Origin of the sequence: Streptomyces sp. R302 (assembly GCF_012927245.1) — a bacterium.
Lineage (GTDB): Bacteria > Actinomycetota > Actinomycetes > Streptomycetales > Streptomycetaceae > Streptomyces.
This window is the reverse complement of sequence record NZ_JABBGE010000009.1, coordinates 340,483-396,648: the sequence shown is the minus strand read 5'-3', so window position 1 is coordinate 396,648 and position 56,166 is coordinate 340,483. Positions and strand designations below refer to the sequence as shown.

Here is a 56,166-nt window from a genome sequence, read left to right as displayed (position 1 = left end):
CCAGCTGCGTCGCGAACAGCAGCCCCACCCTGCCGAGCACCGGCCGCCACCCCCGGCGGGCGAGCCGCGGCCACCACAGCACCGTGACCGCGAACAGCCCCAAAGCCGCCGCCACCGCCGTGACCAGCGCCGCGCCACTCGTCAGACCCATCAGACGTCCGCACCTTCCCGTACGACTTCCCGGACGTCCCGACGACTTCCTGAGAATTTCCTGTGCCCGAATGAACCCGCCCCCGCGCAGCCCCGTCCTAAGGAGCGCCCCGAACAGGGCCGAAAACGACCACGGACGCACGGGAAGCGCAGGAAGCGATGTCTGTCACGGTAGATGGGGACAAAACATCATCGGTTCCGGTTCGGGTCCGCCGAATTCTCCGCGGCCCCAAGCCGGAACGGATCCCCTCCCTCATCGGCACGGGCTGCACCCTCGTCGGCCTCCTCGACATCGCCGCCAGCGTCTTCCCCCGGTTCCGCGCCAGCCGCGTCCACGCCCTCGCCGAAGTCCTCCCCGGCACCCTCGGCCCCCTCTCCGCCGCCGTCTCCCTGAGCGCCGGCGTCCTCCTGCTCCTCCTCGCCCACGGCCTCAAGCGCCACAAGCGCCGCGCCTGGCGAGCCGTCGTCCTCCTCCTGCCGCTCGGCGCCGTCGCCCAGTTCGTCTGGCGCCACTCGGTCCTCGGCTCCCTGCTCTCCCTCGGCCTGCTCGCCCTGCTGCTCCGCCACCGCGACCAGTTCGCCGCCCTCCCCGACCCCCGCAGCCGCTGGCGCGCCCTCGCCAACTTCATCGTCATGGGCGCCGGCTCCCTCGCCCTCGGCCTCGTCGTCGTCAGCGCCCACCCCCGCCGCGTCGTCGGCGACCCCAGCCTCACCGACCGCCTCGAACACGTCCTCCTCGGACTCCTCGGCGTCGAAGGCCCCGTCGCCTACACCCACGGCGTCGACTGGACCGTCGGCTACTCCCTCGGCGCCCTCGGCACGCTCACCGCCCTCACCACCCTCTACCTCGCCCTCCGCCCCGAACACCCCGCCGCCCGCCTCACCGAGGACGACGAGACCCGGCTCCGCGCCCTCCTCGACCGGCACGGCGGCCGCGACTCCCTCGGCCACTTCGCCCTCCGCCACGACAAGGGCGTCGTCTTCTCCCCCAGCGGCAAGGCCGCCGTCTGCTACCGCGTCGTCTCCGGAGTCATGCTCGCCAGCGGCGACCCCATCGGCGACGTCGAAGCCTGGCCCGGCGCCATCGAACGCTTCATGGACGAGGCCCGCGCCCACTCCTGGACCCCCGCCGTCATGGGCTGCTCCGAGACCGGCGGCCAGGTCTGGACCCGCGAGACCGGCCTCGACGCCCTCGAACTCGGCGACGAGGCCGTCATCGACGTCGACGCCTTCTCCCTCTCCGGCCGCGCCATGCGCAACGTCCGCCAGATGGTCAAACGCATCGAACGCGGCGGCTACACCACCCGCGTACGCCGCGTCCGCGACCTCTCCGACGACGAGCTCGACCGCGTCCGCGAGGCCGCCGCCGCCTGGCGCGGCACCGACACCGAACGCGGCTTCTCCATGGCCCTCGGCCGCATCGGCGCCCCCGGCGACGGCGACGCCGTCATAGCGACCGCCCACCTCACCGACCCCGACCAGCAGGACGGCCCCTACGGCGACCTCAAAGCCATGATCCACTTCGTGCCCTGGGGCCCCGACGGCATGTCCCTGGAACTCATGCGCCGCGACCGCTCCGCCGACCCCGGCATGAACGAACTCCTCATCGTCGCCGCCCTCCAGGCCGCACCCGGCCTCGCCATCCGCCGCGTCTCCCTCAACTTCGCCATGTTCCGCTCCACCCTCGCCCGCGGCGAACGCATCGGCGCCGGACCCGTCCTCCGCCTCTGGCGCGGCCTCCTCCTCTTCCTCTCCCGCTGGTTCCAGATCGAGTCCCTCTACAAGTTCAACGCCAAGTTCCAGCCCCGCTGGGAACCCCGCTTCGTCGTCTACCGCGCCGGCCGCGACCTCCCCCGCATCGGCCTCGCCGCCATGCAGGCCGAAGGCTTCCTCACCCTCACCCTGCCCCGCCCCTTCACCCGCCGCCCCACCCGCACCCCCCGCCCCTGCGCCCACGTCGTCCCCCCGCGCACCAGCCGGGAACACGAGGTCAGTGCCGCCTGAAACCGCCCCCGACCCCGCCGGGCCCTACGCTGGTCGTATGAGTACGACGATCGACCGGGGCGCTCCCCTCGGCCTCCCCGAGTGGGACCGCTGCGCGGTCATGGGCGTGGTCAACGTCACCCCGGACTCCTTCTCCGACGGCGGCCGCTGGTTCGACACCACCACCGCCGTCAAGCACGGCCTCGACCTCGTCGCCCAGGGCGCCGACCTCGTCGACGTCGGCGGCGAGTCCACCCGCCCCGGCGCCACCCGCGTCGACGAGGAGGAAGAGCTCCGGCGCGTCGTCCCCGTCGTCCGCGGCCTCGCCGCCGAAGGCGTCACCGTCTCCGTCGACACCATGCGCGCCTCCGTCGCCGCGGCTGCCGTGGCAGCGGGCGCCGCGCTCGTCAACGACGTCAGCGGCGGCCTCGCCGACCCCGGCATGGTCCCCGCCGTCGCCGCCGCCGAGGTCCCCTTCGTCGTCATGCACTGGCGCGGCTTCAGCGCCGACATGAACAGCCTCGCCGTCTACGACGACGTCGTCACCGAGGTCGTCACCGAACTCCGCACCCGCATGGAAGCCGTCGTCGACGGCGGCGTCGCCCCCGAGCGCCTCGTCATCGACCCCGGCCTCGGCTTCGCCAAACTCGCCCCCCACGACCTCGCCCTCGTCGCCCACCTCCCCGAGCTCCGCGCCCTGGGCCGCCCCCTCCTCGTCGCCGCCTCCCGCAAACGCTTCCTCGGCCACGTCCTCACCCGCGGACCCGGCGCCACCCCGCCGCCCGCCCGCGAACGCGACGCCGCCACCGCCGCCGTCTCCGCCCTCGCCGCCCACGAAGGCGCCTGGGCCGTCCGCGTCCACGAGGTACGCGCCACCGCCGACGCCGTCCGCGTCGCCCGCGCCGTCGAAGGAGCCCGGTGACCGCCGCGGAACCCCCGGCCCCCGCCGGACGCGACGCCGACCTCACCGCCGTCGAAGCCGCCAACACCGCCTTCTACGCCGCGATGGAGGAAGGCGACTTCGACCGCCTCGAAGACCTCTGGCTCGACGACGGCGCCACCGAGATCTCCTGCGTCCACCCCGGCTGGCCCGTCCTCACCGGCCGCGGCGAGGTCCTCCGCTCCTACGCGCTGATCATGGCGCACACCGACTACATCCAGTTCTTCCTCACCGACGTACGGATCTCCCTCGCCGGCGACACCGCCCTCGTCACCTGCACCGAGAACATCCTCAGCGGCGGCCCCGCCGAGGACGGCGCCGAGCTCGGCCCCCTCGTCGGCCAGCTCGTCGTCGCCACCAACGCCTTCCGCAGGACCCCCGAAGGGTGGCGGATCTGGTCCCACCACGCCTCCCCCGTCATCGCCGAAACCGGCGACGGCACGCCCACCGCGACCCCCGACGACGACACCGGACCCTCCGCCTGACGGCCCCGACAGCAAGCGCTGTCGGTGGCCGCAGGTAGATTCGACGGAGGACACCCGGCCGTCCGCACCCGGCTGCGTGCCTCCGCAACTACGACAGCAGGAGTGATTCGCGTGGATCGTGTCGCGCTGCGCGGCCTCAAGGCCCGAGGTCACCACGGCGTCTTCCCCAAGGAGCGCGAGGAGGGGCAGACCTTCATCGTGGACCTGGTCCTCGGCCTCGACACCCGCCCGGCGGCCGCCGACGACGACCTCACCAAGACCGTCCACTACGGCATCGTCGCCGAAGAGGTCGTCGACGTCGTCCAGGGCGAGCCCGTGGACCTGATCGAGACCCTCGCCGAGCGCATCGCCCAGCAGTGCCTCAGCCACGCGGGCGTACAGGAGGTCGAGGTGGTCGTCCACAAGCCGGACGCCCCCATCACCGTCCCCTTCGACGACGTCACCATCACGATCACCCGGAGCCGACGATGAAACCGAGCCAGAGCGACCCCACCGTCCAGCCCGTGCCGGCCTCCGTCGTCGAGACCGTCGACGCCGCCGACACCACCCTCTCCAACCCCCGATGGGCCGTCGTCGCCCTCGGCGCCAACCTCGGCAACCGCCTGGAGAACCTCCAGGGAGCCGTCGACGCCCTCGCCGACACCCCCGGCCTCCGCGTCAAGGCCGTCTCCCCCGTCTACGAGACCGAGCCCTGGGGCGTCGAGCCCGGCAGCCAGCCCTCGTACCTCAACGCGGTCACCCTCGTCCGGACCACCCTGCCGCCCTCCTCCCTCCTGGAGCGCGCCCAGGCCGTCGAGGAGGCCTTCCACCGCGTCCGGGACGAGCGCTGGGGCGCCCGCACCCTCGACGTCGACATCGTCACGTACGCGGACGTGGTCTCCGACGACCCCGTCCTCACCCTCCCGCACCCCAGGGCCCACCAGCGCGCCTTCGTGCTGGCCCCCTGGCACGACGTGGACCCCGAGGCCCAGCTCCCCGGCCACGGCCCCGTCGCCGCCCTCCTGGCCGCCCTCGGCCGCGAAGGCCTGACACCCCGCCCCGACCTGGAACTCCGCCTCCCCGAGTAATCGTTACGCTACGTGGCAGACCACCCGCGACCACGTGAAGGACACCCGGTGAAACAACTGCGGCTCAAGGTGCTCGCCGGACTCTTCCTGGTCGCCGGCATCCTCTCCTGGGGCGGCGCCCGCCTCTGGGACGCGGTCGGCACGCTCCCCAGCGTGCCGCTCGCCGCGCCCATCGTCCTCGCCGTGATCGCGGTGGTCCTCACCGCCACGGCCCTCTCGATCCGGGCCCGCCTCAAGGCCCAGCGCGAGCGCCGCCCCGGCGCCAAGGGCGTCGAACCCCTGATGGCCGCCCGCGCGGTCGTCTTCGGCCAGGCCAGCGCCCTGGTCGCCGCCCTCGTCGCCGGCCTCTACGGCGGCGTGGGCGTCTTCCTCCTCGGCTCCCTCGACGTCCCCGCCCGCCGCGACCAGGCCCTCTACGCCGCCGCCGCGGTCGTCGCCGCCTTCGCCGTCATCGCCGCCGCCCTCTTCCTGGAGCGCGTCTGCAAACTCCCGGAGGACGACGACAAGGGCCACGCCCCCGCCACCTGAGACCTCCGACGACCGGATCGACGGGCGTCCTGCTGGAGGCACGGCGGGCGGTTCGCCCCTAACGGGCCAATATCAGGGACATGGCCTCGGCTCGTGTGGTCGCGTCGCGAAGCTGGCCACGTACCGCCGAGGTCGTCGTCTTCGCACCCGGCTTGCGGACTCCCCGCAGCGCCATACACATGTGCTCGGCCTCGATGACGACGATCGCGCCACGCGCCTCGAGGATCCGCATCAGCGAATCGGCGATCTGCGTCGTCAGACGCTCCTGCACCTGCGGACGCCGGGCATAGACGTCCACCAGACGAGCCAGCTTCGACAGACCCGTAATCTTGCCCGTTTCGGCCGGAATGTACCCAATGTGAGCTACGCCATGGAAGGGGAGCAGATGATGCTCACATTGCGACGTCAGTTCGATGTCTTTCACCAGGACCATCTCGTCGTGGCCCAGGTCGAACGTCGTGGTCAGCACGTCCTCGGGCTTCATCCACAGCCCCGCGAAAAGCTCCTTGTACGCCCGCGCCACCCGCGCGGGGGTCTCCTTCAGGCCCTCGCGGTCCGGGTCCTCTCCGACCGCGATGAGGAGCTCTCGTACGGCGTTCTCGGCGCGCTTCTCGTCGAACTCGCCGATCGTGCCCTCGCCGTCCAGCGTCACCGGGTCGGTCATCTGTGCCTCGTTCCGTCTGGTCTGACATGGCGCGCAAAAGAGCCGCGCCCCCACAGGCTAAAACCTGTGGGGGCGCGGCTTCCATTCCGGGGGTCCGGGGCTCAGGGCTCCGGGGTGTCCTCGGGGGCGATGTCGATGCCCTTGGTGGTGTCCACCGGGGCCGTGCCGTTCGCGCTGTTCGTCAGGGCCAGCTCCTTGGGGGAGAGGACCGGCGGGCGCGTGGACGGGGTACGGCGGGCGGAGCCGGTCCAGGCCGGGCGGGCCGGGCGCTTGACGATGGGGGCGAAGATCTCGGCGATCTCCTCCTTGCCCAGGGTCTCCTTCTCCAGGAGCGCCAGGACCAGGTTGTCGAGGACGTCGCGGTTCTCGACCAGGATCTCCCACGCCTCGTTGTGCGCGGTCTCGATGAGCTTCTTGACCTCTTCGTCGACCAGCGCGGCGACCTCTTCCGAGTAGTCGCGCTGGTGGGACATCTCGCGGCCGAGGAAGGGCTCGGTGTTGTCGCCGCCGAACTTGATGGCGCCGAGCCGCTCGGTCATGCCGTACTGGGTGACCATCGCGCGGGCGGTGGTCGTGGCCTTCTCGATGTCGTTCGCGGCGCCCGTGGTCGGGTCGTGGAAGACGAGCTCCTCCGCGGCGCGGCCGCCCAGCATGTAGGCGAGCTGGTCGAGCATCTCGTTGCGCGTGGTGGAGTACTTGTCCTCGTCCGGGAGGACCATCGTGTAGCCCAGGGCGCGGCCGCGGGACAGGATGGTGATCTTGTGGACGGGGTCGGCGTTCGGGGAGGCCGCCGCGACCAGGGCGTGGCCGCCCTCGTGGTACGCGGTGATCTTCTTCTCCTTGTCCGACATGATCCGGGTCCGCTTCTGCGGGCCCGCGACCACGCGGTCGATCGCCTCGTCCAGGGAGTGGTTGTCGATCAGCTTCTTGTCCGAGCGGGCGGTGAGGAGCGCCGCCTCGTTCAGGACGTTGGAGAGATCGGCACCGGTGAAGCCGGGGGTGCGGCGGGCGACGGCGCCGAGGTCGACGTCCGGCGCGACCGGCTTGCCCTTCTGGTGGACCTTGAGGATCTCCAGGCGGCCCTGCATGTCGGGGCGGTCGACGGCGATCTGCCGGTCGAAGCGGCCCGGGCGCAGGAGGGCGGGGTCGAGGATGTCGGGGCGGTTGGTGGCGGCGATCAGGATGACGCCGCCCTTGACGTCGAAGCCGTCCATCTCGACCAGGAGCTGGTTGAGGGTCTGCTCGCGCTCGTCGTGTCCGCCGCCGAGGCCGGCGCCGCGGTGGCGGCCGACCGCGTCGATCTCGTCGACGAAGACGATGGCCGGGGCGTTCGCCTTGGCCTGCTCGAAGAGGTCGCGGACGCGGCTGGCGCCGACGCCGACGAACATCTCGACGAAGTCGGAGCCGGAGATCGAGTAGAAGGGCACTCCGGCCTCGCCGGCGACGGCGCGCGCGAGGAGCGTCTTGCCGGTGCCGGGCGGGCCGTAGAGGAGGACACCCTTGGGGATCTTGGCGCCGACGGCCTGGAACTTGGCGGGCTCCTGGAGGAATTCCTTGATCTCGTGGAGTTCCTCGACGGCCTCGTCCGAGCCGGCGACGTCGGCGAAGGTCGTCTTGGGCGTGTCCTTGGTGATGAGCTTCGCCTTGGACTTGCCGAACTGCATGACGCGGGAGCCGCCGCCCTGCATCTGGTTCATCAGGAAGAGGAAGACGACGACGATGAGGACGAAGGGGAGGAGCGAGAGCAGGATCGAGACGAAGGGCGACTGCTTCGTCGGGGAGACGGTGTAGCCCTTCTCGATCTGTCCGGCCTCGAACTTCTCCTGCAGCTTGTCGGCGAGGTCGGCGCCCTGGGTGCCGATGTAGCTGGCCTGGACCTTGCTGCTGCCGTCGATCTTCGTGTCGCCGGTGAGTTCGATCTTGACGATCTGCTCGTCACCGGTGGTGATCTTTGCCTGCTTGACCTGGTTCTTGTCGATCGCCTGGACGACCTTGCCGGTGTCCACCGTCTTGTAGCCCTCGGACGAGCCGACGACCTGCATCAGCACGACCACGGCGAGGACGGCCAGCACGATCCACATGACCGGCCCACGGAAGTATCGCTTCACGTCCATCCATACGGAGCGAGAAATCGCCCCGTCCCTCCTGCCCGTAGGTAAATGCCGCTGTATGAGAAAAGCTGTTCTTCGGACGGTACCTCAGCATCGTCGCCCGCGACCGCCTTCCCGTGGTTCAACGGGGGGAAGGCGGTGCGGGTTCCCCGCTGAGCGGGGGAAGCTCAGCCGCCGTAGACGTGCGGGGCGAGCGTGCCGACGAAGGGGAGGTTCCGGTACTTCTCGGCGTAGTCGAGGCCGTAGCCGACGACGAACTCGTTGGGGATGTCGAAGCCGATCCACTTGACGTCGATGGCGACCTTGGCGGCGTCCGGCTTGCGCAGCAGGGTGCAGACCTCCAGGGAGGCCGGCTCGCGCGAGCCGAGGTTCGACAGGAGCCAGGACAGCGTCAGGCCGGAGTCGATGATGTCCTCGACGATCAGGACGTGCTTGCCCTTGATGTCGGTGTCGAGGTCCTTGAGGATGCGGACGACGCCCGAGGACTGGGTGCCGGCGCCGTAGGAGGAGACGGCCATCCAGTCCATGGTGACGGGGGTGGACAGGGCGCGTGCCAGGTCCGCCATCACCATCACGGCGCCCTTGAGGACTCCGACGATGAGCAGGTCCTTGCCCGCGTATTCCGCGTCGATCTTCGCCGCCAGCTCGACCAGCTTGGCGTCGATCTCTTCCTTGGTGATGAGCACCGACTGGAGGTCGGTGCCCATGTCCTTCTCGTTCACCCGGGTCACTTTCGTTGCAGCGTGCGTCAGCCTTGCCGGATGACCAGTCTGCCACCCTGGCGGCGGGCTTCGACGCGGCCGGGCAGGTTGATGGCGCCCTGGCCGCGCCAGCCGGTGATGAGCCGGTCGAGTTCTTCGATGTGGCGGGCGAAGAGGGAGCCGGCGGGGGCGCCCTCGGCGATCACGGCGCGGCGCAGGACGCGGCGGCGTACGGCGGGGGGCAGCCCGAAGAGCTTGGCGCATTCGAGGGCGCCCGCCTCGTCGCGTACGGCGGTCTCGGCGTCGGCGGCCCAGGTGTCGAGGGCGTCGGCGTCGTCGCGGGAGAGCTGGGCCGTTCGGGCGAGGGCTTCGACGACGCCCTTGCCGAGGGCCTTCTCCAGGGCGGGGAGGCCTTCGTGGCGGAGGCGGGAGCGGGTGTAGGCGGGATCGCTGTTGTGGGGGTCGTCCCAGACGGCGAGTTCCTGGGCGATGCAGGCCTTGCGGACGGTCTGGCGGTCGAGCTGGAGGAAGGGGCGGCGGTAGCGGCCGTGGGTTCCGGAGACGGCGGCCATGCCGGAGAGGGAGCGGATGCCGGATCCGCGGGCGAGGCCGAGGAGGACGGTCTCGGCCTGGTCGTCGCGGGTGTGGCCGAGGAGGACGGCGGCGGCGCCGTGGCGTTCGGCGGCGGCGTCGAGGGCGGCGTAGCGCGCGTCGCGGGCGGCGGCTTCGGGGCCGCCTTCGCGGCCGACGGTGACGGCGACGGCTTCGACGGGGCCGAGGCCGAGGGCGGTCATGCGGTCGGCGACTTCGTCGGCGCGGCCGGAGGAGCCGTCCTGGAGGCCGTGGTCGACGGTGACGCCGCCGGCGCGGACGGGGAGTTTGCGGGCCTCGAAGGCGAGGGCGGAGGCGAGCGCCATGGAGTCGGCTCCGCCGGAGCAGGCGACGAGCACGAGGGGGTGCGTGTCGCGGGGGGCGGCGGGGTCGGTGGGGTGCTCGGTGAGGACGTCGTGGAGTACGCGGCGGACCGCCAGGCGTATCGCCGCGACCGCAGGATGGGGACCCATGGTTCGGTGCCCTTCGTGGATGGGGTGGGGTGCCTCGGTCGGAGTCTTAACGGTCGGAATGGGGTGTTCGGTCACTCAGAGTGCGTCGATGGTGACAGAAACGTGGCCCTTACCCGAGCATTGCACGCCTCACCCCACGCTCAGGGTCCCTCGGACGGGTGATTGGTGGCGTTCTCAGGAGTCCGCCTTGCGGTGCACCCTCGCGATCCAGTCGGCGGGGGCGGCGATCTCGCTCTTGGTGGGGAGCGTGTTGGGGGAGGTCCAGACGCGGTTGAAGCCGTCCATGCCGACCTGGTCGACGACGGCGCGGACGAAGCGTTCGCCGTCGCGGTACTGGCGGAGCTTGGCGTCGAGGCCGAGGAGCTTGCGCAGCGCGAGGTCGAGGCGGGAGGCGCCGCGGGCGCGGCGGGCCTGGAACTTCTCTCGGATCTCGGCGACGGAGGGGACGACCTGGGGGCCGACGCCGTCCATGACGTAGTCGGCGTGGCCTTCGAGGAGGGACATGACGGCGGTGAGGCGGCCGAGGATCTCGCGCTGCTCGGGGGTCTGAACGAGTTCGACGAGGGAGGGGGCGGGGTCGCCCTCCTCGGCCTCGGGGCGGCCGCCGGCGAGGGTCTGGGCGGCTTCGCGGAGGCGTTCGAGGAAGGTTCCGGGGTCGACCTCGGTGGCGGCGAGGAATGACTGGATCTCGCCCTGGAGGTGGTCGCGGAGCCAGGGGACGGCGGTGAACTGGGTGCGGTGGGTCTCCTCGTGGAGGCAGACCCAGAGGCGGAAGTCGTGGGGGGAGACGCCGAGTTCGCGTTCGACGTGGACGATGTTGGGGGCGACGAGGAGGAGCCGGCCGCCGCCTTCGGGGGCGCCGGGGAGGTCGCGGGTGACGGGGGCGAAGGTCTCGTACTGGCCGAGGATGCGGGAGGCCAGGAAGGAGAGCAGCATGCCGAGCTCGACGCCGGTGACCTTGCCGCCGACGGCGCCGAGGACGGTGCCGCCCGGGGTGCCGGCGCGGCGGTCCTGCATCTTGCCGAGGAGCGGGGTGAGGAGTTCGCGGAAGCCGGCGACGTTGGCCTTGATCCAGCCGGCGCGGTCGACGACGAGGACGGGCGTGTCGTGGGCTTCGGCGCCTTCGGGGAGCATCCGGGTGTAGGCGCGGACGTGTTCCTCGGCGGCCTTGGCGTGGCGGCGGAGTTCGGCGACGACGGCGCGGGCCTCGTCGCGGCCGACGTCGGGGCCGGGGCGGACCAGCCTGGTCGCGGTCGCGACCGCGAGGTTCCAGTCGACCATTCCGGACGTGCCTGCACCACCGATGCTCGTCATGGGTCAACGGTACGGGTTCGGGCCCGGTTCGGGTCCGGTCCGGAGGGTGGTGCCGGGGGCCGGTTCCGGTCGGTCTCGGGGGTCACTTCTGGCCGGTGAGGGCGGCGGAGAGGCGGTCGAGGGCCGGCTGGGCGAGGTCCGGGGAGGGGGTGCGGCCGGCGAGGAACGCGAAGGCGAGGAGGCGGCCTTCGGCGGTGACGACGGTGCCGGCGAGGGTGTTGACCCCGGTGAGGGTGCCGGTCTTGGCGCGGACGAGGCCGGCGCCGGCGGGGGCCTGGCCGTAGCGGCCGGCGAGGGTGCCGGTGAAGCCGCCGACGGGGAGGCCGGTGAGGAGCGGGCGCAGCTCGGAGTCTCCCGCGGCGCGGGAGAGGAGGGTGGTGAGGAGGAGGGCGGAGACGCGGTCGCGGCGGTCGAGGCCGCTGCCGTCGGCGAAGCGGGCGCCGGTGACGGGGAGGGCCCGGCGGGCGAGCTCGGCGCGGACGGCCTTCTCGGCGCCGGCGAAGGAGGCGGGCTGCTTGCGGGCGAGGGCGGTCTGCCGGGCGAGGGCCTCGGCGAGGTCGTTGTCGCTGTGGGTGAGGGTGCGCTCGACGAGGTCGGCGAGGGGGGCGGAGTGCGTACGGGCGAGGGGGGCGCCCTTCGGGGTGCGGCCGGGGGCGGGGGCGCCGGTGACCTTCACGCCGGCATCGGCGAGGTGGGCGGCGAAGGCGGTGGCGGTGTCGCGGGCGGGGTCGCCGGAGCGGGGGGCGGGTCCGGCGGTGCTGTCGTCGAGGCGGCCGCCGCGGGTCATGAGGGCGGTGACGGGGGCGAGGTTCTCGTTGGGGCCGATCGGGTGGAGGACGGGTCCCTGATAGAGGCCGGTGTCGTAGGCGAGGCGTACGGAGGTGTGGCCGCGCTTCGTGAGGGCGCGGGCGGTGTCGCGGGCGAGGGCCTTCAGGCGGGTGTCGTCGAGGGTGGGGTCGCCGCCGCCGGTGAGGGTGACGGCCTTGCCGTCGGGGGTGGCGGTGACGGTGGTGGCGATGCGGTGGTCGGCGCCGAGGGCGGAGAGGGCCGCGGCGGCGGTGGCGAGCTTGACGGTGGAGGCGGGCGTCATGGGGGTGACGGCGCCCTCTCCGTACAGCTGCCGGCCGGTGGCGGCGTCGACGACGGAGGCGGTGCGGACGGTGCCGAGGCCCGGGTCGGCGAGGAGCGGGACGAGGGTGCGGGCGAGGTCGGTGGGGAGGGTGCCGTCGTCCGGTCCGGAGACGGCGGCGAGGACGTCGGGGGCGCTGGGCGCGGGGGCGGGCTCCGGGCGCTGCTGTGCGGCGGGGGCGGCGGCCGGGGTGGGGGCCTGGCCGGGGGTGCGGGCGGGGTGATGCTCGCCACCCGTCGCGGGGGCGGCGGCGCGGGCCCGCTCGGCCGTACGCTGGCCTCCGTCCCATGGGCCTGCCGCGGTCACCGCCGCGGCGGCAAGAACCAGACCGAGCACGGCGGAGCCCGCCGTGAGCTGCCACACCCTCGGTTCCGGCATTGCTGACCAGCCCCTTTCGCGATCACGTACCTGCGTGAGAGACACTTAATCACCGCGCGTCGTCGCGAGCATTCACTTGTGTTGATTCAGGAGGAGCCACCCGTGGAGTTCGACGTTCTCATCGAGATCCCCAAGGGATCGCGGAACAAGTACGAGGTCGACCACGAGACCGGTCGTATCCGTCTGGACCGTCGCCTCTTCACGTCGACGGCCTACCCGACCGACTACGGCTACGTGGAGAACACCCTCGGCGAGGACGGCGACCCGCTGGACGCGCTGGTCATCCTCGACGAGCCCACCTTCCCGGGCTGCCTGATCAAGTGCCGCGCCATCGGCATGTTCCGCATGACGGACGAGGCCGGCGGCGACGACAAGCTGCTGTGCGTGCCGGCGACGGACCCGCGCATGGAGCACCTGCGCGACATCCACCACGTGCCGGAGTTCGACCGCCTGGAGATCCAGCACTTCTTCGAGGTCTACAAGGACCTGGAGCCGGGCAAGTCGGTCGAGGGCGCCGACTGGGTCGGCCGCGCCGAGGCCGAGGCCGAGATCGAGAAGTCGATCGCGCGCGCCAAGGAGCAGGGCGCTCACTGACGCGCCGGCCCGACGGACTCGTCGGGCTCCGCGGAAGGCGGCGCACCCTTCGGGGTGTGCCGCCTTCCGCGCGTCGGTACCGCCTTTCGCGCATCCGCCTTTCGCACGTCCGTCTGGCGCCCATACTGGAATCCAAGATTCCCTGGGTGTGAGCGGAGAGCGAGTGGTGGCGGAGCCGGAGGGCCCCGAGGAGGCTCCGGAGGACCGGAAGCCCCTGTCGGACGAGGCGACCTCGGAGTTCGCGCTGCCCGAGGGGCTGCTGCCGGAGCCGCCGCCGGAGCCGGAGGGCTCGGCGTTCGTGGTGCCGGAGGGGCTGGCCGCCGAGCCGGGGCCCGCGGAGCCGGAGGGTTCGGCGTTCGCGACGCCGTCGACCTACTCCGCGCAGGACTCGCCGCCGGCCTTCACCCCGGCGTACGGGGTCCCCCTGGCGCGGCTGCCGCACAACGCTCCCTGGCAGGACCGGATGCGGACGATGCTGCGGCTGCCGGTGGGCGACCGGCCGGTGCCGGAGAAGCCCGCCGCGAAGGACGAGACGGGGCCCTCGGTGCCGCGCGTGCTCGACCTGACCCTCCGCATCGGCGAGCTGCTGCTCGCGGGCGGGGAGGGCGCGGAGGACGTCGAGGCGGCGATGTTCGCGATCTGCCGCTCGTACGGCCTGGACCGCTGCGAGCCGACGGTGACGTTCACGCTGCTGTCGATCACCTACCAGCCGTCGCTGGTGGACGACCCGGTGACGGCGAACCGGACGGTACGCCGCCGGGGCACCGACTACACCCGTCTGGAGGCCGTCTACCTGCTGCTCGCGGACATCAACGCGCCCGCGCACGAGGTGTCGCTCGAGGAGGCCTACCGGCGGCTCGCGGAGATCCGGCGCAACCGGCACCCGTACCCGGGGTGGGTGCTGACGACCGCGGCGGGCGTCCTCGCGGGGGCGGCCTCGACGCTGCTCGGCGGCGGGCCGTGGGTCTTCTTCGTGGCCGCTTTGGGCGCGGTGCTCGGCGACCGGCTGGCGTGGCTGTGCGCGGGGCGCGGGCTGCCGGAGTTCTACCAGTTCCTGGTGGCGGCGATGCCGCCGGCCGCGATGGGGGTGCTGCTGACGCTGCTGCACGCGGGTCTGCGGCCCTCGGCGGTGATCACGGGTGGCCTGTTCGCGCTGATCCCGGGGCGGGCGCTGGTCGCGGCGGTGCAGGACGGTCTGACCGGTTTCTACATCACGGCCTCGGCGCGGCTCCTGGAGGTCGGCTACTTCTTCGTGGCGATCGTGGTGGGCGTGCTGTCGGTGCTGTACGTGGCCGTGCAGTTCGACGCCCAGCTCAATCCGGAGGGGGCGCTGAGCCCGGTCGAGCGGCCGGTGACGCAGATCCTGTCGGCGATGGTGCTGTCCGCGACCTTCGCCATCCTGTTGCAGCAGTCGCGGGCGACGGTGCTCTTCGCGACGCTGAACGGCGGGGTGGCCTGGGTGGTGTACGCGTCGATCGCGATCACGGCGGAGGGGTCCGCGGTGATGGCGACGGCGGCGGCGGCGGGGCTCGTGGGTCTCTTCGGGCAGCTGATGGCCCGCTACCACCACACGTCGTCGCTGCCGTACGTGACGGCGGCGATCGGGCCGCTGCTGCCCGGTTCGGCGACGTACTTCGGTGTGCTCTCGATCGCCCAGAACAACCTGGACCAGGGCTTCGGCTACCTGGCCAAGGCGGCGGCCCTGGCCCTGGCGATCGCCATCGGGGTGAACCTGGGAGGCGAGCTGGCCCGCCTCTTCATGCGGGCCCCGGGCGCCGGCTCCGCCCGCAGCGCGGCGAAGCGGACCCGAGGCTTCTAGCGCTGCGGCGGGTTCTGGCCGTTGTGGCCGGGCCGGCCGTCGTAGCCGTCCTGGCCGTTGTAGCCGGGCTGGCCGTCGTAGCCGCCCTGATCGGTGTAGCCGCCCTGGGCGTCATAGCCGCCGTAGCCGGGCTGCTGGTGGCCGTAGCCGGGCTGCTGACCGTATCCGGGCTGCTGCTGGTCGTAGCCGGGCTGGGCGCCGTAGGTCTGGCCGTCGTAGCCGCCCTGGCCGGCGTACCCGGCCTGATTGCCGTACCCGTACCCGCCCTGATCGGCGTAACCGGCCTGGTTGCCGTAGCCGTAGCCGCCCTGATCGGCGTAACCGCCCTGGTTGCCGTAGCCGTAGCCCTGACCCGCGTAGCCGTCGTGGTTGCCGTAGCCGCCCTGGTCGCCGTAGCCGTCGTGGCCGTCGTAGCCGCCCTGGCCGGGCTGGGTGCCGTACGTGCTCTGGTCGCCGGGGGGCGTCGGGTCGGCGGGGGCGGCCGGGGCGGCGGGGCCCTGGGCGGCGGCCTGGGCGGCGGCCTTCTTCGACTGGGAGCGGGCCCGGAGGTACTCGATCACGATCGGGACGACCGAGACGAGGACGATCAGGATGAGGATCGCCTCGATGTGCTTGTGCACGAAGTCGACCTTGCCGAGGGAGGCGCCGAGCAGGGTCACGCCCGCGCCCCACAGCACGCCGCCGATGATGTTGAAGGTGATGAAGGAGCGGTAGTTCATCCGGCTGACGCCGGCGATGATCGGCGTGAAGGTGCGGATGATCGGCACGAAGCGGGCCAGGATGAGGGACTTCGGGCCGTGCTTCTCGAAGAACTCGTGCGCCTTCTCGACGTTCTCCTGCTTGAAGAGCTTGGAGTCGGGGCGCCGGAAGAGGGAGGGGCCGACCTTCCGGCCGAAGAGGTAGCCCACCTGGTCGCCGAGGATCGCCGCGGCGACGACCAGCGTGCAGACCAGCCACAGCGGGCTGTCGAGCTTGCCGGTGGTGACGAGGAGGCCGGTGGTGAAGAGCAGCGAGTCGCCGGGGAGGAAGAACCCGATGAGGAGACCGGATTCGGCGAAGACGATGGCGAGGACGCCGATCAGGCCGAAGGTCTGGATCAGGTAGTCCGGATCCAGCCAGCTCGGTCCGAGGGCAAGCGTGTTCACGGTTCCGGGCTCCTGCGGTTCGGGGTGGGGGCATGTCGGGATGCGGGCGGGACATGCCTGCGGCGCGCCCCAAGCTATCAACGCGGAGGGGCGGGCCCCGGTTCCAGCCGGTGGCCGGGGATGCGGGGTGGCCGGGTTCCGGCGACCCTGGGTGACCAGGAGGTGATGGCCGATGGGCATCGAGGAGTACGGAGGCGGTCAGGGACCGCACCCCGATGTGCTGGTGGTGACGACGAACGACGTTCCCGGCTACGAGGTACGCCAGGTGATCGGCGAGGTCTTCGGGTTGACGGTGCGCTCCCGGCACCTGGGCAGCCAGATCGGCGCCGGTCTGAAGTCGATGATCGGCGGCGAGCTGAAGGGCCTGACGAAGACCCTGGTGGAGACCCGCAACCAGGCGATGGAACGCCTGGTGGAGCAGGCCAGGGCGCGCGGCGCGAACGCGGTGCTGATGTTCCGCTTCGACGTGACCGAGGCCGCCGATGTGGGCACGGAGGTCTGCGCGTACGGCACCGCCGTCGTCATCGCCCAGCAGCCCTGACCCCGGAGGGTACGGGAGCGGGTGCGGGCGCGGGCCCGGGCGGCCTTCCGCCCGGGCCCGCGCCCGTCGGGGGTCGGGTGCCCGGGCGGGCCGTCGGGCCGCGTCCTGACGTGACGTGAGATGTACGCCCGGTTGCCCGGCCTTTCGAGGTGTTGTGCGGCATTTGCTCACTTATGGTGTGGCGGTGGCCACCGATCATGACGCGACCGCCCCCGCCGAAGCCCCGGTACGGATCCTCCTCCCGCAGGTGCTGCCCGCCCTCGTGGTGGGCGTCGGATCGGGCCTGCTGTTCCTCGGCGTCAGCGCGCTCGCCGAGGAGCTCCAGTCGGTGCTGTGGGAGACCGTGCCCGACGCCCTGGACATCGGCCGGTACTCCTCGCTGTGGATGATCACCGTCCTCACCGTCACCGGTGTCGCCATCGGCCTGGTCATCTGGAAGGCGCCCGGCCACGCCGGGCCCGACCCGGCCTCCGAGGGGCTCGGCGGGCCGCCGCTGCCGCCGCTCGTGGTGCCCGGCCTCCTCGTCGCCTCCACCCTCGCCCTCGCCGGCGGCGTCAGCCTCGGCCCCGAGCAGCCGACGATCGCCGCCGCGATCTCCCTGGCCGCCTGGCTGGGCCTGCGGGCCGCGCCGGGCGTACCGGGCGCGTTCTGGGTCTCGCTCGCCGTCGCCGGCACCTTCGGCGCCCTCTTCGGCACCCCCGTCGCCGCCGCCCTGGTCCTCTCCGAGGCGCTCACCGGGCAGCCCGGCCGGGGCTCCCTGTGGGACCGGCTCTTCGCGCCGCTCCTCGCCGCCGGAGCCGGCGCGATGACCACCCAGCTCCTCTCGGACCCCAGTTTCGCGATGGGGCTGCCGCCGCTGACCGACCCCGGCTGGGAGGACCTGCTCGCCGCGCTCGTCGTGGCCACCCTCGGCGCCCTCTTCGGCCTCCTCGGCTGCTACGCCTTCCCCCACCTCCACCGGGCCTTCGGCCGGCTGCGGCACCCGATGGTGATGCTGCCGGCCGGCGGACTGCTGCTCGGCCTGCTCGGCGCGCTCGGCGGGCACCTGACCCTCTTCAAGGGCCTCCACGAGACGAAGGAGCTCGTCGACTCCATCGGGGTGTACTCCTCCGGGGAGCTGGCGAAGCTGGCCGTGGTGAAGCTCGCCGCCCTCCTCGTGGCCGCCGCCTGCGGCTTCCGCGGCGGCCGGGTCTTCCCCGCGGTCTTCCTCGGCTCCGCCTTCGGTCTCGTCGCCCAGGCGCTCGTCCCGGAGATCCACCCGGCGGTCGCCGTCTCCTCCGCCGTCCTCGGCGTCCTCCTCGCCACCACCCGGCAGGGGTGGGTGAGCCTCTTCATCGCCGCCGTGCTCGCCGCCTCCCCGGCGATGCTCTCGCTGCTCTGCCTGGCCACCCTGCCCGCCTGGCTGGTCGTCACCGGCCGCCCGCAGCTCGAACTCGACCACCAGGGCAAGCCCCTCCGCTGACCCCCCGCCCGCAGCCCGCCCGCCGCAGAAGGAGCCCCGATGGCCCCCCTCCACAAGGGATCCGACGTCACCGACAGCGAGCACTTCCGCCGGCTCGCCCTCAACCCCTTCTACGGCGAGGCCGACCCCGTCGGCGGGATGACCGAGGCCCCGCCGAAGCACCGGATGCCCGAGGGCCCGCTGGCGCCGTCCAGCGCCTACCAGCTGGTCCACGACGAGCTGATGCTGGACGGGAACTCCCGGCTCAACCTCGCCACCTTCGTCACCACCTGGATGGAGCCCCAGGCCGGTGTCCTCATGGCCGAGTGCCGCGACAAGAACATGATCGACAAGGACGAGTACCCGCGCACCGCCGAGCTCGAACGCCGCTGCGTCGCCATGCTCGCCGACCTCTGGCACGCCCCCGACCCGGCCGCCGCCGTCGGCTGCTCCACCACCGGCTCCAGCGAGGCCTGCATGCTCGCCGGCATGGCGCTCAAGCGCCGCTGGGCCAAGCGGAACGCCGACCGCTACCCGGCCACCGCCCGCCCCAACCTGGTGATGGGCGTCAACGTGCAGGTCTGCTGGGAGAAGTTCTGCGACTTCTGGGAGGTCGAGGCCCGTCTCGTCCCCATGGAGGGGGACCGCTACCACCTCGACGCCGCCTCCGCCGCCGCCCTCTGCGACGAGAACACCATCGGCGTCGTCGCCGTCCTCGGCTCCACCTTCGACGGCTCGTACGAGCCCGTCGCCGAGATCTGCGCCGCCCTCGACGAGCTCCAGGCCCGCACCGGCCTCGACGTCCCCGTCCACGTCGACGGCGCCTCCGGCGCCATGGTCGCCCCCTTCCTCGACGAGGACCTGGTCTGGGACTTCCGGCTCCCCCGCGTCTCCTCGATCAACACCTCGGGCCACAAGTACGGGCTCGTCTACCCGGGCGTCGGCTGGGCGCTGTGGCGCGGCGTCGAGGAGCTCCCCGAGGAGCTGGTCTTCCGGGTCAACTACCTCGGCGGCGACATGCCGACCTTCGCCCTCAACTTCTCCCGCCCCGGCGCCCAGGTCGTCGCGCAGTACTACACCTTCCTCCGGCTGGGCCGGGAGGGCTACCGGGCCGTCCAGCAGACCAGCCGGGACGTCGCCCGCGGCCTCGCCGAACGCATCGAGGCCATGGGCGACTTCCGCCTCCTCACCCGCGGCGACCAGCTGCCCGTCTTCGCCTTCACCACCGCCCCCGACGTCACCTCCTTCGACGTCTTCGACGTCTCGCGCCGACTGCGCGAACAGGGCTGGCTGGTGCCCGCCTACACCTTCCCCGCCCACCGCGAGGACCTGTCCGTCCTGCGGGTCGTCTGCCGCAACGGCTTCTCCGCCGACCTGGCGAGCCTCTTCGTCGAGGACCTGCACCGCCTCCTGCCCGAACTCCGCAGCCAGCCCCACCCCTTCACCGGGGACAAGGCCGCGGCGACCGCCTTCCATCACTGAGGGGCGCCCTCCTCGCCGCAGGCCAGCCGGAACTCCGACCAGCGGACCCCGTCGCGCGTCAGCCCGTACCGGCACCGGGAGTTCTGCCGGAGGAGCCCGGCCGCGGTCCGGCGGACGTACCCGGTGCCGTCAGGGATCTCCCGGAAGGTCCAGCCGCCGTCCAGGCTGCGGTGGCCGGGGCGCCGGTTCAGGACCGCCCGTGCAGGCGGCCAGCGCCCCGGCCGGCAGCAGTACGACGAGCGCGCGGAGCGGAGCCTGCGCCCGGGAAACGGGAACGCGCATCGGACCTCCCCCTGCCCCTCGGGGGTCACTGTCCTCCCACGTCCCGTGATACGGCCCCGGGTTCAGCGTCCGAGCCGGTGGAACCTCCGTACCGCCAGCGGGAAGAACACCGCGAGGAGCGCCAGCGGCCACAGCACCGCCGCCGTCACCCCCCCCGGTTCGCCGCCCGGGTTGCCGAACAGCTCCCGGACCGCCGTGGCCGTCGCCGACATCGGGTTCCACTCGACGGCCGTGCCCAGCCAGCCCGGCATGGAGTCCGGCGACGCGAAGGCGTTGGAGAGGAAGCCGACCGGCCAGACCAGGATCTGCACGGCCTGCACCAGCTCCGGCTTCCCCGCCACGAGCGCCAGGTAGATGCCGATCCACAGCATCGCGAAGCGCAGCAGCAGGAGCAGTCCGAGCGCGCCCGCGAAGGCGGCGAAGCCACCCCGGGCGCTCCAGCCCATCGCGTACCCGACGCCGACCATCACGAGGAGTCCGGCCGCCGACTGGAGCATGTCGGCCGCCGCCCGGCCGACGAGCACGGCGCCGTCGGCCATGGGCATGGAGCGTGGGGGTCCCCCCTGCTCGAAGAGCTCGGGGGAGGTCGACGACCCCCTTGTCCAGGTCCCGGGTGACCGCCGTCATCGTCCCTTCGAGCCCGAACACCATGGTCAGCGTGAGCATCCCGGGCACCAGGTAGTCGACGTACTCCCCCTGTACGGCGCGGCCGCCGCCGACCAGGTAGCCGAACATCAGCAGCATCATCACCGGGAAGACGAGCCCGACGACGACCGCGACCGGCTGCCGCGCCCAGTGGGCCAGCTCGCGCCGGGTCATCGTCCAGCAGTCGCTCAGCGCGTACGCGGCGGCGCTCATACCGCCACCTCCTTCTTCTCCTCGTCCTCCGTCAGCCGCAGGAAGGCCTCGTCCAGCGTGGGGCGCCGCAGCGCCACGTCCTCGGCCTCGATCCCGGCCGCCTCCAGGGCCCGTACGACCTCCGCGAGGGAGGCCATCCGGTCCCGTACGGGCGCGCTGATCAGCCGCCGGTCCCGGTCGACGTCCGTCTCGCCGGCGCCGAAGGGCAGCGCCCGTACGGCCTCGTCGAGGCGGGCGGCGTCCCGGACGACGACGTCGATCCGGTCCCGGCCCGCCCGGGACTTCAGCTCCCCCGGGGTGCCCTCGGCGACCACCCGGCCGCCGTCGACGACCGAGACGCGGTCGGCGAGCCGGTCGGCCTCCTCCAGGTACTGGGTGGTCAGGAGCACCGTCGTCCCGCCGTGGACGAGGGAGCGCACGGCCTCCGAGACCTCGCCGCGGCATGGGGGTCCCCCCTGCTCCTCAAGAGCTTGGGGGAGGGTCGAGGCCGGTGGTCGGCTCGTCCAGGAAGAGCACCTCCGGTTCGGTGATGAGGGACGCGGCGAGGTCGAGCCGCCGCCGCATGCCGCCGCTGTACTGCCGGACCGGCTTGCGGCCGGTGCCGGCGAGGCCGAACCGCTCCAGGAGCGCGTCGGCGCGCAGCCCCGCGCCCCGGGCGCCGAGGTGGAAGAGGCGGCCGAACATCTCCAGGTTCTGCCGGCCGCTCAGCTCCTCGTCGAGCGCCGCGTGCTGCCCGAGCAGCCCGATCCTGCGCCGGACCTCGGCGGCCTCCTTCCGTACGTCGTGCCCCGCCACCCGCACCCGGCCCTCGTCGTGCCGGAGCAGGGTCGCCAGGACCCGTACCGTCGTGGTCTTGCCCGCCCCGTTGGGGCCGAGCAGGCCGTGGACCGTGCCGCGCCCGACGGCGAGGTCGAGGCCGTCGAGCGCCCGCTTGTCCCCGTACCGCTTGCGCGCGCCCTCCATGAGGATCGCGTCTCCACCCACAGACATCCGTTTCCTCCCGATGTACGCCACCCATGGCCACTAGTCAAATTTGACGAGCAGCTCCGGCGGGAGGGTATGCCCGCTTCCCGGGCTAGTCAAACTTGATTACTCCTCGCCGGCGTCACCGGTCGTCGCGTACGGGTTCTCCTGCCCCTCCGCCAGGACGCCCACGAACGGCTCGCCCTCCCCCGCGAAGGTGTACGCCCCGCCCTCGATCCGCTCGATCAGCCCGAGCGTCCACGCCCGGCCGGCGTCCGCCGAGTGCACCCAGAGGTGCATGATCTCGCCGATGTGCCCGAGCTGCGCCGGACCGCCCTCCGGGACGTAGTACTCCGTCACCGCCGACCGCCAGGCGTCCAGGCCCCGCAGCCGCTCGCGCAGCAGCTCCACCGCCTCCGCGCGCGGCAGGTCGACGATGAAGCCGACCGCCGCCGACAGCACGTCCATCTGCTGGTCGTAGGTGGCCAGCGCCTCCCGGAGCAGCCGCAGGTACTCCTCCCGGCCCGCCTCGGTGATCTCGTACTCGACCCTGGGAGGACCGCCGACCGTGCTCGGCGCCAGCTCCTCGGCGCGCAGCAGTCCCTGCTTCGCCATCTGCTTGAGCGCGTGGTAGATCGAGCCCGGCTTGGCGTTGGACCACTCGTGCGCGCCCCAGTACTCCAGGTCGTTGCGCACCTGGTAGCCGTGGGCGCGGCCGTGCTGCTTCACCGCGCCCAGGACGAGAAGGCGGATCGCCGACATCCCCACGTACCTCTCTGGTCGATTCCGACCAGAGTAGGCGGGTCAGGACCCGGCGGTACGCGCGCTCTCCTCGGCGATCAGCGCGAAGGAGACCTTGCCGTCGAGGGACTCGCGGATCACGTCCGCGTGCCCGGCGTGCCGGCCCATCTCCTGCACCAGGTGGAGCAGCATCCAGCGGACCGACACCCGGCCGTCCTTCGGGAACCAGGGCGCGGGCGGCAGCGGGAAGGTGTCGTCCAGGCTCGGAACCGTGCGGACGAACTCCTCGGTCTCCTTGGCCACGCCGTCCCAGAAGGCGAGCACCTCGGGGATCGTCTCGCCGTCGACGAGCCGGAAGGCCTCGCCCCAGGTCTCCTGGGTCCGCTGCCGTTCGTTCTCCTTCCGCTGGGCGAGGCGGAGCCAGTTCAGCTCCACCTCGGCCACGTGCTTGACCAGGCCGGAGAGGCTCAGCTCGCTGGCGCTGGGCCGGCTCGCCGCCTGCTCCTCGGTGAGGCCGAGGAGGGCGCGGCGGAGCGCGGCGCGCTGGGCCTCCACGAAGTCGAGGAACGCGCCGCGCTCGTCGCCGGGGGCCTCCGCGGGAACAAGAGCCACCATGATGTGTCCGCCTTCCGTCCGTGTCGCTGTCGGGCAGGGCCCACGCTACCGACGGAGTAGGACAGATCCCGTCCTAGAAGGGGAACCGGCTCCGGCCGTGCTGGATGGAGATCCACTTCTGGGTGGTGAAGGCCTCGATCATCGCGTCGCCGTTGAGCCGCCCGATGCCCGAGTGCTTCTCGCCGCCGAAGGGGACGATCGGCTCGTCGTGCACGGTGCCGTCGTTGATGTGGATCATGCCGGTGTGGATGCGCTTGGCGACCCGCACGCCCCGCTCGACATCGGCGGTGTGGACGGCGCCGCTGAGCCCGTACGGGGTGTCGTTGGCGATCCGCACGGCCTCGTCCTCGCCGTCGAAGGGGAGGATCAGGGCGACCGGGCCGAAGATCTCCTGGGAGAGGACGGGGGCGCCGGCGGGGATGCCGGTCAGCACGGACGGGGAGACGACGTTGCCCTCCACGCCGCCGCGCAGCAGCGCGGTGGCGCCGGCCGCGACGGCCTGCTCGACGGCCCCGTCGACCGACTCGGCCTGCTGGGAGTTGATGAGCGGGCCGATGTGGGTGGCGGGGTCGGCCGGGTCGCCGACGCGCAGGGTCTTCACCTTCGCCACGAACTTCTCGGTGAACTCCGCCTCCACCCGCCGGTCGACGAGGACGCGGTTGGCGGCCATGCAGACCTGGCCCTGGTGCACGAAGCGGCTGAAGACGGCGGCGTCGACGGCGTAGTCGAGGTCGGCGTCGTCGAGGACGATCAGGGCGCTGTTGCCGCCGAGTTCGAGGACGGCGTGCTTGAAGTTCTGGGCGCAGACCGTGGCCACGTGGCGGCCGACCTTGTCGGAGCCGGTGAAGGAGATGACCTTCGGGACCGGGTGGGTGAGGAGCGCGTCGCCGATCTCGGCGATGTCGGTGACGACGACGTTGAGCAGACCGGCCGGGAGGCCCGCCTCCTCCAGGATCTTCGCGACCAGGGTGCCGCCGCAGATCGGGGTGTTCTGGTGCGGCTTGAGGACGACGGCGTTGCCGAGCGCGAGCGCCGGGGCGACCGACTTGAGGGAGAGGAGGAAGGGGAAGTTGAAGGGGGAGATGACGCCGACGACGCCGACCGGGAGGCGGTAGACGCGGTTCTCCTTGCCGTCGACCGGCGACGGCAGGATGCGGCCCTCGGGGCGCAGCGCCAGCTGGACCGCCTCGCGCAGGAACTCCTTGGCGAGGTGCAGCTCGAAGGCGGCCTTGAGGCGGGTGCCGCCGAGCTCGGCGACGATCGTCTCGGCCAGCTCGTCCTCGCGGTCCTCGACGATCCGCAGGGCCCGCTCGAAGACGAGGCGGCGGGTGTACGGGTTGGTCTCGGCCCAGGCGGCCTGCGCGCGCTCGGCGGCCCGGTAGGCGCGGTCCACCTCCTCGACGGTGGCCACCGTGATCGAGGCGAGCTTCTCCCCGGTGTACGGGTTGAAGTCGATGATGTCCCAGGAGCCGCTGCCCGGCTTCCACTCGCCGTCGATGAACTGGTGGGCCAGGTCGGTGAAGTGCGACATGGACGGTGAACCCCTCTACCGGCTGCCGGTCGCCCGGGCGCGCGCGGGCGCCCGGCCACCGTGGCTACTGATGCGCCGTCATCGTACTGATGTATCAGGAGAGTTGGAGGAGGCCCCGGAGAAGATCACGGGTTTCGGCCGGATCCGGACTGTCCTTCGCCAACTTCTCCATCACCGTGGCGTACTGGGCGACCTCCTCGCGCTTGTCGAGGTAGAGGGCGCCGGTGAGTTGCTCCAGGTAGACGACGTCGGAGAGGTCGGACTCGGGGAAGCTGAGCATGGTGAAGGCGCCGCTCTCGCCGGCGTGCCCGCCGAAGCTGAAGGGCATCACCTGGAGGGTGACTCCGGGATGCTCGGAGATCTCGATGAGGTGCTTCAACTGCCCCCGCATGATGGCCCGGTCGCCGTACGGGCGGCGGAGCGCGGCCTCGTCGAGGACGACGTGGAAGTGCGGGGCGCGCTCGGAGACGAGGACCTTCTGGCGTTCGAGGCGGAGGGCGATCCGGCGGTCGATCTCGGCGCGCGAGGCGCCCGGCATGCCCCGGGAGACGACCGCGTGGGCGTACTCCTCCGTCTGCAACAGGCCGTGCACGAACTGCACTTCGTAGACGCGGATGAGGGAGGCGGCCGCTTCGAGGCCGATGTAGGTCTGGAACCAGCCCGGCAGGACGTCGCCGAAGCTGTGCCACCAGCCGGCGAGGTTGGCCTCGCGGGCGAGACCCAGGAGCGCGCCGCGCTCGGTCTCCTCGGTGACTCCGTAGAGCGTGAGCAGATCCTCTATGTCCCTGGCCTTGAAGCTCACCCTTCCCAACTCCATGCGACTGATCTTGGATTCGGAGGCGCGGATCGAGTAGCCGGCGGCCTCGCGGGTGATGCCCCTCGATTCGCGCAGGCGCCTCAGCTGGGAGCCCAGCAGAATCCGTCGGACGACGCTCCCGCCCGCTCCGTTCATTTCGCCTGCGGTCACGGCTCCAGCCTTCCCTTCACGGTGACGAGCCCCCGTTCGAGCCCCGGATTCTGCCATCAAACGCTTCAGCGCGTACACATCCGATTACGGAAGGGGATGCGTAGGGGTGAGATCCGGACGGCGGGCGAGGCGCCGGTGTCAAGAAGATTTCCACAGATTCGCCACAGGGTCGGACAGGTCCGGCACCCGCCCCTCGCGTGCACGTGCATCTGCCCTTGCATCCCGTCGGCTCATTCGGAACCATGGACCCCGCGCAGCCGCGTACTCGTTCGCGTTGTCGTGTTGTCGCAATGTTTCGCAATGTTTCGCACCGCTTGCACCGTTGTCGCACCACCGCCGCGATTCCCGGGAGTGCCTCGCATGGGGACGAATGGATCGACCGTGCTCGAGCCTTTACGGCAGGGTCTCCCGCCGATCGATCCCGGCGCCGTCTCCACCTCCGCCTCCTGCGCCCTGCCCGCACGGTACGAAGCCGTGCGCGGGGCACGGAAGTTCACCAGCGCCACGCTGGACAGCTGGGACCTCGCCGACCGCTTCGACGACGTGGCCCTCGTGGTCTCCGAACTCGTCACCAACGCCCTGCGGCACGCCGTCCCCGACGGCCCCGAGGACCCGCAGGCGCCGCAGGTGCGGCTGCACCTGATGCGCTGGGCCTCCCGCCTGGTGTGCGCGGTGCGCGACCCCAGCCGGCAGAGCCCGGAGGCGCGCGAGGGCGGGGAGGACTTCTCGGCCGAGTCGGGCCGGGGCCTGTTCCTCGTGGAGTCGTTCAGCGACAGCTGGGGCTGGCACCCGCTCGCCGGGACCCTGCACGGCAAGGTGGTGTGGGCGCTGTTCCGGGTCGGGCCGGAGGAGTAGGGGCATCCCGCAGTGCATGACGAAGGCCCCGGCGGGCGACCGCCGGGGCCTTCGCCATGCCTGCCGGCGGCCTCAGACCAGATGGTCGAACTCCCCGTCCTTGACACCCAGCAGAAGCGCCTCGATCTCGGCCGGCGTGTAGACGAGCGCCGGGCCGTCGGGGTGGCGGGAATTGCGCACGGCAACGTTTCCCCCCGGAAGTTTGGCGAACTCGACGCACGAGCCCTGGGAGTTGCTGTGCCTGCTCTTCTGCCAGACGACGCCCCGCAGCTCCGTCGCCGCCATGCCGTTGTACGCGTGGTGCGCGTGGTGCACTGGTAGCTCCCCGAGTTGCTTGGTACAGGTGTCAACTTCCCCGGATCATAGCTTCGTTCATATGCGGATGCATGAGCAGATGCACGTGCACGCGGCGTGGCGTAGTCGCTACGCCACTCAGCGTGCGGCCGCGGGGGAGTCCCCCGTGATCTTCCCACCCGGGTGGACGGGAACACGGGGGTGGTGGTTCCCTCGCGCCCGCTCCGCCCCTGGAGGGGCTCAGGCGTCGGCGAGGGCGGTCGACAGCTCGTCCAGGGCGGCCAGGAGCAGCCGGGCCGTCTTGCGCAGCAGCGGGTCGGCGACCTCGGTGTCCCAGGCGGCGACGGTGGCGCGGAGGTCGTCCCAGGCGGGGAGCCTGCGCTCGCGGACCGCCTTCGCGCCGCGTTCGGTGGCCTCGCGCAGCGCCTCCGCGAGGCCCGCGGCGGTGGGCAGGGGCGGGGCGCCGCGCTCGGGGAGGTGGGCCTCCAGGAGCATGGCGGCCCGCCCGAACTCGGCGATCGCGTGCCCCGCGCCCTCGGCGGCCGCGTGCGAGAACCCCCGGTGCCGCACCGGTTCGTGCCCCGCCCGGGCCAGGGCGTCCTGCCAGGCCACGCGGGCGGCCCGGGCGGAGAGCAGGGCCTCGCGGACGTCCGGGCTGCCGGGGCCCGCGGGGTCGGCGTACCGGGCGGCGACGGCGGCGGCGTACCGCCCGGACGTGCTGAGCCAGTCGGCGAGCCTGCCGCGCAGCCGGGGCGTCTCCCAGGCGGGGTAGAGGGCGTAGGAGAGCATCGCGAGGAGGCCGCCGAGGAGGGTGAGCAGGACCCGGTCCCGTACGGTCTGGGTCACCCCCGATCCCTCCATGCCGAGGAGGAGGACGACGTACGCGGCGACGCAGACCTGGCTGACCGCGTACCCCGTCTTCATCAGCAGGTACATGCCGAAGGCGCAGAGGACGGCGAGACCGGCGGAGAGGTACGTCCCCGGGTGCGCGGTCTGCACGACGGCGGAGGCGAGCGCCACACCGACGAGGGTGCCGCCGAAGCGGGCCACCGAGCGGGAGTACGTCTGCGAGAAGTCCGGCCGCATCACCATCACGGACGTCATCGGCGCCCAGTACCCGTGCCCGAAGGGCAGCACCAGACCGAGCAGATACCCGGCGGCGGTGACCCCGGAGACGCGCAACGCGTGCCGCAGGATCGCCGACCCCGGCCGGACCTCGGCCCGCATCCTCGCCACGACGAGCGGCAGCAGCCGCAGGAGGGTGGGCCGCGAGCGGGGGGTGGGGGCGCGCGTCGACGCGGTCGCGCCTTCCGCCCCGGGGGCGGCGCCTGGAGCCGTACGCGGGCCGGGATCCGGAGCCGTACGCGGGCCGGCACCTGGAGCCGTACGCGGATCCGGCCCTGGAACCGTGCCCGGGCCGGCGCCTGGAGCCGTACGAGGGTCGAGATCCGGAGCCGTACCCGGGCCGGCGCCTGGAGCCGTACGAGGGTCGAGATCCGGAGCCGTACCCGGGCCGGCGCCTGGAGCCGTACGAGGGTCGAGATCCGGAGCCGTACCCGGGCCGGCACTCGGAGCGGTACGAGGGGCGGGATCCGGAGCCGTGGCCGGGCTCGTCTCCGTGCGGGGTTCCGCCGTCTCGACGACGTCGCCGAGGAGGGCGGCCAGGCGGAGGGCGGCGCGGTGGGGGCGGTCGGAGAGGATCGTGCCGGTGTCGGGGGTGCGGAGGGCGGCGACGGCGGCCGGGGGCAGCCGGACGGGTTCGCCGTGCCGGATGGCGTGCGCGGCGGCGTCGAGGACCTCCCCCGCCGCGGCCAGCAGCTCGCGCACCCGGTCGCGCTCCGGCCCCTCGGCGGGGGCGCCGACGGCGGGGTCGGCGAGGGAGGCGAGGACGGGCCGGATCCGTTCGGCGAGCCGCCGGGGCCCGTGGAGTTCGGCGGGCCGGCGGCGGGCCTGGCGCGGGGTGACGGCGGCGGCGCTGCGAGCGGTCATCAGCGGGACCGGGTCGAAGGACGCGACCGGGTCGTGGCGGAGCCGGCGGGCGTAGTCCGCCTCCGCGGCGAGCGCGTCGGCGAGCGCGTCGCGCTGGGCGCCCCAGGGCCGGACGGGCAGCAGCACCACGAGCGCGGCCTGCACGACCCCGCCCGCGAAGATCATGACGGCGTGGCCGGCGGCCGTGGCGACGGAGGTCGGCAGGGTGACCGTGACCAGCATGATCGCGACGTTGGACGAGGCGATGATGCCGGCGGTGGGTCCGGCGGCCCAGGCGAGCCCGGAGAGGAAGGTCCACAGGATCAGCAGGGCGAGGAAGAGGAGCGTGTGCGCCCCGGTCAGGTATCCCAGGAAGGTGGAGACCGCGAGGCTGCCGCCGGAGGCGAGCGCGAGGGTGGGCCGGGGCCGCCACGACCGCTGGAAGGTGGCGATGGCCGCCTGGAAGGCGCCGAACGCGGAGGACGCGGCGACGGCCGGCCCGAAGAGGGCCAGCGAGAAGCCGACGACGAGCGCCAGCCCGAGCGCCCCGCGGGCCGCGACGACGGGGGCGAGCCGCCGCCGCTCGACGGTGAGTCCGGAGCGGGCGGTCTCCCTCAGCGCCCGGAGCCAGCTCATGATCCGAGCGTAGCGAGCAACCCCCCGTAAGCCGACATTTCACCCCACGGTTCTAGCCCCGGGCACGGCGGTCCGGGCGGGCGCGGTCCGGGCGGGCGCGGTCCAGGCGGGCGCGGTCCAGGCGGGCACGGTCCGGGGTCAGGGTGGCGGACTCGGCGGCGGTGGCGCCGTGGTTCCAGCCGTCCTCGTCCCACATCGCGCGGACCCGGGTGGCCCGGGTCTCCGGGAAGAGCTCGTCCGTACGGGCCGTCACGGCGGCCTCGCGGGTGGCGAGGACCGGGAGCAGCGTCGGCGCCTCGGCGGCGACCCGCCGGGAGGTCGCCTCCAGACGGGCGCCGAGCCGGTTCGCGTACGCGAGCAGGAAGGACTGCCGGAAGGACTTGGTGCGCTTGCGGCCGCCCTTGCGCTGCTCGGCCTCCGCGCGGGTCATCGCGGCCGTCCCCTGCACGAGCAGCGAGGTGTACAGCAGCTCGACGGGGTCGAGGTCCGCCTCGAAACCGACGACGGTCGAGAAGCCGTACGCCTCGTTCCACACGGCCCGGCAGTGGTTGGCGCTCGCCACCGCGTCCAGCAGGATCGCCTTCGCCTGCTCGTACGGCGGCTCCACGCCGACCCGGATCGCCCCCGGCGTCCGCGGCGACGGCGCGCCGGCGGCGAGCCCGGCCTCGTCGAGGCTGTGACGGGCCATCAGCTCCTGCGCCTTCGCCGTCAGCGCCTCGGCCTCCTCCGGATAGCCGGTGGCCTCCGCCTTGGCGAGCAGCGCCCGGATCCGGGTGAGCATCCGCGGCTCCCCGACGGCCGCGGGCGGCAGCGTCTCGCCGGGTACGGGTCCCACCGCGTCGAGCCGGGGCAGCCGGACGAACAGCCGGTACAGCTCCAGGACGGCGGTCGCGTACGAGAAGCGGTCGGCGGGCCCGGCCCCCTCCCCCGGCACGTCGGCCAGCGCGTCGATCTGCTCGCGCCAGCGCCGGGGCAGCGTCGCGTACCGCGCGGTCTCGGCCCGTACGAGGCCGCCGAGCAGCCGCAGATGCTCCTCCGCCAGCTCGCGGCCGACCGTCCGGCCGAGGTCGGCGGGCTGCCAGCCGCGCTCCCACAGGGTCCGTACGAACTCCTCCCCGCGCCGCGCGAGCCCGGCGTCGGCCCCCGGGTCGGCGGCGAGCAGAGAGGCGGCGGTGTCGAGGGAGCGGTCGTCGTCGGCGTGGAGCGCCCCCCGCAGCGCCCGTTCGACGATGGACTCCCGTGCCTCGTCCCGCATGCCCGCGCCCTTTCCGTCCCCCCACACCGACTCTCCTCCCCCGATGGTCTCAGGACGACGGGGTACGGCGTGTGCGGGGCGTGGGGGCCCGGGGGCGGGGGGAGCGGTTCGCTGGAGTCGTGAACCGGACCCCTCCTCCTTCCGACCCCGCCGTCGCCGTCGCCGTGCGGCTCAGGGGGCTCGTCCGGCGGCACGGGGACGTCCGGGCCCTCGACGGCGTCGACCTCGACGCGGTCGCCGGCACGTTCACGGCCGTCATGGGCCCCTCCGGCTCCGGGAAGTCCGCCCTGCTGCGCTGCGCCGCCGGACCCGACCGCCCGGACGCGGGGCGCGTCGAGGTGGCGGGTACGGACCTGGCGGGGCTGGGCGAACGGCGGCCGACGCTGCTGCTGCGGGACCGGATCGGCTTCGGCTTCCAGTCCTTCAACCTGCTGCCGACGCTGACGGCCGCGCAGAACGTGGCCCTGCCGCTGCGCCTCGCCGGCCGCCGCCCCGCGCGCGGCGAGGTCCGGGCGGCGCTCGCCCGGGTCGGGCTCGCGGGCCGCGAGCGGCACCGGCCCGCCGAGGTCTCCGGCGGCCAGTGCTGGGGTCCCCCCAGGCCCCAGGGCCTAGGGGGAGGGTCGCCGTCGCCCGGCCGCTGATCACGCGCCCCGCCGTCCTCTTCGCCGACGAACCGACCGGCGCGCTCGACCTGCTCAGGGCCCTCGTCGACGAAGAGGGCCGCACGCTGGTCATGGTGGCCCACGACCCGCTCGCCGCCGCCCGCGCGGACCGGGTCGTCCTCCTCGTCGACGGCCGCCTGGCGAGCGGCCTCGCCGCGCCGACGGCCCACGAGGTCGCGGCCCGTCTCGCGGCCCTCCTGGGCGGGTTCCTGGCGCTCGCGCTCGGGGCCGGGATGCTGACGGCGGCCGGACTCGGGCTCGCCGCCACGCCGGCCCCGCCGCCGCACGCCCCCGAACGGTTCGCGTCCTCGGCCGTCGTCGTCCTCGGCCAGGACCGGCTGACCGTGGAGGTCCGGCGCGGCCCCGCACCGAGCTCGCCTCCCGGCCGCTCGACCGTCCACAGCCTGTGGACGCCGAGGTGCTGCGCGAACTCGACGCACCCTGGACGCTCACCGGCACGGGTACGGGCACGGGCACGGGCACCGGTACAGCTGCCCCGGACGCCGTCGGGCTCGACGCACCCGTCGCGGACGTCAGGGCGTCGTCGGCGACCGGGCGCAGGTGCTCACCGGCGCCGAGCGCCGCCGTCGCCGTCGCCGTCGCCGCCTCGGCCCTCCCCGCGTGGCGCCTCACCCGCTGACCGGCGAAGGTGGAACAGGGCGGTGGCCGGGGTCGGAGCCGGGCCACCGCCCCACCCCACCCCCGTGTGCCCTTGCCGCGCTCAGGCTCATGCGCCTGAACCCGCACCAGTTGTGACGGCTCCCTACCGGTGCGGGTTCAGGCGCAGGTGCGGAGGCACCCGCAGAAGGTGGAACGCCTGCCCACAACGAAACGGCGGCGACGGGTGGGCGGAACCGGGGCCCACAACGGAACGGCGGCGGCTCGTCACGGGGCGAGGACCAGCTTGCCGCGGACGTGGCCGGCTTCGCTGAGTTCCTGGGCACGGGCCGCCTCCTTCAGGGGGAGCGTGTCGGCGTGGCGGAGCCGGAGGGTGCCCGCGAGGACCCCCTCCGCCTGCGCCCGCAGCCACCCCCGTACCCGACCGAAGTCCGTCTCGGGCACGCTGAAGAGGACCCCGTGCTCGTCCGCGTCCGTCGCGGCGATCGTCACGACCCGCTCCTTCCCCGCGAGCTCGATCGCGAGCGGCAGCACCCCGAACCCGGCCGCGTCGAAGACCGCGTCGACGCCCCCGGGCGCCGCGGCCCGCACCCGGTCCGCGAGCCCGTCGCCGTACGCGACGGGGATCGCGCCGAGCCCCCGCAGGTAGTCGTGGTTCGCCGCGGACGCCGAGCCGACGACCGTGACGCCGGCGGCGACCGCCAGCTGGACGGCGATCGTGCCGACCACGCCCGCCGCGCCGTGCAGGAACAGCGTCTCCCCCTCCCGTACCCCGAGCTGCTCCAGGACCCGCGCCGCGGTCTCGCCGGCGACGGGCAGGCCCACCGCCGCCTCCCAGGACAGCCCGGTCGGCTTCGGCAGTACTTCGGCGGCGCCGGCGAGGGCGTACTGCGCGTACCCGCCGCTCCTCGCCCAGCCGAACACCTCGTCGCCGACGGCGAGTCCGGTGACGCCCTCGCCGATCGCGTCGACCGTGCCGGCCACCTCGATCCCGGCCACGGCCGGGAAGGCCGTCGGGTGGAACTCCGTCATCAGACCGCTGCGCGTCTTCCAGTCGACCGGGTTGACGCCCGCCGCCGCGACCCGCAGCCGCACCTCGCCGGGCCCCGGCTCCGGCACCTCGGCACCGGTCTCGTACCGCAGCACCTCGGGTCCGCCGAACTCCTCGAACACGATCGCGTCCATCGTCGCCGCCGCCATGTCGCCCTCCGTATCGCCATCGACATCACCATCAACGCGTTCGCGACTCCGCGACCGCGTCTCCACGACCGCTTCTCCGCGCTCGCCTCTCGACGGGATCGAGCCTCCGCCCGCCCGTGCCCGTTCTCCGCCCTCCCTCCGGCCGGTCCCACCTGGCCGAAAGACCAGCCGGCCTCCCCAAGTCCCTGATTAGGCTGGCGACATGGACGTGACCACGCTGAACGCCGCGTACGAGATCCTCCGCAGGCCGCTCGACGGGGTCCTCGCACAGCTCTCCGCCACGCTCGCCCCCGTCGTCCCGCACCTCGGCGCCGCCGAACTCTCCACGCACTGCGCGCACTCGCCGTTCAAGACGGCCGGCGACGCGGCCGACGGGCTCACCCCCGCCGACCTGGCGCCGCTGCTCGCCGCCGGGGTCCCCGGCGAACCCTGGCAGGGCACGGTCCGGCTCGGCGGACGCCCGCGCCCGGTCCTCGCGGTGACGAGCGACGCCACCGCCCGGCGCTCCCTCCTGGTCCTGCTCCGCGCGGACGGCGCCGCGCCCGCGGGACCGGACGGACTCGCCCTGGCGCAGGCCCTGTGGGACCTGGTGACCAGCCATCTCGACCGGTTCGCGGTCGAGGCCATGCCGGGGGCGCTGGCCCGCTCCCGTACCGCCGCCGACACCCGCGCGCGGGTCATCGCCGAACTGACCACCTCCCACGCGGCGGCCGTCTCCGGCGTCCTGTCGGTGCTCCGCAGCCGGAAGCTGGACGACACGGCCGCTCGGGCGGCCGCCACCGACCTCGCCGCCTCCGCGCTCCTGGAGATCCGTTCCGTGCGGCAGCGGGACCGCGCGGTCGCGGAGGAGTCCGCGCGCGCCGCCTTCGGCAGGCTCGCCGACGAGCTGCGGACGGTCTTCCGGCACCACCCGGCACGGCTCGAACTCGGCCCGCCGGACAGCGACGTCTCGCTCCCCGCCGACCTCGCCCACAGCGCCCGCGCGATCGTCCGCGCGCTGCTGCCGATCGTCCTGGACCAGGAGGGCGTGGGCCGGGTGCACGTCGGCTGGCGGCTCACCGAGCAGGAACTGCTCGCCACCGTCCGCGACGACGGCCCGGGCGCGCTCGCCGCCTGCGACGTCGGCGCGGGCACGGTACGGGACCGGCTCGACGTCCTCGGCGGCCGGATCGAGCTGGAGACCGTCCCCGGCTGGGGCACCACGATGACGGCGGTCCTGCCGCTGGCCACACCGGACGCACCGGCCGGGGCGGCGCATCCGCTGGCGACCCTGGGCGAGCGGGAGACCGAGGTCCTGCGCCACCTGGCCCTCGGCCACCGCAACCGCCACATCGCCGGGGAACTGCACATCAGCGAGTCCACCGTGAAGTTCCACGTGGCGAACATCCTCGGCAAACTCGGCGTCGCCTCCCGCGGCGAAGCGGCCGCCCTCTTCCACGCGGCGGCGTGAGGGACCGCACCGCACCGCACCGCACCGCACCGTTGCCACGGCCACGGCCACTGCCACGTGAAGGCCCTCGCCGCGCCGCGCCCGCGTGACGGCCCCTGTCAGTAGCGGATGCCAGACTCGCACCCATGAGCGAGAGGTGGGCGCTGGCGCCGGAGCCGGAGGGGGAGGGCGCGGTCCTCGTCCCCCTGCGGCCGGACGGCGCGCCCGCCGGGGAGGTGCGCCGCGAGGCCGACCTGGTCGCCGCCGTGCGGGCCCGGCCCGAGGTGGCGCGCTGGGTGTGGCGGTCGACGGCCGAGGTCTATCCCCGACTGCTCGCCGCCGGCGTCCGCGTCGAGCGGTGCTACGACGTGGAGGACGCCGAGCAGCTGCTCCTCGGCCACGAGGGCCGGCTCGGCGAGCCCCGTTCGGCCGCCGCCGCGTGGGCCCGGCTGCGGAACGGGCCGGTGCCGTCCGACCCGCCGCCGCGCACCGCCGAGCCCGGCTCCCAGGACTCGCTCTTCGAGCCGAGACCGGCCGTCTCCGTCCCCTTCGAGGGCCTCCTGGAGGTGTACGCGGAGCAGCAGCGCCGCCACGACCGGGCCGAGCACCCGGGCAGGATGCGGCTGCTGACCGCCGCCGAGTCGGCCGGGATGCTGGTCGCCGCCGAGATGCACCGGGCGGGACTGCCGTGGCGGGCCGACGTGCACCGGGAGCTGCTGCACGAGCTGCTGGGCGAGCGGTACGCGGGCGGGGGCGAGCCGCGCCGCCTCGCGGAGCTGGCGGACGAGGTGTCGGCCGCCTTCGGCCGCCGGGTGCGCCCCGATCTCCCGGCGGACGTGATCAAGGCCTTCGCGGGCGCCGGGATCCGGCTGCGGTCCACCCGCCGCTGGGAGCTTGAGGAGCTCGACCACCCGGCGGTGGCGCCGCTGATCGCGTACAAGAAGCTGTACCGGATCTGGACGGCGCACGGCTGGTCCTGGCTGGCGGACTGGGTGCGCGACGGCCGCTTCCGGCCCGAGTACCTCCCGGGCGGCACGGTCAGCGGCCGCTGGACCACCAACGGCGGCGGGGCGCTCCAGATCCCGAAGGTGATCCGGCGCGCGGTCGTCGCCGACGAGGGCTGGCGGCTCGTGGTCGCGGACGCGGACCAGATGGAGCCGCGGGTGCTCGCCGCGATCTCCCGCGACCCGGGCCTGATGGAGGTCGCCGGCCATCCGGACGACCTGTACACCCGGCTGTCGGACCGGGCGTTCTCCGGCGACCGCGACCACGCCAAGCTCGCCCTGCTCGGCGCGATCTACGGCCAGACCAGCGGCGACGGCCTGAAGAACCTGGCGGCGCTGCGCCGCCGCTTCCCCCGCGCCGTGGCCTATGTCGACGAGGCGGCGAAGGCCGGCGAGGAGGGCCGGCTGGTCCGCACCTGGCTGGGCCGTACGAGTCCGAGGGCGGCCGGCGCCGCCGACGACGGCGAGGCGGGCCTCCCCCAGGACGACCCGGAACGGTCGACCGGGCCGGACCGGACGACCGGACAGAACCGGACGACCGGCGACGACGACGGCTCCGGCTTCACCCCGGGGTACGCCTCGAACAACGCCCGGGCCCGAGGCCGATTCACCCGCAACTTCGTCGTCCAGGGCAGCGCCGCCGACTGGGCCCTGCTGATGCTGGCGGCCCTGCGCCGCGCCCTCTCCGCCGCCGGGATGCGCGCCGAGCTGGTCTTCTTCCAGCACGACGAGGTGATCGTGCACTGCCCGGCCGAGGAGGCCGCGGCGGTGACGGAGGCGATCCGGGCGGCGGGCGACGAGGCGGGCCGGATCGCCTTCGGCGCGACCCCGGTCCGCTTCCCGTTCACGACGGCGACGGTGGAGCGGTACGCGGACGCCAAGTAGCGCCCGCGTACCGCCCCTCGCGCACCTCGCCTCACTTCGCGGGCAGCTTGGCCCACTTCGGGTCGAGGGCGATCTTCTTCAGCTGCTCCATGGTGAGCGCGGGCTCGGCGCGGGTGGCCGCCTCGTGCTGCGCGCCGGTGTTGAAGGCGGAGACGACGACCCGGAAGCCGTCCTTCGTCATGGTGTCGGCGGTCCACCAGACGACGCCCTCGCCGCCCTTCTCGCCGGGCTGCTGGGTGAGCTTCACCTTGCGGCCGTCGGGGAGGGTGGTGACGTCACCGGAGCCGTAGAGCTGGCCGGCGACGTCGCCCATGCCGTACTGCACGTTGATCTGGACGAGGCTCTTGCCCTTGCCGTCGTCGACGACCAGGAACCCGAACTCGCCCTCGCCGCCCTTGTCGACGACCTTCAGCCCCTGCGGCAGCAGGGCACGCAGGGTGTTGGTCACGACGCCGCCGGTGATCTGCGGCGGCGCCTGGCGGACCTCGCCGGGCTTGCCTGCCTTGCCGGGCCGGGCGGGCGCGGTGGGCAGCGGCGGGATCTGCTTCAGGAGCGGCCGCCACGCCTCGGCGGCGACGAGCGTCTTGAGCTGGGCGGCGGTGAAGGGCGGGTTCTCGCGGCTGATCGCGGCGCCCTTCTCGGCGGGCGCGTTGTACTCGCTGACGTCGACGAGGAAGCCGTCCTTGGTCAGCAGTGTGGCCCGCCAGTTCTTGGTCTCCTCGCGCTTGTCGGGGTACTCGTACCCCTGGAAGACCATCCACCGGGAGCCGTCGCGGAGCCGCCCCTCGTCGCAGTCGTCGTACGGGACGTACGCCTTCGACGGACAGGTCACCATGTCGGCGCCCGCGTCGGGGGCGCGGCCGGCCCGGGAGAGGAAGACGCCGACGGCGGCCTCGCCCTCGCCGTCGTCGAAGTACCCGCCGACGCCCTGGCCGGTGCCTTCGAGGCTGTCGAACCGCCACTTTCCGGCGGGGGTGTGGGCCTTGAGGACGTCGGCGATCTCGGAGAGCGGGATCTCGGCCTCCCCGGGCTTCAGCTCCACGGCGTCCGTCGGGGTCGCGTCCGGCGCCGCGGTCTCCCCCGCCTTCCCGCCGCCCCCCTCCGGCGCCCCCGCCACGGACGCCTTGTCGGCCTGCTTGGCGGGGGTGACGACGGAGCCGGCGTACACGCCGCCGACGCCGATGGCGGCGAGCGCGAGGGCGCCGCCGGTGACGGCGAGCCTGCGGCGCAGCAGCCGGCGGCGGCCGCGGGCGAGGCCGCCGGTGACGAGCTCGGGCCTGCTGTCCACGGGGAAGCCCTCGCCGGTGGCGCGCAGGGCGGAGCCGAACTCGCCGAGGAACTCCGCGTCGGGGTCGTGGTGTTCGTTCTGGGGCATGACGAAGTAGCCCTCTCTGCTGGTGAGATACGGGAAGCCGGTGAGGTACCGGAAGCGTGACGGGTGCGGCGGGATGCGGCGGGATGCGGCGGGGTGCGGTGCGGCGGCGCTCCGCTCAGCGCATGAGCGCGCCAGCGCGTCAGCGGGCCGCGAACTCGGCGATGCTGCCGCCGAGTCGCTGCCGCAGCTTGCCGAGCGCCCGGGTGCAGCGGGTGCGGACGGCGGCGGAGCTGGTGTGCAGGGCGTCGGCGGTCTCCTCGACGCTGCGGTCCTCCCAGTAGCGCAGCACCACGACCGCCCGGTCCTTCGGGGGCAGTGCGGCGAGCGCGTCGAGGAGGGCGATCCGCAGCAGCGGGTCCCGGCCGTCGTCCGGGGTGTGGTCGGGCAGTTCGCCCAGCGGGCGCTCGGTGGCGGAGCGTCGCCGCTGGTGGCTGAGGAACGTACGGACGAGCACGGTCTGGGCGTACGCGGCGGGGTTGCCGATCCGGGACACCCTCCCCCAGAGCGCGTACATCTTCCCCAGCGTCTCCTGCGTGAGGTCCTCGGCGAGGTGGACGTCCCCGCTGGTCAGCAGGCAGGCCGACCGGAACAGCTGGCCGGTGCGCGCCGAGGCGAACTCCAGGAACTCGTCCGCGCGGGACGTTCTCATGTCCCCCCTCTCCCTGGTGGTCGGTCGCGAGTGGTCACCGGCGGTCGCCCTGTGCGACCGCCGAGCTCGCTGTCGTGCCGTACACCCCTTCGACGCCGCGGAGCCGAGGAAATGTTTCATCGAACTCGCCCTCGAACGCATCCGAAGAAGCGGAATCGGGTAATCCTGTTGGTATGAACACTCTCAGCGCGGAGATCCTGGCCGCTGGGGTCTGGCAGTCAGGTCTGGCACAAGTACTCGGCGGCCTCGTGCTCGTCGCCGTCCTCATCGGGGCCTTCTGGCTCGGTTACCGCGTCCGCACCCGCGAGCCCCGGCCACCGGAGCCCGACGAACAACCACACCGCCCGGACACCGGCGCGCTCCCCGGAGAGACCTCGGAGTACCGCCAGGGCACCGAGATGCCGCACACCGACGGCGAGCACCGGCTCATGCCGTACCAGCTCAAGGGCGGCGGCGGCACCGAGACCGCGCCGACCCCGCCGGACGAGGAGAAGCGCAAGTGGGGCGGGATCTCCAGCGGCGGCTTCGGCAGCGGAGGCACCGGACACGGCGACTGAACGGCGACCGACGTGCACGCCACCACACGCGGGCGGCTGAGGGCGATGGCCCTCGGCCTGCTCGGCTCCGCCCCCGAGGCGGACCGGGCGGTACGGACCACGGAACGCGCCCTCGCCTCGTACGGCCCCGGACCGAGGGCGCGCCGGGGCCCGGGCCCCGTCCCCGATCCCGGCCCGCCGCCGGAAGCCGTCCTGGCCCGGGTCTGCCTAAGCCGGCTCCGGGCCCGTGAAGCCCGCCGCACCGACCCCTGGGACCCCTGGGCGGACGGGCCCGACACCCCCGGCCCGACACCCGCGGAACGGCTCGTCCTCGTCCTCCACGACCGCTACGGCGTCCCGTACGAGACCCTCGCCACCGTCCTGGAACGCGCCCCGGCGGCCGTCCGCCAGATCGGCGCCCGCGCCAGGGCCCGCGTCCGGGGCGCCGAGGAGATGCCCGCCCCCGACCCCGTACGGCTCCGGGCCGCCGTGGACGCGGTCCTCGCCGCCGCCCGCGAGGGCGACACGGCCGCCCTGCGCGCCCTCCTCGATCCCGACGCCGTCCTGCGCGCCGACCGCGGAGCCGTACGCGGCGGAGTCCGCCCCGCCCACGGCGCCCCGGCCGTCGCCCGCGTCCTCGCCGCCCGCGCGGCGGTGGCCCGCCCGATCCTGGTGGACGGCGCCCCCGCCCTGGTCGCCGCCCCGGACGCGGTCTACGTCTTCACCGCCCCGGCCGGCCCGATCACCTCGATCGACGTCCTCGCCGACCCACCCCACGTCTCCCGCCTGGCCATCACGCCCGCCGAAACCGGAAAACCCCAGGTCAGAAGGGTCTGACCTGGGGTTCGACCTGAGCCGCCCCCGGGATTCGGACGGATGGCCCGCTACGCCCTGCTACGCGTCGACCAGGTTCGCCGCGACCACCTCGGCGATCTGGACAGCGTTGAGGGCCGCGCCCTTCCGCAGGTTGTCATTGCTGATGAAGAGCACGAGGCCACGCCCCTCCTCGACGCTCTGGTCCTGGCGAATCCTGCCCACGAAACTCGCGTCCCGGCCGCACGCCTGGAGCGGGTTCGGAATGTCGGACAGCTGGACGCCAGGGGCGTTCCCGAGCAACACGGATGCGCGCTCGGCGGAGAGGGGACGGGCGAACTCCGCGTGCACCGTGAGGGAATGGCCGGTGAAGACCGGGACCCGGACACAGGTCCCGGCGACACGCAGCGACGGCAGGCCGAGGATCTTCCTGCTCTCATTGCGCAGCTTCTGCTCCTCGTCGGTCTCGGCGGATCCGTCGGAGACGATCGAACCGGCCATCGGCACCGTGTTGAAGGCGATGGTCCTGGCGAATTTCACCGGAGGCGGGAAGTCCACCGCCGCCCCGTCGATCGCCAGGCCGGCCGCTCGGTCGATCGCTCCGCTCACCTGGGACCTGAGCTCCTCCACTCCAGCGACCCCGCCGCCGGACACCGCCTGGTAGGTGCTCGCAGTGAGCCGCACCAGACCGGCCTCGTCATGCAACGGCTTGATCACCGGCATCGCGGCCATCGTCGTGCAGTTGGGATTGGCTATGATGCCGCGCCGCGCCTCGGACACCGCTTCCGGGTTGACCTCGCTGACCACCAGCGGCACATCGGGATCCATCCGGAACGCCGAGGAGTTGTCGATGACGACGGCCCCGGCCTCCGCGAACCGGGGTGCCAGCCGCAGTGCCGTCGCTCCCCCGGCGGAGAAGATGACGATGTCCAGGCCCGACGGGTCTGCCGTTTCGGCGTTCTCCACCACGATGCTGTCATCGCCCCACGGAAGCCGCTGACCCGCCGATTTCGCGGAGGCGAAGAAGCGCAGCTGCCCGATCGGGAAATCACGCTGCCGAAGGATGCTGCGGATCACTACTCCCACTTGCCCGGTCGCGCCCACTACGCCGACTCGGAGACCTTGAGCGGCCATGACTGCCCTGCTTTCTTGTCTTGGTTTCGAACTGGTCACACGGCTGGGCCGCCCGGAGCCCCGTCACCGCGTGGGTCGACAGCGGTGCCGGCCTACGCGGAATGCGGCGGAACGGTGGTGACGACCAGTGACTGCTGGACGAACGTGACGGCACTCTCGAGCTCGGGGGAAGACGGAGCGGCCAGCACGATCGCGCCCGTCCGATGACCCGAACTCCGCACCGCCAGGACCGTGTCCCCGGGCTCGACCTCCACGCCCGCCTGGAGCACCGACGGGTGGCTCCGCACCGCGTCCAGACCGCGGATGTCCCGCACCACACCCGGTTCCGAGATGGTGAAGATGCTGGCGGCATGCCGGAACGGGCCGACCGGCCGTTCGGGCAGCGGCATCCCCACCGCCATCCGGACCACCATCTCGTACCAGTCGATGCCGTACGTGGCACCGAGGAGATCCATCAGGTAGTCGCCCGGAGTCCGGACCGCGACCTCGATGGGAACCGGCCCGGCGGCGGAGAGGCGGAACTCCATGTGCACCAGACCGGTCCGCATCCCCAACGCGCGCAGCACCCGGGCACCGGTGTCGGCCACCTGCCCGGCCATCGGTTCCGGCAGGTGTACTCCCGTGCGATGACCCACCTCGACGAACTGGGGCGGCCCGGTGGTCTCCTTGGCGGTGGTGTTGGCGAACCACACCTCGCCGTCGCGGACCAGCGCCTCCCAGCTGTACTCCGGGCCGTCGATCGCCTCTTCCACGATGACCCGCTCACCGGCGCGGGCCTGCGCCACGGCACGGAAGCTCTCGGCATCGGTCACCAGTTCCACACCGTCGCTGCCGGCGGAGGACAGCGGCTTGACGATCACCGGCCAGCGCTCGGCGGCCCAGTCCATCTCCTCGGCGAGGGAGTCGGTCACGATGTACGCCGGCTGAGCGATCCCGGCCGCGGTGAACAGCGCTCTCTGCAGCGCCTTGTTCCGAGAAGCCGTCGCGGCGTGCAAGGACGGCCCGGGGAGACCGAACCGATCCTGGATCATGGCCGCGACGATGACCTGGGGCTCGTTGAAGGCGATGACGCCGTCGAACGGGCCGTCCCGAAGGGCGAGGCAGGCGCCCTCCATCCAGTGCTCGTCCAGATCGCCCGGGGCCTGCGCGACACCCGCCGTACCCGTCACCTGGTCGGCACGGGAGGCCGCCTCGACGGCATGGACGCTCACCCCGAGGCGACCGGCGGCGGCGACGTACGGCCGGCCCATCTGGCCGACCCCGATCAGCATGAGCTTCTTCACCGGGCTCCCTCCAGCACGGGCAGCGACGCGTCATGGTGGGACGACCAGGCGCTGTATTCGCCGCGGCGGTACAGCAGCGGGACGCGGGGAAAGACAGCGGTGCCTTCCACCCGGGCGGTGAAGAGCCAATGGTCGTCAGCACGGGTGGTGTCGACGATCCGGCACTCGGCATAGCTGAGGGCGACGTCCGTCAAGAGCGGTGCCCCTGCCGCGAGGGCGGAGGGCTCCCACTCCACGTGCGCGAACTTGTCGGTCGCCTTGCTCGCGAACAGCTCCGACGCCGCCTGGCCCTCCACCGAGAGGAAGTTCACCGCGAACGCCTGCGAGGCGACGATCGCCGGCAGCGTCCGCGAGCCCGCACCCACCGAGATCAGGAGCGACGGCGTCGCTGCCGACACCGCGCACACCGCATTGCTGGTGAAACCGAACGGGGTGTTGTCCGCACCCATCGCAGTCACGATTGCGACCGGGGTGGGAAAGGAACCGAAGAGTTCCCTGAAGCGGTCAGAACTTTCCATCATCGCCCTTCTCTCTGTTTTGCTGACCGTGGTCATAGCGATGGGCGACATGATTCAGCATACGGTAGAGCTCGCTCGACTCGAGCGACCCCATCGCATTCTGCCGCACCGATCCCCGGAATGGTAGATTCCCAATGTCGCCCCATTTGAGAGCACCCTGATCGTCCAGCACGCACGTCGTTCTGTTCTGATTGTCGGCGTGCAGGCAGAAGGGAATGTCGAGCACCCCCAACGCGAAGGCACGGGTGAGCGCCGTACCAATATCGGCGTCCAGATCGAGGACCCCTTCGATCATGCATCGGGCTTCTTCCATTATTTCATCGAAGTATTCCTTTTCCTGCGGCCCTGCAGCTGCCGGCGGCCCACCGGCGGCAGCGGACGCCACCCGCAGTGCGTCCAGGTTCTCCGCCACGCTCGGTATCTGCCACGCCTCGGACACCGTCTTCACGATGAGGCGTTCACAGTGCGTGTCGCGGGCCAGTCGGGCACTGCTGCGAATCAGCTCCGTGGCGCCGTCAGGAGTACTCGGAAACAGCCCCATGTAGGTGTAGAGGACGACATGCCACGTGGCCGAAGGAAGATATTCCTGCGCCAGTGTCCGCAGCACGCGCACAGCCGCTCTGTCCTGATCGTCGTGCGTCCCCTGGGCGTAGCTCAGCGACATGGACCGCACGCCGTGCTGTGCGAAGAACAGTCCTTCCAGCACCGTCATGGCGATCAGCAGCGACGGCGGGCACAACTGCCCCAGCAGGCACCCTCCGAAGCTCTCGATGTGCCCGTGCTCCACCTCGCCGGCGAGGTAGCGGCAGCTCTCGGCCCACGCCGATACCGCATGCTCGAGCGGGAGACGGCTGTACGGCAAGCAGTAGGAGACCGGCCCGCCTTCCGTCGCGTCCAGGCCGGCGAGCACCAGGCTCTCGATCACCCGCAACGGCAGGGCCGTGCCGTGCCGGACCTGAATGGGAAACCCGGGCCCGTACAGTCCGGCGAGCATTTCCCGGGTCTTTTCCATCGGGTGGGAGACGATCGGGTACCCGTTGAGTTCCTCCCCCGCCCTCAGCCGCTCGATCGAGCTCACGTGGTCGCCGACGCGGGTATAACTGTCGACGGTGATGGTTCCGACGACCGGGATGTCGAGGTCATGTACCGCGCGCAGGCCCGCGCGCATCGTAGCGATGTTGCCGAACCCCATCCGGGGCTGCACCACCAGGGTTTCGCGTCGTCGGGCGTCGGCAATGAACCGATCCATGTAGCCGGACATGCTACTGAGCCATGGACAGGCTGGCGGCGCGCCCGTCCCACGGTGCGACCACCGGCATGCTGGGCTGCCAGGCAGCGAACCCGTAACGGACGCCGAAATCCAGGAATTCCTGGAAGCGATCGACGGCGTTCTCACCCACGAAGACGTCGGTGCAGCCCTGGGAGAGCAATTCCCGGCGCACCCGATCGTTGTCCGACGGTGCAGTGGTGAGTTTGCCGCCCGCGACACAGGGAACGTCGATGCCGGCTCGCTTGAACTCCGTCAGAACGACGCTGGTGCCGTAGTAGCCATGACCGTTGACACTGGAAACCACAACCAGGTCCGGCTGAAATTCGTTGACCTCCTTGACGACCAGATCCGCGGGCGTGCAGCCGCCCAGATTGCGAACCTCTCCGCCATTCTCGGCGATGAATTTCTCCAGATAGATCAGGTTCCAGAAATGGGAGTCGGATTCGACAGTGGTCAGCAGGCAGCGAAAGGCTTCGCCTTCCTCAATGCTCATGGTACGGGCTTCCCCTTATGTGGAAAGTGCAGAGCTGAGCGAACGTATCGCCCGCAACGAATGGAATGGAGCCGGTCTAACCGTTCAATGCGCGGTGGAAGGAACGCATCGTCAGCGGGAGCAGGACGGCGGAAACTCCACTCAGCGCGATCGCGGAGATCGCGATAAGCGATTGCGGCCCGAGACTGGTGCCGAGGCCGGCCAGCAGCAGTCCGCCGAGCGGTGCCGCCAGGAGATTGATCATGTAGAACGGCCCCATGACCTTGCCCAGGTGCTCCGGCTCGATCACCCTGATCCGCTGGGTGCGGTTGTAGACGTTGAAGTAGGTCACCCCGACCATCGCCGCGACGAAAGCCGGACCGTAGACCAGCAGCGACGGCGCGAAGCCGAGCACCACCAGACAGGCACACAGGAGGGCGAGGCCGACCACGCCGATCACCCTGACGTCGAAGAAGCGCAGCAGGAACGGGATGACCAGCAGGTTGGCCATTCCGACCACGCCGATACAGACATTCAGGAGAGCGAATGCCGATTCCGGGCCGTCGAACACGTCGGTCACCAACGCCGCATTGGCGCTGAGCGCCGTGCCGAAGACCAGGTTGATCGAGAAGTTCAGACCGGCCAGCAGGACCAACGGCTTGTTCCTGGCCAGAAGTCTCCAGCCCAGGCCGAGCTCGGCCATGGTCTCCCTCGCGCTGCCGGGCTTCGCGGCCCTCGGTCCGCGGGGTACGGGCAGCCAGCAGCAGGCAGCGGCCGCGAACACCGCGGCGGCGACGCCGAGGAGCATGGTCTTGTCGACGAGCATCACGCCCAGCAGCGCGAGCGCGGGGCCGACGGCCATCGCCGAGACCTCCATGCTCTGGACCAGCCCCTGTGTCTTCGGCAGGTCCTCGCCCGTGGCCACCTGTGGCACGACCTTCTCGATCGCCATGTGAACCGGCGCCAGGAACAGGGCGAGGAGCGCTCCGCAGGACATCAGGATCGGAGTCTGCCAGTCCGACAGCAGCAGGCAGCCGGCCAGGGCGAGGACGAGAACGACCGATCGGCCGGCGGTGACGACGGAGAACAGCCGGGGACCCCCGTCCCGGTCGGCTATCAGACCCGCGAACGGATATGCCAGCAACGCCGGAAGCCATTCGATGGCATAGGCGAGGCCCAGGAGGGCGACATCGTTCGTCTTCTGGAAGATGAGCAGGGGAAGGGCGAAGAGCACGATCTGTTCCGCCACGGCGCCCAGCAGGACCCCGGTCAGGAAGAGGGGGCGTGTCCGGCCGGCGTGCTTCGCCGCTGGCGGAATCGGCGTGAGGGTCTTCACTGCTGACGACATCTCTCTCCCCTTCACACCGGAAGCAGACTGGTCTCGATGCGGAAGTTCTCGATGATGTGCTGAATATCCGCTTCGACTTGCGCTTCGTCCCCGACGAGGATGTACCGCCCGCTGTGGATGGCGTCGTAACTGCCGTCCGGGTCCAGCACCTCCCCCGGGCTGGGCACGAGTTCGCGCCAGACCGTCGGGACCGAGGGCCGCATCGAGGTCCGGTGGAGCACCTTGGCGGGAAGCCGGTCGGGCTTGGGAATGATCAGCCAGCCACCGGACGGGTCCGACGTCTTCGCCGGGAGGGAGACGGGCTCTCCGCAGATCGCCTGCAACCAGACCCAGCTCAGGTTGACGCCGAAGAGCCGGTTGATGAGATGCGGCACCTCGGCGCCGCCGACACGCCCGGCGATCTCCAGGAAGACGATCTCCTCGTCCTGGGTCACGAAGAGTTCCAGGTGGATCGCCATCGACCTCATGCCGAGCGCGGCGACACAGGCCCGGGCGAACTCCTCGACTCTCGTCCTCAGCGCGGACTCCTGCACGACCACCGAACCGAGCGGTTCTCCCGACGTCTCGAACGCAAGGCAGTCGTTGATGTACCGGGACACCACCTGGAAGGGCACCCGCGCCTCGTGGTCGGCGAATCCGTCCACGTGGTAGACGGTCCCCTCGATCAGTTCCTCGATCTGGTAGTCGGCGCTGTCGATGGCCGCCAACCACGACCGGAGCGACGCTTCGTCCGCCACGCGGTGTACGCCCTTGCTGGCCGCCCCGGCGACCGGCTTGAGGATCAGGGGATACCCGATGTCCCGGGCGCTCCGCGTGGTCGTCTCCACATCCCCGCAAGGGGCGAACCGAGGCACCCGTACACCCGCGTCGGCGAGGAGCTGCTTCATGGTCAGCTTGTTCCGATAGGTGTCGACCTCCGCCGGACGCGGACCGGGGATGTCCAGTTCCTCGCGGACCTGGGCAGCCACGTCCAGCAGGTACTCCGAGAACGCCACCAGCTGATCGACGGGTCCGACGCGGTCGGATATTCCCCGTACGGCGGCACACACCGCGTCGAGATCCGTCAGATCCTCGAGAAGGACGAAATCCGCGATGTGCGAACGATCGGCGAGGACTCCGGTAGCCCCTTCCGCGTCGACCACATAGCTGATCCGGTGCCGGCCGTGGTCGAGATCCTCGAATCGCTCGAGTTCGTTGTCCCAGCGCCGTTCGTCGGAGAACCTGGGCCAGCGGTTGAGAATCACGATGTGCATGGGGTCCGTCTTTCAGTGAGGTGAGTTCAGCGGGTTTGGGCAAGCAGTCATGACTGCGGCTGCGCGTCACGCTCCAGCTCACGGATGAGGGGCACCACGTGGGTGAAGAAGGTCCTCATCTCCGGCCGGGTCGGCCAGCCGGAGAAGATGAACTCGCTGATACCGGCGAGCTTGTACTCGAAGAGGTAGTCGGCCACCTCCTGGTAGCTGCCGACCAGGCAGAGCGCCGGGCCTCCGCGGTAGGGGACGGCGCCCGTGTAGATGTAGGGCGAGAGCCACTTCCCGGAAGCCTGATCGGCGAGCCGGAAGGAGGACTTCACCGCTTCGGAGTCCACGTTCTTGACGAATTCGCGGATCCACGCCTCGTGTTCGGCGTCGGGATCGCCCATCAGCTCGGCGAGTTCGGCCAGCGCCTCCTCGCGGGTCTCCCGGGCGAGCACGTGCATCCGGGTACCGACCCGGCAGCCCCCCTCGATCAGCGGCAGGCTCGCCTGCCGCATCCCTTCCGGGGTGTCGCCGTAACGCATCCAGCAGTCGCCGTAGCTGAGGGCGGTCTGCTGCGCCACCTCCGAGGCACCGCTGATGTAGATCTCCGGACGCTTGCCGCCCTTGTAACCGAGGTGCAGTTCCGCGTCCTTGATCGAGTAGTGCTGCCCGTCGAAGGTCTGCGGGACCTCGCCCTCCCAGAACTCCCGGAGGATGTGCAGGAACTCACCCGACCTGGCGTACCGCTGGTCATGGGCCAGGTAATCGCCGTAGCCGGCCTGCTCGGCCACCGAGATCCCGGCGACCACATTGAGGGCGAGGCGGTCGTCGGACATCCAGGAAAGGGTGTTGACGATCTGCGTGAAGAGCGTCGGAGAAAGGAGCCCCGGGCGGTACGCGAGCATGAACTTGACCCGCTCGGTCTGCTGGGTGAGGGCCGCGATGATCGGCACGGGATCCGGCAGGTAGTGCCCGATCCCGAACAGGAGGCTGTCGACGCCGAGTTCCTCGGCCTCCTTGACGAAGTCGGTGATCTCACCCATGTCCAGGGCGCCCAGCTTGTACTTCTCCGTGGGCTTGGCCTGGCCGCCCCCGTCCGTCGGTACGTCCCAATGAATGCGCAGCGGTTCCACTGTTGTTCTCCTCATTCCGGAAGGCTTACGAGTCGGTTCCGGCGGAACCGATGAGCAGCCCGCTGTTGGCCGAGCGGGTCTTCGGTACGAGGCGCGCCGGATCCGTGGAACCGGACTGCCGGTACAGCAGCCCGTGTTCGCGCCGGACCTGGGCGTCCACCTCGTCCAGGGGGGCCAACCACCGCCGGGCGGTGCCGTCCGGTTCGACGACCGACATCAACCCGGTTCCGTGCACGGCCTCGGCCGTCACCCCGGCGCCGGCCAGGGCTTCGGCCACACCCCGCTGGTCACCTGTGAACGCCAGGACGGGCTCGTCGGAGGGCACGGCCACGGAGACGAGTCCCGTCTCCCGCATCAGCGTGGCGACCCGGTCGGGATCGGCACCGGTTGCGAGCCGGAAGACCTGGGCCTTCCGGTCACCGACCACCGTGGTCGTGCCCGTCCCCGGACCCACGACGGTTCCTCGGTCGTCGCCCAGGGACCGGCACGCGATGGCGACGCCGTACCGCCTGGCCGCCGCCACCGACCCGCCGAACAGGACCTTGGCCCCGCTGTCCGACATCGCTTCGCACTGCGCGTAGGACAGCTCCGGCATCAGCCGGGCCGCGGGTTCGGTGTAGGGGTCGGTGGTGTACACACCGGGGACGTCGGAGTAGATCTCGCACTCGGTGACGCCGAGTGCCCCGGCGATGGCGACCGCGGTGAGGTCCGAGCTGTTGCGGCCGAGCATGGTGATGCGGCCGTCGGGTCGTACCGCCTGGCCGCCGGCCAGCACGACGACCTGATGCTCGGTCAGTGCCTTGCGCACGGGCGCGGGGTCGATCGTGACGATCTTCGACCGGGTGGCGGTGTCATCACCGACGATGCCCAGCTGGTGCGCCCAGAGATCGATCGCCGTGCTTCCCTGTGCGTGCAGGGCGGCCCGGAGCAGAGTGGCGCTCAGCATCTCGGCGGTGGCCAGCGCCTGGTCCTGCACCTCCGGCTTCAGGTCCGGATCGACCGCCAACGCCGCCTCGAGCAGCCGCCCGGTGGAGCCGGACATCCCGCTCACCACGGCGATCACCCCGGTGTCGCCGTCGTCGGTCATCTCGATCAGATGGGCAGCGACCCGGGCGTAGTCCGCCAGCTCCAGGAAGGACGATCCCCCGAACTTGACGACACGCAGGTGCTCGGAGTCACGCGGCATCGTTCACCATCCTCGACGGCGAGACCGCCGCCTGCGTGCCCTCGGACGTGCGCCTCTTCTCGCCGCCGAGCCCCCACTCGGTGGGCTTCTCCTGGCTCAGGATCGTGAACACCCGGCCGATGGCGTCGCCCATGCCCCAGACATCGGTGTACGCGGGCCACTTGGGGTGTCCGGCGTCGATGTCGTGCTGACGGGCGTACGCCGCGCGTACCCACTCGCGGGTCGAGGGCCGCCGGTGGTGGAAGTCGTGTACCGCGAGATCGCCGGGTACGACGAGGACCCGAGCCGGGATGTGGTAGCAGACGAGGCGGGCGCCCCATCGGAACCAGGCGCGCATCGCGTCGTACCCGCCAAGGCCCTTCGGCGGCAGCGGATCACCGCAGAACCGTCCCCAGGAATGCGACACGTGGAAGGCCCGGCCGCTCAGGCTGCCGTCCTTGGCCTTGAACCAGGCGTGCTCGCTGAGGAACTCCAGCAGCGCGACGATCTGGTAGAGCGGGATCATCGGGACGAGCACGGCGACGGTGAACTCCCACCACACCCCCTGCCAGGTCACCACGCCGAGAACGGCGGCGAGGTAGGCGAACCCCATGACACGTCGGTACGGCGCACAGCGGATGAGGTTCTGGGCCAGCCGGGTGTACAGGAACTCGGCATGGAACCGCGGGGACACGATCGTCCAGGCCAGCCGGCGCCACAGCGCCCGGGTGGACATCCCGGGCCGGAATCCGAGCATGAGCAGGTGCTGGATGGTGGGATCGGCGAGGGTCGCGAAGGTTTCCTTGCGATGGTGCAGATTGACGTGGTCCTCGTAGTACTGATCCGCGTCGTCGGTGCACACCAGCGTGGACAGCACCTGGTGGATCAGTCGGTCGTGCCGTATCCGACCGGTGAAGCGGGTGTGGATCGCGTGGTGCGCGATCACCGTCGAGCACACGCGCGCCGCGGACGCGGTGATGCACCAGGACAGGGGCAGCAGTACGAGCGCCCAGAGCGGACCCCGTGCGACGATCCACCAGGCGCTGCCGATACCGGCCGCGAGTGCGATGAAGTCGCAGATCAGGTAGGTGACGGGGTTCAGGCGGACCAGCGGCTGCTGGCCGGGGAGCGCCTTACCGGTGATCCACGTCCAGCCGTGCTGCGTCCACCGGGGAAAGCGCTGATAGGAAGCTCTGATCTCTTCCGAACGTACTGAGGATGTCGCCGTCATGCGCGGCTCCCTTCCTGCTCGTGACTACCGTCTTGGCTGCCGACGTGGGCACCGAGCGCTTCGGTGCCCACCTCGGCGAAGGCCGCGCCCAGGATGTCCAGGGCCTCCTGGGCTTCCTCGCGGCTGAGGTTCAGGGGCGGCAGGAACCGGGCGACGCAGTCGTCCCGTCCCGCGAGCTCGAAGAGCAGCCCCCGGCGGAGCGCGGCCTTCCGGACCCGGCCGGCGACCTCGCTCGCAGTCCAGCTCCCGACCGGGTTCAGCTCGACACCGAGCATCAGCCCGCGCCCCCGGACCTCGCCGATCATGGGACTGATGGCGGGGTTCAGCTGCAGCGCGTCCAGTCCCGAACGGAGGAACTCCCCGATCTCGCGCACATGCGGCAGCACCTCGTCGCGCTCGACGATCCGCATGAGGGCGGCACCCGCGGCGAAGGCGAGCTGGTTGCCGCGGAAGGTTCCGGTGTGCGCGCCGGGCGCCCAGCCGTCCAGCCGCTCGTCGTAGATGATCACCGAAGCCGGGTGACCGCCGCCCAGGGCCTTGGACGAGACGATGACGTCGGGCTCGATCCCGTACTGCTCGAAGGCGTACCACGTACCCGTCCGCCCGCAGCCGGTCTGCACCTCGTCGACCACCAGCGGGATGTTCCGCTCGCGCGTGATCCGGCGAAGCTCGGTGACGAACTCGGCGCGGGCCGGGACCACCCCGCCTTCGCCCTGCACCATCTCGAGGACCACAGCGGCCGGGAGGCGTACGCCGCCGTTCGGATCGGCCAGCAGATTCTCCAGGTAGCGCACGCAGTTGACCTGGCAGCTGTCCGGGTTCAGAGACAGCGGGCACTTGAAGCAGTACGAGTACGGGAAGAACGTCGTACCGGGCATCAGATTGTGCAGGTGTTCCTTCGAGCCGCGCAGCCCGGTGATCGCCAGCGTGCTCTGCGTGCTGCCGTGAAAGCCGCCGTGGAACGAGACCACATCCGCCCGCCCGGTCGCGGTCTTGCAGAGCTTCAGCGCGGCATCGATTCCGTCCGCACCGGTCGGCCCGCAGAAGTGGATCTTCATGCGGTCCCGCATTGCCTCGGGCAGCATTCCGAGGAGCCGGGTGGAGAACTCCGACTTCGCCTCGGTGGGGAAGTCGAGCATGTGGGAAGCGACATTCAGCTGAGCCTGTGCGGCGGCGATCAGCTCGGGATTGCTGTGGCCGAGAGCAAGCACGCCGGCCCCGGACAGAAAGTCGAGAAACCTGTTTCCGTCGACGTCGTGCAGATAGGAACCCTCTCCGCCGGCGACCGCGATCGGCGTGTGCCGCGGATAGGTACGGGCCGAGGACTCATCCCGCTCCTGCTGCTCCAGCAACCGCCGCGAAACGGGCCCCGGGAGACTGGTGACAACGGACGCACTCACGACGAATTCCTTTCGCCCCGCTCAGGAGCTTGGTCTGACTGCTTGATGCCCTGGTCGAGAGGGGCGACGAATGCGAGGTGGAGCGGGTCGCGCACCATGCCGATGAGCCGTGCCGCTCTGCTTTCCGCAATCACGGTTCGACGCTGAAGAGGTTCTGGCTGTGTGCCGCCGCCAGCTCCGCCACCCGCGCCTGGAATTCCTCGGAGTCACCAGGACCGCGCCCGTGCTCGAAGCACTCGATGACGCCCTCGCGCCCCAGGTAGGAGTCCGCCGGGCGGGAGTGGTCGCCGGGCTTCGCCGTCACGTAGAGCGCGCGCTCGACCGGATCGAACCCCTGCGGCTGGCGTACACCGGTGATCGTGCCGCCGGCGGCCTTGAGGAAGCCGGTCGCCGCGATGCCCCGCGGCATGTCGGGGATCGGCGGCAGCTGTTCGATCGTCCGGCGGTACGCCGCGATGTGCAGGTCGTACGGGCTGAAGCCGTAGACCCGGTCGATGAGGTCCATGATGCCGTCGCCGCCGGGACGGGCCCCGACCTCGACCACGCTCAGCGCGTCCCCGTTGACCAGGATCTCGACGTGGGCGATGCCGCGGTCGATGCGGAGCGCCTCGCAGGCCTTGAGCGCGGTCTCGCGCAGTGCCTCGTTGTCGCTCTCCCGGCTCGGCACCAGCTGGCCGGTCTCGGCGAAGTACGGGGGTGCGCTCTTGCTCTTGTCGGTGACGGCCAGCACCGCGCGGCTGCCCTCGTAGTTGATGACCTCGACAGAGACCTCGTGCGTCGAGACGAAGAACTCCTCCACCTGGAAGCGTCCGTCAGTGAGATCGAAGGTCCCGGCGACCTCCATGAGCGAGGAACGGCAGTGCTCATAGGCGGCGTCGAGTTCGTCGGCCGAGTCGACCCTGATGATCCCGACGCTCCCGGCGAAGTCCCTCGGCTTCAGCACCAGGGGGAACTCCAGCTCCGCGGCTATGGCGCGCAGTTCCTCAGCGGTGGAGAACAGCCGGTGCCGGGCGCAGGGAACACCGGCTTCTTCGAACGACACCTTCATCGTGTGCTTGTCCCGCGAGCGCCGGAGTGCTTCGTCGGAGAGCGCCGGCAGCCCGTAGTGATGGGCGATCGCCACCGAGGCGTGCAGGTTCATCTCGTAGATGGGGACCACCGCGTCCGGCTGCAGGCCGGTCTCCCGCTCGAATTCCTCCACTGCCTTCAGCGCGGGCTTCGCCTTGTAGCTACTGGCCGGGAGGATGTGGTCGAAATACCGGTTCGCACCGGAAACGGGATCCTCCGTCATGCCGATAACCGGGCCGGGATAGGTGCGCAGGGCGGAAACGATGGCTCGCTCACGCAACATCAGATCGGCACCGAGCAGCAGAAGGTACCGGTCCCCGTTAGCGTGGGCACGCTTCGAACTGAACATGGACTTCCTTATCGCGTCGTCGCCATGATGTGGCGAGACTGCCAAGGGCGGTTCCCGAAACGTTCCCCCTCTCGTACTCGGGGTTTCGGCGCGATCGCGTGACGTCCGTTCCGTGATCACGCGAGGCCGCGGTGCCCGGCCTGCGGTAAGGCTCGTGCCGGCATAGAAGGTCTTGCGGTCGGTGCGGCGGCGTGCGGCGGCTTGCGGCGGCGTGCGGCCCGGGGACACTCGCGGGATCAGAGCTGACGCGTCGGCCACGCGCACCGGCGCGCGGTGATCACCGACGCCGCCGCGGCCCGCGCCGGCGCCGCCCGGACAGAGTCCGCGCCGGCACATCCCCTTGCTCCGCCGCGCACTGGCCCGGCCGCGCGAACGCGGCATCGCATTACGCGTCGCACCACGCGTCGCACCACGCGTCGCGCGGCCGGGAACAGGCCACTGCGGACCGTCAACTCACCCCGTGCGATGGCGACCTGACGCATTCTGGCCATCGGCATCCTGAAACTCGCCGGCGTCACCGACATCGCCGCCGCCCTCCGCGGCAACGCCTGCGACGCCACCCGGCCCCTCGTCCGCCTCGGCGACCACGCGCACCGCGCGACGGCGCAGCTCTCACCGAACCCGGGGCGGTCCGCCGTGACCAGCCAGAACGACAGCGTCCAGACCACCATCACGTTCTTCGAGCACGGTCTCGACAGCCGCTCACAGCGCTGAAGCGACGGTGCTGGACGCGTGAACCGCTCACGGTCTCACTCGTGCGCGTCCCCTCCGCATCCCGGACCTCGACCAGGTGCTTCCCTCCGAGGTATGCGGGCGGGAACGTTCCGGTATCGGCCTGCGGCACCTTCATGTCGACCACGGATACAGTGCCGCTCGGCGCCCTATCCGGCCGCATTACTCACAGGGGGACGGACCATGCACACCAAGCTGATCAGACTGACCGGGATCATCGCGGCCGCCGTCCTGGCGGTCGGGATCGGTGCGACCGTGCAGGACGCCGTGACCGGCCAGTCGGCCGGGCAGCAGATCCTCGCGGACAACAAGGGGCCGGCTGTCGTCCAGCCGTGAGGTCTGTGCCGCCTTCCTCAATGACTGCGGCCGGCCTCCGGAATCTCCATGAGGTCGAACAACTCGGCTGCCGCCAGGAGGTTCTTCGAGGCCGTCGCGCCGTCGCCAAGTCCCTTGGCCGCGCGGGCCAGACCCAGGTACGCGGACGCCTGCTCGGAGCGGAACTGGATCGCCGAGGCGACCTCGAGCGCGTGGGCGTGCAACGCCGTCGCCGAGGTGTACTGCCCTTGTGCGGTATGCAGCCGGCCGAGGATGTTCTCGGCCTTCGCCTGGCGGACCGGCGTACCACCGGACCGCGCGAGGATCTGGGCGCGTTCCGCGAGCTCGGACGCCGCATCACCGTCGCCGAGGCGGTGGGCTACCTCGGCGGACAGCGCCAGCACCAGGGCGACGTCGCCCTGCGGCGCGCTCTCGTCGCACAACTCGCGGGCGCGCCTCAGACTCGCCTCGGCGTCCACGTACTGCCCCATGCCCAGCTGGGCGAAGGCCAGATCGGCCAGAGCCATGGTCTCGTTGACCGGGTTCGCGGTGTCCCGCTCCAGCTCAAGGGCTCGGAGGGCGGACGCCGCCGCCTCCGGGTAGCGGCCCCATCGCGCGTACAGCGAGCTGAGGTTCGTCTGGGTCTCCGCCTCGGCGCGGGCAGTGCCGAGTTCCCTGGCGAGTTCGACCGCGTGCTCCAACAGGGGAAGGGCCTCGTTGTACCGCCCCAGCATCGACATGAGCAGCCCGAGAGTGGACTCGCTGTTCGCCTCGGCGTCACGGTCGCCGAGGCGTACCGCGATCGCGCGTCCCTCGCGGGCGACGTTGATGCCCTCCTCGAAGTAGCCGAGCTTCCAGCAGGCGGCGCCGAGACTGGACAGGCTGATGCTCAAGAGGACCGGATCGTCGAGCCGACGCGCGGCCTGGACCGCGAGGCGGCCGAGCGCTCGGAACTCCTCGAAATATCCCCCCGCGTTCAGATGGAAGACCAGGTCGCGGACCAGCCAGCCGGTGTGCCGGTCGTAGCCGAGCCGAGCGGCCAGGTCCACGACCGCCAGCAGTCGCTGATGTTCGCGACGGAACCAGCAGCCGGCGATCTTCGCGTCCGCCAGTTCCGGGAGCTCTCCCTGATACCGAGGGATCCCGGCCGAGCGGGCGGTACGACCTGGGAACAGTACGTCGCAGGCGACGTTGGTGGCTGTCAGGTAGTAGCTGAGCAGCCGCTCGACGGCGTCCGCGTTGGTCCGTTCCGTCATCGGTCCGTGCTGGCTCTGGGCGAAGCTGCGTACGAGGTCGTGGAAGGTGTACTCGCCCAGTCCGGGCTGTTGGAGCAGATGCACGTCGAGCAGAAGCTCCAGAATGCCCTCGGCAGCCCGGACATCGGTGTCGAGCAGCGCGGCCGCCGAGTGTGCGTCGATGGCATCACCAGGGTGCAGGCCGAGGGCGCGGAACGCGGCGCGGTGCCTGTGGTCCATGGCCAGGTAGGACAACTGAAGGGTCACTGCGACGCTGCGTTCGCCTGAGCTCAGCTCGTCCATCCGACGGCTCTCGTCCTGCAGTCGCTCGACGAGATGCCGCACGGTCCACCGGGGCCGGTTGCGCAGCCGTGCGGTGGCGATCCGCAGCGCCAGGGGGAGATGACCGCACAGCTCGGCGAGCTCGGCGGCCGCCTCTGGTTCGGCTTTCACACGGTCCGGGCCCAGCGTCCGCGCCACCAGCGTGGCACTGTCCTCGGGTGGCATCAGCCCCAGGGAGATCCACTCGATGCCGTCGAGGTCGAGCAACCGCACCCGGCTGGTGATCAGCACGAGGCAGCCGGGGGGAGCCGCAAGGAGCGG

Annotated in this window: 49 protein-coding genes and 3 pseudogenes (2 of these 52 cut by a window edge); 19 read left to right on the top strand and 33 right to left on the bottom strand. The window is 71.8% G+C overall.

Going from position 1 to position 56,166, the window contains the following annotated elements; genetic code table 11:
- Window positions 1-151: the beginning of an alpha/beta hydrolase-fold protein gene (locus tag HHL19_RS28210; RefSeq protein WP_169093150.1), read on the bottom strand. The gene continues 962 nt to the left of window position 1, outside the view; the window shows 151 of its 1,113 coding nt (coding positions 1-151); it begins with the start codon at window positions 149-151; the stop codon falls past the left edge of the window.
- A gap of 158 nt (window positions 152-309) precedes the next feature.
- Here HHL19_RS28210 and HHL19_RS28205 point away from each other — a divergent pair, with 158 nt between their 5' ends.
- The 6 genes from HHL19_RS28205 (at window position 310) to HHL19_RS28180 (ending at window position 5,153) form a co-directional block, all read left to right on the top strand.
- A complete protein-coding gene (locus HHL19_RS28205; protein WP_169093149.1) occupies window positions 310-2,154 on the top strand; it encodes a phosphatidylglycerol lysyltransferase domain-containing protein in 1,845 nt (614 codons plus the stop codon).
- Between the two features lie 37 nt (window positions 2,155-2,191).
- A complete protein-coding gene (gene folP, locus HHL19_RS28200; RefSeq protein WP_169093148.1) occupies window positions 2,192-3,055 on the top strand; it encodes a dihydropteroate synthase in 864 nt (287 codons plus the stop codon).
- Window positions 3,052-3,558, top strand: a complete 507-nt coding sequence (locus HHL19_RS28195) for a nuclear transport factor 2 family protein (RefSeq protein ID WP_346768405.1) — start codon at window positions 3,052-3,054, stop codon at window positions 3,556-3,558. Before folP ends, HHL19_RS28195 begins: the two co-directional genes overlap by 4 nt.
- Window positions 3,559-3,669: 111 nt before the next feature.
- Window positions 3,670-4,029, top strand: a complete 360-nt coding sequence (gene folB, locus HHL19_RS28190) for a dihydroneopterin aldolase (protein ID WP_056569486.1) — start codon at window positions 3,670-3,672, stop codon at window positions 4,027-4,029.
- Window positions 4,026-4,625, top strand: a complete 600-nt coding sequence (folK, locus tag HHL19_RS28185; protein WP_169093147.1) for a 2-amino-4-hydroxy-6-hydroxymethyldihydropteridine diphosphokinase — start codon at window positions 4,026-4,028, stop codon at window positions 4,623-4,625. The genes folB and folK overlap by 4 nt, the downstream gene beginning before the upstream one ends.
- A 48-nt stretch (window positions 4,626-4,673) precedes the next feature.
- Window positions 4,674-5,153 (top strand): DUF3180 domain-containing protein, encoded by a 480-nt coding sequence (locus HHL19_RS28180; RefSeq protein ID WP_169093146.1) that lies wholly within the window; start codon window positions 4,674-4,676, stop codon window positions 5,151-5,153.
- Between the two features lie 58 nt (window positions 5,154-5,211).
- On the opposite strand, the gene folE is transcribed toward HHL19_RS28180, so the two are convergent.
- The 6 genes from folE to dacB form a co-directional block, all read right to left on the bottom strand.
- Complete coding sequence (folE, locus tag HHL19_RS28175; RefSeq protein WP_169093145.1) at window positions 5,212-5,817, bottom strand: GTP cyclohydrolase I FolE; 606 nt, start codon at window positions 5,815-5,817, stop codon at window positions 5,212-5,214.
- 101 nt (window positions 5,818-5,918) lie between these two features.
- The gene (ftsH, locus tag HHL19_RS28170) at window positions 5,919-7,931 is read right to left on the bottom strand and encodes an ATP-dependent zinc metalloprotease FtsH (protein ID WP_169093144.1); all 2,013 of its coding nucleotides are present in this window, start codon (window positions 7,929-7,931) and stop codon (window positions 5,919-5,921) included.
- A 164-nt stretch (window positions 7,932-8,095) separates the two neighbouring features.
- Window positions 8,096-8,635: a hypoxanthine phosphoribosyltransferase gene (gene hpt, locus HHL19_RS28165; protein WP_159689106.1), complete on the bottom strand. Its 540-nt coding sequence runs from the start codon at window positions 8,633-8,635 to the stop codon at window positions 8,096-8,098.
- Between the two features lie 41 nt (window positions 8,636-8,676).
- Window positions 8,677-9,693, bottom strand: a complete 1,017-nt coding sequence (tilS, locus tag HHL19_RS28160) for a tRNA lysidine(34) synthetase TilS (protein ID WP_169093143.1) — start codon at window positions 9,691-9,693, stop codon at window positions 8,677-8,679.
- A gap of 174 nt (window positions 9,694-9,867) precedes the next feature.
- The gene (locus tag HHL19_RS28155; RefSeq protein ID WP_169093142.1) at window positions 9,868-11,007 is read right to left on the bottom strand and encodes a zinc-dependent metalloprotease; all 1,140 of its coding nucleotides are present in this window, start codon (window positions 11,005-11,007) and stop codon (window positions 9,868-9,870) included.
- 82 nt (window positions 11,008-11,089) lie between these two features.
- On the bottom strand, window positions 11,090-12,514 hold the full coding sequence (gene dacB / locus HHL19_RS28150; protein WP_169093141.1) for a D-alanyl-D-alanine carboxypeptidase/D-alanyl-D-alanine-endopeptidase: 1,425 nt from the start codon (window positions 12,512-12,514) through the stop codon (window positions 11,090-11,092).
- Between the two features lie 102 nt (window positions 12,515-12,616).
- On the opposite strand from dacB, the gene HHL19_RS28145 reads away from it, so the two are divergent.
- Window positions 12,617-13,108, top strand: coding sequence for an inorganic diphosphatase (locus HHL19_RS28145; protein ID WP_030495855.1), 492 nt, complete (start codon window positions 12,617-12,619; stop codon window positions 13,106-13,108).
- A gap of 163 nt (window positions 13,109-13,271) precedes the next feature.
- Window positions 13,272-14,927 (top strand): threonine/serine exporter family protein, encoded by a 1,656-nt coding sequence (locus HHL19_RS28140; RefSeq protein WP_169093235.1) that lies wholly within the window; start codon window positions 13,272-13,274, stop codon window positions 14,925-14,927.
- Here HHL19_RS28140 and HHL19_RS37785 read toward each other — a convergent pair.
- Window positions 14,924-16,072 (bottom strand): VTT domain-containing protein, encoded by a 1,149-nt coding sequence (locus HHL19_RS37785; RefSeq protein WP_346768406.1) that lies wholly within the window; start codon window positions 16,070-16,072, stop codon window positions 14,924-14,926. The two genes, HHL19_RS28140 and HHL19_RS37785, sit on opposite strands and share 4 nt — an antisense overlap.
- Window positions 16,073-16,244: 172 nt before the next feature.
- Here HHL19_RS37785 and HHL19_RS28130 point away from each other — a divergent pair, with 172 nt between their 5' ends.
- From HHL19_RS28130 to HHL19_RS28120, 3 genes are all read left to right on the top strand, one after another.
- Window positions 16,245-16,613 (top strand): YbjQ family protein, encoded by a 369-nt coding sequence (locus HHL19_RS28130; RefSeq protein WP_169093140.1) that lies wholly within the window; start codon window positions 16,245-16,247, stop codon window positions 16,611-16,613.
- Window positions 16,614-16,797: 184 nt separating this feature from the next.
- Window positions 16,798-18,075 (top strand): ion channel protein, encoded by a 1,278-nt coding sequence (locus HHL19_RS28125; protein WP_169093139.1) that lies wholly within the window; start codon window positions 16,798-16,800, stop codon window positions 18,073-18,075.
- Between the two features lie 39 nt (window positions 18,076-18,114).
- Window positions 18,115-19,536, top strand: coding sequence for a glutamate decarboxylase (locus HHL19_RS28120; RefSeq protein WP_169093138.1), 1,422 nt, complete (start codon window positions 18,115-18,117; stop codon window positions 19,534-19,536).
- Window positions 19,537-19,880: 344 nt separating this feature from the next.
- On the opposite strand, the pseudogene HHL19_RS28115 reads toward HHL19_RS28120, so the two are convergent.
- From HHL19_RS28115 to HHL19_RS28090, 6 genes and pseudogenes are all read right to left on the bottom strand, one after another.
- Window positions 19,881-20,676, bottom strand: a pseudogene (locus HHL19_RS28115) (ABC transporter permease).
- A pseudogene (locus HHL19_RS28110) lies at window positions 20,673-21,666 on the bottom strand (ATP-binding cassette domain-containing protein). Before HHL19_RS28110 ends, HHL19_RS28115 begins: the two co-directional pseudogenes overlap by 4 nt.
- 99 nt (window positions 21,667-21,765) lie before the next feature.
- On the bottom strand, window positions 21,766-22,401 hold the full coding sequence (locus HHL19_RS28105) for a PadR family transcriptional regulator (protein ID WP_169093137.1): 636 nt from the start codon (window positions 22,399-22,401) through the stop codon (window positions 21,766-21,768).
- Window positions 22,402-22,443: 42 nt separating this feature from the next.
- Window positions 22,444-22,995: a DinB family protein gene (locus HHL19_RS28100; protein WP_169093136.1), complete on the bottom strand. Its 552-nt coding sequence runs from the start codon at window positions 22,993-22,995 to the stop codon at window positions 22,444-22,446.
- 73 nt (window positions 22,996-23,068) lie between these two features.
- Window positions 23,069-24,526, bottom strand: a complete 1,458-nt coding sequence (locus tag HHL19_RS28095; RefSeq protein WP_169093135.1) for an aldehyde dehydrogenase family protein — start codon at window positions 24,524-24,526, stop codon at window positions 23,069-23,071.
- Window positions 24,527-24,620: 94 nt separating this feature from the next.
- Window positions 24,621-25,478 carry a helix-turn-helix transcriptional regulator gene (locus tag HHL19_RS28090; RefSeq protein WP_169093234.1) on the bottom strand — a complete coding sequence of 286 codons (858 nt, stop codon included), beginning with the start codon at window positions 25,476-25,478 and terminating at the stop codon, window positions 24,621-24,623.
- A 375-nt stretch (window positions 25,479-25,853) separates the two neighbouring features.
- Here HHL19_RS28090 and HHL19_RS28085 point away from each other — a divergent pair, with 375 nt between their 5' ends.
- Window positions 25,854-26,348: an ATP-binding protein gene (locus HHL19_RS28085; protein WP_169093134.1), complete on the top strand. Its 495-nt coding sequence runs from the start codon at window positions 25,854-25,856 to the stop codon at window positions 26,346-26,348.
- A gap of 72 nt (window positions 26,349-26,420) precedes the next feature.
- Here the strand turns inward: HHL19_RS28085 and HHL19_RS28080 are convergent, their stop codons facing one another.
- From HHL19_RS28080 to HHL19_RS28070, 3 genes are all read right to left on the bottom strand, one after another.
- A complete protein-coding gene (locus HHL19_RS28080) occupies window positions 26,421-26,633 on the bottom strand; it encodes a DUF397 domain-containing protein (protein WP_030219358.1) in 213 nt (70 codons plus the stop codon).
- Between the two features lie 249 nt (window positions 26,634-26,882).
- The gene (locus HHL19_RS28075) at window positions 26,883-29,246 is read right to left on the bottom strand and encodes an FUSC family protein (protein ID WP_169093133.1); all 2,364 of its coding nucleotides are present in this window, start codon (window positions 29,244-29,246) and stop codon (window positions 26,883-26,885) included.
- A 52-nt stretch (window positions 29,247-29,298) separates the two neighbouring features.
- Window positions 29,299-30,501 (bottom strand): DUF2786 domain-containing protein, encoded by a 1,203-nt coding sequence (locus HHL19_RS28070; RefSeq protein ID WP_169093233.1) that lies wholly within the window; start codon window positions 30,499-30,501, stop codon window positions 29,299-29,301.
- Between the two features lie 164 nt (window positions 30,502-30,665).
- On the opposite strand from HHL19_RS28070, the pseudogene HHL19_RS37780 reads away from it, so the two are divergent.
- Window positions 30,666-31,360, top strand: a pseudogene (locus HHL19_RS37780) (ABC transporter ATP-binding protein); the annotation flags it as partial.
- A 209-nt stretch (window positions 31,361-31,569) separates the two neighbouring features.
- Window positions 31,570-31,803: a hypothetical protein gene (locus HHL19_RS37775; RefSeq protein WP_240981932.1), complete on the top strand. Its 234-nt coding sequence runs from the start codon at window positions 31,570-31,572 to the stop codon at window positions 31,801-31,803.
- 245 nt (window positions 31,804-32,048) lie between these two features.
- Here the strand turns inward: HHL19_RS37775 and HHL19_RS28060 are convergent, their stop codons facing one another.
- Window positions 32,049-32,966: an NADP-dependent oxidoreductase gene (locus tag HHL19_RS28060; protein WP_169093232.1), complete on the bottom strand. Its 918-nt coding sequence runs from the start codon at window positions 32,964-32,966 to the stop codon at window positions 32,049-32,051.
- A gap of 217 nt (window positions 32,967-33,183) precedes the next feature.
- On the opposite strand from HHL19_RS28060, the gene HHL19_RS28055 reads away from it, so the two are divergent.
- Window positions 33,184-34,431 (top strand): LuxR C-terminal-related transcriptional regulator, encoded by a 1,248-nt coding sequence (locus HHL19_RS28055; protein WP_169093132.1) that lies wholly within the window; start codon window positions 33,184-33,186, stop codon window positions 34,429-34,431.
- 125 nt (window positions 34,432-34,556) lie between these two features.
- Window positions 34,557-36,299, top strand: coding sequence for a bifunctional 3'-5' exonuclease/DNA polymerase (locus tag HHL19_RS28050; protein WP_169093131.1), 1,743 nt, complete (start codon window positions 34,557-34,559; stop codon window positions 36,297-36,299).
- 31 nt (window positions 36,300-36,330) lie between these two features.
- Here the strand turns inward: HHL19_RS28050 and HHL19_RS28045 are convergent, their stop codons facing one another.
- Both HHL19_RS28045 and HHL19_RS28040 read right to left on the bottom strand, forming a co-directional pair.
- Complete coding sequence (locus HHL19_RS28045; protein WP_169093130.1) at window positions 36,331-37,674, bottom strand: hypothetical protein; 1,344 nt, start codon at window positions 37,672-37,674, stop codon at window positions 36,331-36,333.
- A 139-nt stretch (window positions 37,675-37,813) separates the two neighbouring features.
- Complete coding sequence (locus tag HHL19_RS28040; RefSeq protein WP_169093129.1) at window positions 37,814-38,323, bottom strand: SigE family RNA polymerase sigma factor; 510 nt, start codon at window positions 38,321-38,323, stop codon at window positions 37,814-37,816.
- A gap of 173 nt (window positions 38,324-38,496) precedes the next feature.
- On the opposite strand from HHL19_RS28040, the gene HHL19_RS28035 reads away from it, so the two are divergent.
- The gene (locus tag HHL19_RS28035; RefSeq protein WP_169093128.1) at window positions 38,497-38,880 is read left to right on the top strand and encodes a DUF6479 family protein; all 384 of its coding nucleotides are present in this window, start codon (window positions 38,497-38,499) and stop codon (window positions 38,878-38,880) included.
- A gap of 12 nt (window positions 38,881-38,892) precedes the next feature.
- Window positions 38,893-39,696: an RNA polymerase subunit sigma-70 gene (locus HHL19_RS28030; RefSeq protein ID WP_169093127.1), complete on the top strand. Its 804-nt coding sequence runs from the start codon at window positions 38,893-38,895 to the stop codon at window positions 39,694-39,696.
- 57 nt (window positions 39,697-39,753) lie between these two features.
- On the opposite strand, the gene HHL19_RS28025 is transcribed toward HHL19_RS28030, so the two are convergent.
- From HHL19_RS28025 to HHL19_RS27970, 12 genes are all read right to left on the bottom strand, one after another.
- Window positions 39,754-40,806, bottom strand: a complete 1,053-nt coding sequence (locus HHL19_RS28025; RefSeq protein ID WP_169093126.1) for an aspartate-semialdehyde dehydrogenase — start codon at window positions 40,804-40,806, stop codon at window positions 39,754-39,756.
- A 92-nt stretch (window positions 40,807-40,898) separates the two neighbouring features.
- Window positions 40,899-42,089 carry an ATP-grasp domain-containing protein gene (locus tag HHL19_RS28020; RefSeq protein WP_346768407.1) on the bottom strand — a complete coding sequence of 397 codons (1,191 nt, stop codon included), beginning with the start codon at window positions 42,087-42,089 and terminating at the stop codon, window positions 40,899-40,901.
- Window positions 42,086-42,607, bottom strand: a complete 522-nt coding sequence (locus HHL19_RS28015) for a flavin reductase family protein (protein WP_277355184.1) — start codon at window positions 42,605-42,607, stop codon at window positions 42,086-42,088. Before HHL19_RS28015 ends, HHL19_RS28020 begins: the two co-directional genes overlap by 4 nt.
- On the bottom strand, window positions 42,594-43,868 hold the full coding sequence (locus tag HHL19_RS28010; protein ID WP_169093124.1) for a methylaspartate mutase: 1,275 nt from the start codon (window positions 43,866-43,868) through the stop codon (window positions 42,594-42,596). The genes HHL19_RS28015 and HHL19_RS28010 overlap by 14 nt, the downstream gene beginning before the upstream one ends.
- A gap of 1 nt (window position 43,869) precedes the next feature.
- A complete protein-coding gene (locus tag HHL19_RS28005) occupies window positions 43,870-44,370 on the bottom strand; it encodes a cobalamin-dependent protein (RefSeq protein ID WP_169093123.1) in 501 nt (166 codons plus the stop codon).
- 76 nt (window positions 44,371-44,446) lie between these two features.
- The gene (locus tag HHL19_RS28000) at window positions 44,447-45,697 is read right to left on the bottom strand and encodes an MFS transporter (RefSeq protein WP_169093122.1); all 1,251 of its coding nucleotides are present in this window, start codon (window positions 45,695-45,697) and stop codon (window positions 44,447-44,449) included.
- A gap of 11 nt (window positions 45,698-45,708) precedes the next feature.
- On the bottom strand, window positions 45,709-46,950 hold the full coding sequence (locus HHL19_RS27995) for an ATP-grasp domain-containing protein (RefSeq protein WP_169093121.1): 1,242 nt from the start codon (window positions 46,948-46,950) through the stop codon (window positions 45,709-45,711).
- A gap of 47 nt (window positions 46,951-46,997) precedes the next feature.
- Window positions 46,998-48,068: an LLM class flavin-dependent oxidoreductase gene (locus tag HHL19_RS27990; protein ID WP_346768408.1), complete on the bottom strand. Its 1,071-nt coding sequence runs from the start codon at window positions 48,066-48,068 to the stop codon at window positions 46,998-47,000.
- A gap of 25 nt (window positions 48,069-48,093) precedes the next feature.
- A complete protein-coding gene (locus HHL19_RS27985) occupies window positions 48,094-49,254 on the bottom strand; it encodes a hypothetical protein (RefSeq protein ID WP_169093119.1) in 1,161 nt (386 codons plus the stop codon).
- The gene (locus HHL19_RS27980; protein ID WP_169093118.1) at window positions 49,244-50,464 is read right to left on the bottom strand and encodes a fatty acid desaturase; all 1,221 of its coding nucleotides are present in this window, start codon (window positions 50,462-50,464) and stop codon (window positions 49,244-49,246) included. The genes HHL19_RS27985 and HHL19_RS27980 overlap by 11 nt, the downstream gene beginning before the upstream one ends.
- On the bottom strand, window positions 50,461-51,816 hold the full coding sequence (locus HHL19_RS27975) for a diaminobutyrate--2-oxoglutarate transaminase family protein (protein ID WP_206325176.1): 1,356 nt from the start codon (window positions 51,814-51,816) through the stop codon (window positions 50,461-50,463). Before HHL19_RS27975 ends, HHL19_RS27980 begins: the two co-directional genes overlap by 4 nt.
- 178 nt (window positions 51,817-51,994) lie before the next feature.
- The gene (locus tag HHL19_RS27970; RefSeq protein ID WP_240981903.1) at window positions 51,995-53,155 is read right to left on the bottom strand and encodes an ATP-grasp domain-containing protein; all 1,161 of its coding nucleotides are present in this window, start codon (window positions 53,153-53,155) and stop codon (window positions 51,995-51,997) included.
- 1,041 nt (window positions 53,156-54,196) lie between these two features.
- Here HHL19_RS27970 and HHL19_RS27965 point away from each other — a divergent pair.
- Complete coding sequence (locus tag HHL19_RS27965; protein WP_169093116.1) at window positions 54,197-54,349, top strand: hypothetical protein; 153 nt, start codon at window positions 54,197-54,199, stop codon at window positions 54,347-54,349.
- A gap of 17 nt (window positions 54,350-54,366) precedes the next feature.
- On the opposite strand, the gene HHL19_RS27960 is transcribed toward HHL19_RS27965, so the two are convergent.
- Window positions 54,367-56,166, bottom strand: partial view of a BTAD domain-containing putative transcriptional regulator gene (locus HHL19_RS27960; protein ID WP_169093115.1) — the 3' portion only. Its footprint extends 1,263 nt past the window's final position; only the last 1,800 of its 3,063 coding nucleotides appear in the window; its start codon lies off the right edge, out of view; it ends in the stop codon at window positions 54,367-54,369.

Excerpts from the sequence above, each read along its gene's own strand:
- folE (WP_169093145.1), bottom strand. The coding sequence starts at position 5,817 with ATGACCGACCCGGTGACGCTGGACGGCGAGGGCACGATCGGCGAGTTC.
- HHL19_RS28095 (WP_169093135.1), bottom strand. The coding sequence starts at position 24,526 with ATGTCGCACTTCACCGACCTGGCCCACCAGTTCATCGACGGCGAGTGG.
- HHL19_RS28050 (WP_169093131.1), top strand. The coding sequence starts at position 34,557 with ATGAGCGAGAGGTGGGCGCTGGCGCCGGAGCCGGAGGGGGAGGGCGCG.
- HHL19_RS28075 (WP_169093133.1), bottom strand. The coding sequence starts at position 29,246 with ATGAGCTGGCTCCGGGCGCTGAGGGAGACCGCCCGCTCCGGACTCACC.
- folP (WP_169093148.1), top strand. The coding sequence starts at position 2,192 with ATGAGTACGACGATCGACCGGGGCGCTCCCCTCGGCCTCCCCGAGTGG.
- HHL19_RS28025 (WP_169093126.1), bottom strand. The coding sequence starts at position 40,806 with ATGGCCGCTCAAGGTCTCCGAGTCGGCGTAGTGGGCGCGACCGGGCAA.
- HHL19_RS27980 (WP_169093118.1), bottom strand. The coding sequence starts at position 50,464 with ATGACGGCGACATCCTCAGTACGTTCGGAAGAGATCAGAGCTTCCTAT.
- HHL19_RS28015 (WP_277355184.1), bottom strand. The coding sequence starts at position 42,607 with ATGGAAAGTTCTGACCGCTTCAGGGAACTCTTCGGTTCCTTTCCCACC.
- dacB (WP_169093141.1), bottom strand. The coding sequence starts at position 12,514 with ATGCCGGAACCGAGGGTGTGGCAGCTCACGGCGGGCTCCGCCGTGCTC.
- HHL19_RS27995 (WP_169093121.1), bottom strand. The coding sequence starts at position 46,950 with ATGCACATCGTGATTCTCAACCGCTGGCCCAGGTTCTCCGACGAACGG.
- HHL19_RS28035 (WP_169093128.1), top strand. The coding sequence starts at position 38,497 with ATGAACACTCTCAGCGCGGAGATCCTGGCCGCTGGGGTCTGGCAGTCA.
- HHL19_RS27970 (WP_240981903.1), bottom strand. The coding sequence starts at position 53,155 with ATGACGGAGGATCCCGTTTCCGGTGCGAACCGGTATTTCGACCACATC.
- ftsH (WP_169093144.1), bottom strand. The coding sequence starts at position 7,931 with ATGGACGTGAAGCGATACTTCCGTGGGCCGGTCATGTGGATCGTGCTG.
- HHL19_RS28010 (WP_169093124.1), bottom strand. The coding sequence starts at position 43,868 with ATGTCCGGCTACATGGATCGGTTCATTGCCGACGCCCGACGACGCGAA.
- HHL19_RS28070 (WP_169093233.1), bottom strand. The coding sequence starts at position 30,501 with ATGCGGGACGAGGCACGGGAGTCCATCGTCGAACGGGCGCTGCGGGGG.
- HHL19_RS28090 (WP_169093234.1), bottom strand. The coding sequence starts at position 25,478 with ATGAACGGAGCGGGCGGGAGCGTCGTCCGACGGATTCTGCTGGGCTCC.
- HHL19_RS28055 (WP_169093132.1), top strand. The coding sequence starts at position 33,184 with ATGGACGTGACCACGCTGAACGCCGCGTACGAGATCCTCCGCAGGCCG.
- HHL19_RS27985 (WP_169093119.1), bottom strand. The coding sequence starts at position 49,254 with ATGCCGCGTGACTCCGAGCACCTGCGTGTCGTCAAGTTCGGGGGATCG.
- HHL19_RS28040 (WP_169093129.1), bottom strand. The coding sequence starts at position 38,323 with ATGAGAACGTCCCGCGCGGACGAGTTCCTGGAGTTCGCCTCGGCGCGC.
- HHL19_RS28120 (WP_169093138.1), top strand. The coding sequence starts at position 18,115 with ATGGCCCCCCTCCACAAGGGATCCGACGTCACCGACAGCGAGCACTTC.
- HHL19_RS28205 (WP_169093149.1), top strand. The coding sequence starts at position 310 with ATGTCTGTCACGGTAGATGGGGACAAAACATCATCGGTTCCGGTTCGG.
- HHL19_RS28060 (WP_169093232.1), bottom strand. The coding sequence starts at position 32,966 with ATGGACGCGATCGTGTTCGAGGAGTTCGGCGGACCCGAGGTGCTGCGG.
- HHL19_RS28005 (WP_169093123.1), bottom strand. The coding sequence starts at position 44,370 with ATGAGCATTGAGGAAGGCGAAGCCTTTCGCTGCCTGCTGACCACTGTC.
- HHL19_RS28130 (WP_169093140.1), top strand. The coding sequence starts at position 16,245 with ATGGGCATCGAGGAGTACGGAGGCGGTCAGGGACCGCACCCCGATGTG.
- folK (WP_169093147.1), top strand. The coding sequence starts at position 4,026 with ATGAAACCGAGCCAGAGCGACCCCACCGTCCAGCCCGTGCCGGCCTCC.
- tilS (WP_169093143.1), bottom strand. The coding sequence starts at position 9,693 with ATGGGTCCCCATCCTGCGGTCGCGGCGATACGCCTGGCGGTCCGCCGC.
- hpt (WP_159689106.1), bottom strand. The coding sequence starts at position 8,635 with ATGGGCACCGACCTCCAGTCGGTGCTCATCACCAAGGAAGAGATCGAC.
- HHL19_RS28155 (WP_169093142.1), bottom strand. The coding sequence starts at position 11,007 with ATGACGAGCATCGGTGGTGCAGGCACGTCCGGAATGGTCGACTGGAAC.
- HHL19_RS28045 (WP_169093130.1), bottom strand. The coding sequence starts at position 37,674 with ATGCCCCAGAACGAACACCACGACCCCGACGCGGAGTTCCTCGGCGAG.
- HHL19_RS28080 (WP_030219358.1), bottom strand. The coding sequence starts at position 26,633 with ATGGCGGCGACGGAGCTGCGGGGCGTCGTCTGGCAGAAGAGCAGGCAC.
- HHL19_RS27965 (WP_169093116.1), top strand. The coding sequence starts at position 54,197 with ATGCACACCAAGCTGATCAGACTGACCGGGATCATCGCGGCCGCCGTC.
- HHL19_RS28105 (WP_169093137.1), bottom strand. The coding sequence starts at position 22,401 with ATGTCGGCGATCCGCCTTCTCGTCCTGGGCGCGGTGAAGCAGCACGGC.
- HHL19_RS28100 (WP_169093136.1), bottom strand. The coding sequence starts at position 22,995 with ATGGTGGCTCTTGTTCCCGCGGAGGCCCCCGGCGACGAGCGCGGCGCG.
- HHL19_RS28085 (WP_169093134.1), top strand. The coding sequence starts at position 25,854 with ATGGGGACGAATGGATCGACCGTGCTCGAGCCTTTACGGCAGGGTCTC.
- HHL19_RS28000 (WP_169093122.1), bottom strand. The coding sequence starts at position 45,697 with ATGTCGTCAGCAGTGAAGACCCTCACGCCGATTCCGCCAGCGGCGAAG.